Origin of the sequence: Anabaena sp. UHCC 0204 (assembly GCF_009711975.1) — a bacterium.
Classification (GTDB): domain Bacteria; phylum Cyanobacteriota; class Cyanobacteriia; order Cyanobacteriales; family Nostocaceae; genus Dolichospermum.
This window is the reverse complement of sequence record NZ_VIKW01000002.1, coordinates 1-57,671: the sequence shown is the minus strand read 5'-3', so window position 1 is coordinate 57,671 and position 57,671 is coordinate 1. Positions and strand designations below refer to the sequence as shown.

Annotated in this window: 48 protein-coding genes, 2 pseudogenes and 1 riboswitch (1 of these 51 running past the window's edge); of the genes and pseudogenes, 36 read left to right on the top strand and 14 right to left on the bottom strand. The window is 38.1% G+C overall.

The features are described from left to right. Positions 1-644: the 5' portion of an MBL fold metallo-hydrolase gene (locus FJR04_RS01800; protein WP_168491271.1), read on the bottom strand. The gene continues 253 nt to the left of window position 1, outside the view; only the first 644 of its 897 coding nucleotides appear in the window; the start codon lies at positions 642-644; its stop codon lies off the left edge, out of view. 293 nt (positions 645-937) lie between these two features. Continuing rightward, positions 938-1,741, bottom strand: coding sequence for a 5'/3'-nucleotidase SurE (gene surE, locus FJR04_RS01795; protein WP_168491269.1), 804 nt, complete (start codon positions 1,739-1,741; stop codon positions 938-940). 600 nt (positions 1,742-2,341) lie between these two features. Here surE and hpsE point away from each other — a divergent pair. The 8 genes from hpsE (at position 2,342) to pheS (ending at position 10,514) form a co-directional block, all read left to right on the top strand. Next, positions 2,342-3,322, top strand: coding sequence for a hormogonium polysaccharide biosynthesis glycosyltransferase HpsE (gene hpsE, locus FJR04_RS01790; RefSeq protein ID WP_168491267.1), 981 nt, complete (start codon positions 2,342-2,344; stop codon positions 3,320-3,322). A 9-nt stretch (positions 3,323-3,331) separates the two neighbouring features. Next, complete coding sequence (locus FJR04_RS01785) at positions 3,332-4,285, top strand: glycosyltransferase (RefSeq protein ID WP_168491265.1); 954 nt, start codon at positions 3,332-3,334, stop codon at positions 4,283-4,285. A gap of 31 nt (positions 4,286-4,316) precedes the next feature. Then, positions 4,317-5,282: a hypothetical protein gene (locus FJR04_RS01780; protein ID WP_168491263.1), complete on the top strand. Its 966-nt coding sequence runs from the start codon at positions 4,317-4,319 to the stop codon at positions 5,280-5,282. 17 nt (positions 5,283-5,299) lie between these two features. After that, positions 5,300-5,821, top strand: coding sequence for a hypothetical protein (locus tag FJR04_RS01775; protein WP_168491261.1), 522 nt, complete (start codon positions 5,300-5,302; stop codon positions 5,819-5,821). 36 nt (positions 5,822-5,857) lie between these two features. Beyond that, entirely contained in the window at positions 5,858-6,949 is a 1,092-nt protein-coding gene (locus FJR04_RS01770; RefSeq protein ID WP_168491259.1) for a kelch repeat-containing protein, read from the top strand. Between the two features lie 88 nt (positions 6,950-7,037). Further along, positions 7,038-8,093, top strand: coding sequence for an aldo/keto reductase (locus FJR04_RS01765; RefSeq protein WP_168491257.1), 1,056 nt, complete (start codon positions 7,038-7,040; stop codon positions 8,091-8,093). Between the two features lie 28 nt (positions 8,094-8,121). Next, the gene (locus FJR04_RS01760) at positions 8,122-9,333 is read left to right on the top strand and encodes a glycosyltransferase (RefSeq protein ID WP_168491255.1); all 1,212 of its coding nucleotides are present in this window, start codon (positions 8,122-8,124) and stop codon (positions 9,331-9,333) included. 188 nt (positions 9,334-9,521) lie between these two features. Next, the gene (gene pheS / locus FJR04_RS01755; protein ID WP_168491253.1) at positions 9,522-10,514 is read left to right on the top strand and encodes a phenylalanine--tRNA ligase subunit alpha; all 993 of its coding nucleotides are present in this window, start codon (positions 9,522-9,524) and stop codon (positions 10,512-10,514) included. A gap of 37 nt (positions 10,515-10,551) precedes the next feature. On the opposite strand, the gene sppA is transcribed toward pheS, so the two are convergent. The 3 genes from sppA to purE form a co-directional block, all read right to left on the bottom strand. Continuing rightward, positions 10,552-12,366: a signal peptide peptidase SppA gene (gene sppA / locus FJR04_RS01750; protein WP_168491250.1), complete on the bottom strand. Its 1,815-nt coding sequence runs from the start codon at positions 12,364-12,366 to the stop codon at positions 10,552-10,554. Positions 12,367-12,437: 71 nt separating this feature from the next. Continuing rightward, positions 12,438-13,487, bottom strand: coding sequence for a type 2 isopentenyl-diphosphate Delta-isomerase (gene fni / locus FJR04_RS01745; protein WP_168491248.1), 1,050 nt, complete (start codon positions 13,485-13,487; stop codon positions 12,438-12,440). A 27-nt stretch (positions 13,488-13,514) separates the two neighbouring features. Further along, the gene (gene purE / locus FJR04_RS01740; protein WP_168491246.1) at positions 13,515-14,027 is read right to left on the bottom strand and encodes a 5-(carboxyamino)imidazole ribonucleotide mutase; all 513 of its coding nucleotides are present in this window, start codon (positions 14,025-14,027) and stop codon (positions 13,515-13,517) included. Between the two features lie 83 nt (positions 14,028-14,110). Between purE and nagA the strand changes: the two genes are divergently transcribed. The 10 genes from nagA (at position 14,111) to FJR04_RS01690 (ending at position 24,890) form a co-directional block, all read left to right on the top strand. Continuing rightward, positions 14,111-15,262, top strand: a complete 1,152-nt coding sequence (nagA, locus tag FJR04_RS01735) for an N-acetylglucosamine-6-phosphate deacetylase (protein ID WP_168491244.1) — start codon at positions 14,111-14,113, stop codon at positions 15,260-15,262. 953 nt (positions 15,263-16,215) lie between these two features. Then, positions 16,216-16,947: a serine O-acetyltransferase gene (gene cysE, locus FJR04_RS01730; protein ID WP_168491242.1), complete on the top strand. Its 732-nt coding sequence runs from the start codon at positions 16,216-16,218 to the stop codon at positions 16,945-16,947. 23 nt (positions 16,948-16,970) lie between these two features. Further along, positions 16,971-17,225, top strand: a complete 255-nt coding sequence (locus FJR04_RS01725) for an Asr1405/Asl0597 family protein (RefSeq protein WP_168491240.1) — start codon at positions 16,971-16,973, stop codon at positions 17,223-17,225. A gap of 264 nt (positions 17,226-17,489) precedes the next feature. After that, a complete protein-coding gene (locus tag FJR04_RS01720; protein ID WP_168491238.1) occupies positions 17,490-17,687 on the top strand; it encodes a DUF2949 domain-containing protein in 198 nt (65 codons plus the stop codon). 349 nt (positions 17,688-18,036) lie between these two features. After that, complete coding sequence (gene nifV / locus FJR04_RS01715) at positions 18,037-19,167, top strand: homocitrate synthase (protein WP_168491236.1); 1,131 nt, start codon at positions 18,037-18,039, stop codon at positions 19,165-19,167. Next, the gene (locus tag FJR04_RS01710) at positions 19,157-19,444 is read left to right on the top strand and encodes a nitrogen fixation protein NifZ (RefSeq protein WP_015078853.1); all 288 of its coding nucleotides are present in this window, start codon (positions 19,157-19,159) and stop codon (positions 19,442-19,444) included. The genes nifV and FJR04_RS01710 overlap by 11 nt, the downstream gene beginning before the upstream one ends. Next, a complete protein-coding gene (nifT, locus tag FJR04_RS01705; RefSeq protein WP_168491234.1) occupies positions 19,419-19,622 on the top strand; it encodes a putative nitrogen fixation protein NifT in 204 nt (67 codons plus the stop codon). Before FJR04_RS01710 ends, nifT begins: the two co-directional genes overlap by 26 nt. A gap of 127 nt (positions 19,623-19,749) precedes the next feature. Then, positions 19,750-20,289 (top strand): (2Fe-2S) ferredoxin domain-containing protein, encoded by a 540-nt coding sequence (locus FJR04_RS01700; protein WP_168491232.1) that lies wholly within the window; start codon positions 19,750-19,752, stop codon positions 20,287-20,289. A 288-nt stretch (positions 20,290-20,577) separates the two neighbouring features. Next, positions 20,578-23,259, top strand: coding sequence for an RNA helicase (locus tag FJR04_RS01695; RefSeq protein ID WP_168491230.1), 2,682 nt, complete (start codon positions 20,578-20,580; stop codon positions 23,257-23,259). 56 nt (positions 23,260-23,315) lie between these two features. Beyond that, positions 23,316-24,890, top strand: coding sequence for a Ppx/GppA phosphatase family protein (locus tag FJR04_RS01690; protein WP_168491228.1), 1,575 nt, complete (start codon positions 23,316-23,318; stop codon positions 24,888-24,890). 32 nt (positions 24,891-24,922) lie between these two features. Here the strand turns inward: FJR04_RS01690 and coaBC are convergent, their stop codons facing one another. The 3 genes from coaBC to FJR04_RS01675 all read right to left on the bottom strand — a co-directional run bounded on the left by coaBC (position 24,923) and on the right by FJR04_RS01675 (position 27,210). Further along, positions 24,923-26,143 carry a bifunctional phosphopantothenoylcysteine decarboxylase/phosphopantothenate--cysteine ligase CoaBC gene (gene coaBC / locus FJR04_RS01685; RefSeq protein ID WP_168491226.1) on the bottom strand — a complete coding sequence of 407 codons (1,221 nt, stop codon included), beginning with the start codon at positions 26,141-26,143 and terminating at the stop codon, positions 24,923-24,925. Between the two features lie 72 nt (positions 26,144-26,215). Next, positions 26,216-26,428 (bottom strand): DUF2555 domain-containing protein, encoded by a 213-nt coding sequence (locus FJR04_RS01680; RefSeq protein WP_168491224.1) that lies wholly within the window; start codon positions 26,426-26,428, stop codon positions 26,216-26,218. A 155-nt stretch (positions 26,429-26,583) separates the two neighbouring features. Continuing rightward, a complete protein-coding gene (locus FJR04_RS01675; protein ID WP_168491222.1) occupies positions 26,584-27,210 on the bottom strand; it encodes an alpha/beta hydrolase in 627 nt (208 codons plus the stop codon). A gap of 190 nt (positions 27,211-27,400) precedes the next feature. Between FJR04_RS01675 and purH the strand changes: the two genes are divergently transcribed. Then, the gene (gene purH, locus FJR04_RS01670; protein WP_168491220.1) at positions 27,401-28,924 is read left to right on the top strand and encodes a bifunctional phosphoribosylaminoimidazolecarboxamide formyltransferase/IMP cyclohydrolase; all 1,524 of its coding nucleotides are present in this window, start codon (positions 27,401-27,403) and stop codon (positions 28,922-28,924) included. Positions 28,925-29,867: 943 nt separating this feature from the next. On the opposite strand, the gene FJR04_RS01665 is transcribed toward purH, so the two are convergent. Beyond that, positions 29,868-30,248 carry a hypothetical protein gene (locus FJR04_RS01665; RefSeq protein ID WP_168491218.1) on the bottom strand — a complete coding sequence of 127 codons (381 nt, stop codon included), beginning with the start codon at positions 30,246-30,248 and terminating at the stop codon, positions 29,868-29,870. Between the two features lie 114 nt (positions 30,249-30,362). Beyond that, positions 30,363-31,418 carry an aromatic ring-hydroxylating dioxygenase subunit alpha gene (locus FJR04_RS01660; protein WP_168491217.1) on the bottom strand — a complete coding sequence of 352 codons (1,056 nt, stop codon included), beginning with the start codon at positions 31,416-31,418 and terminating at the stop codon, positions 30,363-30,365. A gap of 57 nt (positions 31,419-31,475) precedes the next feature. On the opposite strand from FJR04_RS01660, the gene FJR04_RS01655 reads away from it, so the two are divergent. Continuing rightward, a complete protein-coding gene (locus tag FJR04_RS01655) occupies positions 31,476-31,955 on the top strand; it encodes a YbjN domain-containing protein (RefSeq protein ID WP_168491215.1) in 480 nt (159 codons plus the stop codon). A 72-nt stretch (positions 31,956-32,027) separates the two neighbouring features. Continuing rightward, positions 32,028-32,693 carry a biotin/lipoate A/B protein ligase family protein gene (locus FJR04_RS01650; protein WP_168491648.1) on the top strand — a complete coding sequence of 222 codons (666 nt, stop codon included), beginning with the start codon at positions 32,028-32,030 and terminating at the stop codon, positions 32,691-32,693. A gap of 295 nt (positions 32,694-32,988) precedes the next feature. Here FJR04_RS01650 and FJR04_RS01645 read toward each other — a convergent pair whose 3' ends face one another. Further along, positions 32,989-34,239: a glycosyltransferase family 4 protein gene (locus tag FJR04_RS01645; RefSeq protein WP_168491213.1), complete on the bottom strand. Its 1,251-nt coding sequence runs from the start codon at positions 34,237-34,239 to the stop codon at positions 32,989-32,991. A gap of 274 nt (positions 34,240-34,513) precedes the next feature. Between FJR04_RS01645 and FJR04_RS01640 the strand changes: the two genes are divergently transcribed. The 9 genes and pseudogenes from FJR04_RS01640 to FJR04_RS01600 all read left to right on the top strand — a co-directional run bounded on the left by FJR04_RS01640 (position 34,514) and on the right by FJR04_RS01600 (position 46,327). Continuing rightward, positions 34,514-35,368 (top strand): transcription factor RcaD, encoded by an 855-nt coding sequence (locus tag FJR04_RS01640; protein WP_168491211.1) that lies wholly within the window; start codon positions 34,514-34,516, stop codon positions 35,366-35,368. A 43-nt stretch (positions 35,369-35,411) separates the two neighbouring features. Then, complete coding sequence (locus FJR04_RS01635) at positions 35,412-37,418, top strand: ATP-binding protein (protein ID WP_168491209.1); 2,007 nt, start codon at positions 35,412-35,414, stop codon at positions 37,416-37,418. Between the two features lie 66 nt (positions 37,419-37,484). Continuing rightward, complete coding sequence (locus tag FJR04_RS01630; RefSeq protein ID WP_168491207.1) at positions 37,485-40,118, top strand: DNA translocase FtsK; 2,634 nt, start codon at positions 37,485-37,487, stop codon at positions 40,116-40,118. Positions 40,119-40,238: 120 nt separating this feature from the next. Further along, the gene (locus tag FJR04_RS01625) at positions 40,239-41,123 is read left to right on the top strand and encodes a ParA family protein (RefSeq protein ID WP_168491206.1); all 885 of its coding nucleotides are present in this window, start codon (positions 40,239-40,241) and stop codon (positions 41,121-41,123) included. Positions 41,124-41,219: 96 nt separating this feature from the next. Continuing rightward, positions 41,220-41,420, top strand: a riboswitch (cobalamin riboswitch). Between the two features lie 36 nt (positions 41,421-41,456). After that, on the top strand, positions 41,457-42,923 hold the full coding sequence (cobG, locus tag FJR04_RS01620; protein ID WP_254445181.1) for a precorrin-3B synthase: 1,467 nt from the start codon (positions 41,457-41,459) through the stop codon (positions 42,921-42,923). Continuing rightward, entirely contained in the window at positions 42,916-43,542 is a 627-nt protein-coding gene (locus FJR04_RS01615; RefSeq protein WP_168491203.1) for a precorrin-8X methylmutase, read from the top strand. Before cobG ends, FJR04_RS01615 begins: the two co-directional genes overlap by 8 nt. Further along, positions 43,542-44,249: a precorrin-2 C(20)-methyltransferase gene (locus FJR04_RS01610; protein WP_168491201.1), complete on the top strand. Its 708-nt coding sequence runs from the start codon at positions 43,542-43,544 to the stop codon at positions 44,247-44,249. Before FJR04_RS01615 ends, FJR04_RS01610 begins: the two co-directional genes overlap by 1 nt. 138 nt (positions 44,250-44,387) lie before the next feature. Then, a pseudogene (locus tag FJR04_RS01605) lies at positions 44,388-44,669 on the top strand (COP23 domain-containing protein); the annotation flags it as partial. Positions 44,670-44,941: 272 nt separating this feature from the next. Beyond that, a complete protein-coding gene (locus FJR04_RS01600; protein WP_168491199.1) occupies positions 44,942-46,327 on the top strand; it encodes a tetratricopeptide repeat-containing serine protease family protein in 1,386 nt (461 codons plus the stop codon). Between the two features lie 164 nt (positions 46,328-46,491). Here FJR04_RS01600 and FJR04_RS01595 read toward each other — a convergent pair whose 3' ends face one another. Then, a complete protein-coding gene (locus tag FJR04_RS01595; RefSeq protein WP_168491646.1) occupies positions 46,492-46,686 on the bottom strand; it encodes a hypothetical protein in 195 nt (64 codons plus the stop codon). A 197-nt stretch (positions 46,687-46,883) separates the two neighbouring features. Here FJR04_RS01595 and cobJ point away from each other — a divergent pair, with 197 nt between their 5' ends. Next, the gene (gene cobJ, locus FJR04_RS01590; protein ID WP_168491198.1) at positions 46,884-48,587 is read left to right on the top strand and encodes a precorrin-3B C(17)-methyltransferase; all 1,704 of its coding nucleotides are present in this window, start codon (positions 46,884-46,886) and stop codon (positions 48,585-48,587) included. 592 nt (positions 48,588-49,179) lie between these two features. Here cobJ and FJR04_RS01585 read toward each other — a convergent pair. Then, positions 49,180-49,728, bottom strand: coding sequence for a pentapeptide repeat-containing protein (locus FJR04_RS01585; RefSeq protein ID WP_168491196.1), 549 nt, complete (start codon positions 49,726-49,728; stop codon positions 49,180-49,182). A gap of 187 nt (positions 49,729-49,915) precedes the next feature. Between FJR04_RS01585 and FJR04_RS01580 the strand changes: the two genes are divergently transcribed. Further along, positions 49,916-50,533 (top strand): hypothetical protein, encoded by a 618-nt coding sequence (locus tag FJR04_RS01580; protein WP_168491195.1) that lies wholly within the window; start codon positions 49,916-49,918, stop codon positions 50,531-50,533. Between the two features lie 346 nt (positions 50,534-50,879). Here FJR04_RS01580 and FJR04_RS01575 read toward each other — a convergent pair whose 3' ends face one another. Then, the gene (locus tag FJR04_RS01575; RefSeq protein WP_168491193.1) at positions 50,880-51,821 is read right to left on the bottom strand and encodes an SGNH/GDSL hydrolase family protein; all 942 of its coding nucleotides are present in this window, start codon (positions 51,819-51,821) and stop codon (positions 50,880-50,882) included. A gap of 203 nt (positions 51,822-52,024) precedes the next feature. Between FJR04_RS01575 and FJR04_RS01570 the strand changes: the two genes are divergently transcribed. The 4 genes and pseudogenes from FJR04_RS01570 to FJR04_RS01555 all read left to right on the top strand — a co-directional run. Next, a complete protein-coding gene (locus FJR04_RS01570) occupies positions 52,025-52,165 on the top strand; it encodes a hypothetical protein (protein WP_168491192.1) in 141 nt (46 codons plus the stop codon). 82 nt (positions 52,166-52,247) lie between these two features. After that, the gene (locus FJR04_RS01565; protein ID WP_168491190.1) at positions 52,248-55,115 is read left to right on the top strand and encodes a glycerol-3-phosphate acyltransferase; all 2,868 of its coding nucleotides are present in this window, start codon (positions 52,248-52,250) and stop codon (positions 55,113-55,115) included. 221 nt (positions 55,116-55,336) lie between these two features. Further along, positions 55,337-56,938 carry an NACHT domain protein gene (locus FJR04_RS01560; protein ID WP_168491188.1) on the top strand — a complete coding sequence of 534 codons (1,602 nt, stop codon included), beginning with the start codon at positions 55,337-55,339 and terminating at the stop codon, positions 56,936-56,938. A 216-nt stretch (positions 56,939-57,154) separates the two neighbouring features. After that, positions 57,155-57,671, top strand: a pseudogene (locus FJR04_RS01555) (hypothetical protein); the annotation flags it as partial.

Sequence of the window (57,671 nt, the reverse complement as noted above, 5' to 3'; positions counted from 1 at the left end):
GGGTTATTGTACTCTTCATCAGTATATGTGGAATCATAAATGAGGATATCAGCATTGCGAGCTAACCACAATACATTTTCATCTAAATGATCAGCATAATGTTCAGTATCGGTCATATAAACAGCCGCACCACCTCGCCAGTTCACTCGATATCCTACTGCTTCACCTGGATGATTTAAATGAGCCGTTTCTACGATAATGTCATCAATATGGATAGGCTGTCCGGCTTGAACGTCGTGAAAAGTCAAGTTGGACTGCATAATCTGTAAAGGGACAGGAAAGTTAGGATGCAGCATCTGATCATTCAACCGCTGTTCTATAGTTGAACCATCGGGAGCGATCGCCCCATAAATATTAAATTTATTCCCATTGATAAAAGCAGGGGTAAAAAAGGGAAATCCTTGAATATGATCCCAGTGAGAATGGGTAAAGAATAAATGACCCTCTACTGGCATTTGGGACAATAAGGATTTTCCTAAAACGTGTAATCCTGTACCAGCATCAAAAATCAGTTGTTTACCGCCTACTTGCATGGAAACACAAGGAGTATTCCCTCCATAGCGAACGGTATCTAGACCTGGACTGGGGATGCTGCCCCTAACGCCCCAAAATTGTACGTTAAATTGGTTCTCTATCCTAGACATGGGTATTGCTGGCTGGCTGGACTGAGCAGGGGAATAATGAAAACAAATGACTTCTATTGGTTTAAGTGTATGCTGTTTTACCAGTTTTATTCATGAAAACAACATTTTTCGGCTATAAAACTGCTCTACTTGGCATTGAATAGAGGTCAGAGTCAGACATTAGGAATTATCATATAACTCTTTTTTTTTGATACTTCCTATTCTATCTAGTTTACTACATTTACTTAAGTAATAGTTAGTAAAGATTCAGTAAAGTTACTGAAAAGAATTTTCTCCACTTTGGTAGAACTTACTTAAATCTCAGGAAATTTCAATTCCCATGTAGATAACTGATTAAGTCCATGACCATAAGTCAGGTTATATTGCAAAGGAGTAATACTGATGTATTTTTCTTGAATGGCATGAACATCAAGGGGAATGTGGTTTGGTAAATTTAACTCTATGGGTGGTTCTACATCTTCTATTACCTCTCCGGTTAACCAGTAGTAAGTTTTACCTCTGGGGTCAGTGCGTTTATTAAAAACATCAACGTAGCGTCTTATTCCTTGTCTGGTAAAGGTGACACCGGCAATTTCTTCCCAGGATAAGGGCGGAATGTTGACGTTAAGTAACATTAAATCTGGGAGAGGTTGGGCGGCAATTTTGGCAACGAGGATTTCAGCAAATTTGGCTGCTGTTTGAAAGTCCTTGTGAGTATGACTAGTTAAACTAAAAGCAATACTGGGAATGCCTTCTATTAAACCTTCCATTGCTGCCGAAACAGTACCGGAGTAGAGGATTTCTGTCCCTAAATTTGCACCTTGGTTAATTCCAGACAGCACTAATTCAGGTGGAGAATCTAATAAAGCCCATAATGCTAATTTTACACAATCTGAAGGCGTACCATCACAAGCCCAAGCTTTAATTTGAGGATGAAACAGCGATTCCACTATTTCAGCGCGAATCGGTTGAAGTAAAGTTAATCCGTGTCCAGTTGCCGATCGCTCTCGATCTGGACAAACTACTGTTACTTCATGACCCGCTGCTGCTAAGGTGTTGGCTAAAGTCCGAATCCCCAGTGCAGAAATACCATCATCGTTACTGATTAGTAATTTCATTCTGTTATGAGTCAGTGGTCATTAGTCATTAGTTATTGGTTTTAATTGCCTTGTCAGTGTCTTGTGTCACACATCAGCAAAAATCAAGAGTTGTCTGTATGTACTATGCTAAATTACTTTCACAAATATTAAAAATCTCCTTATACAAGTATATCTTATGAATTTATAGATTGATTTAAGATTAATTGGCTATTAAAAACACAATACTAAGTACCTGAGCGGAAAAAACCAAAATGTGTGAAGAAAAGTAAAATCGCCCAAAACTCTCTTCCTGTTCCCTGTTCCCTGTTCCCTTGCCCCAACGACAATTTTTAACGCCCACCTACTTATTGCCAAAACCCTGAAACCCTATTGATATCGTCACGATTTTATTGGGTTTCAGACCTATTTGGGAAAATTGGCAATTTGGGAAAATTGGCAATAGTGTTGAATATCAATAAATCTATATTTGGTATCAGAGATACTGAAGAACTAATATTTTTTATTGCTAATTATATAGTATACTTTTACAAGTATACATCAGTGTTATTGTATACAAAAATTGTTAAATAGTTCTATGTAAAATTTTTTCTCCATAGCACAGTTAATTCATATTATGTTATGATCAAATTCAGTGTTGTTATTCGCACATACAACGGAGAAAAATACTTACCTGAGTTGTTAGAGAAACTGCGATCGCAGATCAACACAGACAATATTTCCTGGGAAATTGTTATAGTTGATAATAATAGTACCGATAACACAGCAAAGATTATTCAACAATACCAGCTAGACTGGAAAAAGCATTTTCCTATTAACTATTACTTTGAATCGAAACAAGGTGCTTCATTTGCAAGACAAAGAGCTATGAAAGAAGCTAAAGCTCCTCTGATTGGATTTCTAGATGATGACAATATTCCCGCACCAGATTGGGTAGCTTCAGCCTATACTTTTGGTCAAGCATACCCTCAAGCAGGTGCGTATGGAAGTCGGATTCATGGAGATTTTGAAGTCCAACCTCCTGAAAATTTTGAACGGATAGCTGGTTTTTTCCCCATCATAGAGCGAGAGCAACAGATTTGCTTTAATCATGGTTTATCTAATCGTTTGGGATTATTTCCTCCAGGTGCTGGCTTAGTAATTCGCAAATCAGCTTGGGATAAAAATGTTCCAGAATGCTTACAGTTGCAAGGTCCTATTGGAAATTCTCTAGCCGCCAAAGGAGAAGATATAGAAGCATTATCGTATATTAAAAAAGCAGGTTGGGAAATTTGGTACAATCCCGCAATGGAAATTTACCATCGGATACCAAAAACTCGTTTTGAACGAGACTATATACTCAAATTTTTTCGTGGAGTAGGATTGAGTCGTTATTGGACTCGGATGTTGAAACACGAACTTTGGCAAAGACCATTCATGATTCCAGTTTATATTGTCAATGATTTTCGTAAGCTTATGTTACACTGGTTTAGGTATCATAACGTAATTGCGACAGATGTAGTGGCTGCTGGAGAAAGAGAACTTATATTATATACTTTGCTAAGTCCTTTTTATTTTTGGAAAAATTGGATTGTGAAAAAACGCTTTGAGAACAAACCATAAATCAGAATTATGAAATCAGGAGAGACCTTAGTTAGTATAATTATTAATAATTATAATTACGGAAACTTTCTGCCAGAAGCAATAGAAAGTGCCTTAGCTCAAACTTATCCTAATACTGAGATTATAGTTGTTGATGATGGATCGACAGACGAATCGTCAGCAGTTATTTGTAGGTATGAAGGAAAAATTATCCCTGTTTTGAAAGAAAATGGGGGACAAGCATCAGCCTTTAACGCAGGATTTCAAGCTAGTAAGGGACAAATAATTTGCTTTCTTGATGCTGATGATTATTACTTAGTAAAAAAGCTCAGTCAAATTGTTGATCTATTTCATCAATACCCCAATGCAGGTTGGATTTTTCATGATTTAGCAGAAGTAGATATCAAAGGTTTTCCTTTAAAAATACCAGAAAACCGTTGTCTCAAAAACTTTGAATATGTTGATCTACGAGAAAATATATTGAAGGGACAATTGCTAACTTATTGGTTTCCTGCCACCACAGGTTTATGTTTTAAACGCGATAATATTAAGCAAATATTACCAATGCCAGATCAATTTGTTATTTCTAGCGATGCCTTTTTAAGGTTAGCTGCAATTCATCTATCGCCGGGCATACTTTCCCCTGAAAAACTTGCTGTTCATCGCAGTCATGGGAATAATCTTTATGCGTTTAAGAAAAATATTGGGGTTGAGAGATCGAAATTATATATTAAAGTCGCATACTATCTCAGAAATAGATTTCCAGAAGTTCAAAATTTTTCAGATAAACTTTTAGCTAATTCCTTGGCTCAACTTATTAATTACACCAGTTTAAATGAAGCTCTTCAGCTTCCTGAATATCAAGAATATCTGAAATATTATCCACAATTAATCTACCGCTTCAATTTGATGGTTAAAATAATTTTTACTTATACTAAACTTCAGGCAAGAAAGATTTTAAATGCTACATTAAATAAAACATAATTTTAGAGCCTTTAGTTATATTAAAAAAACCATGATTAACACAAATTTAGTTCGTAAATTTTTGAGAAATAGCCTTCCAAATCTAGCCCAATCTCTAGTTAATAACAGTTACCTAGAGTCCAAATTTTTCTATCCTAAATACAAAAAATATATAGAAAATTTTCATAACCAGCTACCATTAGTTACTGCCAATGATGCAATAATTATTGAATCTTTGAAACAGCAAGGCATCTGTATAACTACGTTGGAATCTCTGGGAATACCAAGCACAAAAGAATTTGTTGAAGCTGTAAATAGGCTAATGACAGAAATTACTAAAATATCTGAGAAAAAAAGCAGTAAGTTTGCCATTGAGTCTAATTTAGAACAGATCCTCAAATATCCAGAAATATTTACTTGGGGACTTGAAGATAGATTAATCAGTATTGTCTCTAATTACATCGGCGCTCCCATTGCTTATGATACCTTCATGGCACATTTAAGTCTTAATAATGGTAAAGAAACGGCAACTAGACGTTGGCACATAGACAATGAAGACAGGAAAGTTATTAAAATAATTATTTACTTTAATGATGTAGATGATGATGGCGGACCTTTTCAGTATATGCACCCTGAAATTAGTTTATTACTATTGAAAAAAGTCAAAGATAAATACAAATTTTTCTATCATCAAGAAATAGAAGAACTAATACCTAATCATCAACAAGATTGGTTAACAACTTACACAGGGAAAGCTGGAACTGTAATTATTGTAGATACGGCTCATTCTTATCATCGTGGGAAACCTCCCACAAAATATTCTCGCCATGCAGTTACTTTTGGCTATTTAAGTCGTCGCCCCCATCAACCTTTTCGGGCTGCTAGAAATCTTTTATCTAGAGAAGAATTATCTCTGATCGCTGCAAAACTTCCTCCAGAAAAACAAGCTTGCGTTTATTGGCAAGATTCTCTTCCCACTATAGTTAAGTTGATTCCTAAATATTCATACCTTTATTAATTAAAACGAGATTAACTATGTCTGTTATTCGTGATTTGGCAACTTCTGTTTTTTCCTATATGTATGCCCGCAGTCTCAGAAAACAACATCTATATAAATCAAAAAAAGACAAGATTAGAAAGGATGTTGTAGATTTTCAAATTGATGAGAATGTCGGTCTAGAGGTATATTGGAAAGTTCTTAATGTAGCAGAAGGACCGTCTGTAATATTTCATGCTCTTGGCTATGAAATTCTCAGGTTTGATACCTATATCAATGGACAATGGCATTGTCATATTCAACTTATAGAATGTCAACCAAAATGTAAGGAGCGTTTATTTTTACCAGAAACAACAGTTGAAGAGCAAATTGAACGGGCAATTTTTGAACTAGAAAAAAATCTCTATTATTGGTTGCAACGTCATCCTGATCGCCAAATTCGGTTGTTGAAAATTGACCAGACTCGATTAAAAATAGCTACGGAAAAAGCCAGGGAGAAAATGTTAGAATATGCAGAAAAAATCAAAGTTGGATCATCCTCTACTGAAACTGTAGGTTAGTGAATTTCTCAGAAATATTACTTTTAACAATTAATTATGGCATCAATCACACAAACATTAGAAAATTGGACACTACCTCACAAATTATGGAAAACTGTAGCTCCACTTCCCACTCCTCTCTTAGAAAGTGCTACAGCAGTCATTAACAACCAACTCTATATTTTTGGTGGCTTTACATTTAGGTGGCAAGCGACCAAAGATGTATTTGTCTATAATCTCGAAGCAAACCAATGGACTAAATTAGGTGAAATGCCTACTCCTATTACTCATATCAATGCAGTTCTTGATGAGTCGCGGGTGTGGTTTGCTGGTGGATTTGTGGGTAATCATCCTGGACCGACAACAGATGCGGTCTGGCAATATGATGCGATCGCTAATTCTTGGACAGAGGGTATCCCACTACCTCAACCTCGTGCAGGTGGTGGCCTCCAAATTATTAATGATGAACTTCATTATTTTGGCGGATTTGCACCAGATCGAGATACCACTTGTGGAGAACATTGGTCGCTATCACTGAAAGAGGGAATAGAATGGATAGAAAAAGCACCTTTGCCAAATCCGCGAGGTCATGTTTCTAGCATTGCTGTTGGTGATAGAATCTATGCTCTTGGTGGTCAACATCGCCATGACACTAATCCAGTTGATGTTGATTCGGTTCATGTTTATGATTGGGAAAAAGATACTTGGTTAGAGTTAGCTAGTTTACCCGAACCCAGGTCTCATTTTGAGCCATCAACTTTTGTTGTAGATAATTACATCGTTATTATCGGTGGGCGTAACAATCAAAATCCCCACTTATTGAGTGAAAAGCTAACAGATATATTTGCCCATGAAAATGACAAACTAATTGATGATTTTCCCCTACAAATTTTTCTGGCACTGAAGCATTCAGTTAAAGGTTCTAAGTATTATACAGATTTGATTCCCAAAATTACTATCTATGACATCAAACTAGATACTTGGACTGAACTAGCATCCTTACCAACTAATCTTTATGCTTGTATGGCTAATGTGATTAGTAAATGGTTAGTTGTTACTGGAGGTGGTAGAAATAGACATAGTAATATGCAATCTAGAACTTTGCTCAATCAAAGTTTGATAGATATTGTGAAGAACAGAAGTAAATAATCAAAAAGATATAACCTAGCACTATTTGGTTTTTAGTAAATGTGAAATCTGTAAAATTGTTTTTTACTAACTACAAATCTATTTACTTATGATTAAAAAGTCTATTAAAAGTTTCCTAAAATCAATCCGTGATTTAGGTAAACAACCACCAAAACAAAGCTATGAGTTAATTACTCAGATCAGTCAGACAAATATGGAATATGTAACCTTGGGTCGTACTGGACTCAGAGTAAGTGTGATGGGTTTAGGTGGTGGTGGATATAGCAAAATCGGTCAAAGTACAGGCAAAAGTCAAGCCGAATCTACATATCTTATCCGTACAGCACTTGACTTTGGTATTAATTTATTTGATACTGCCGAAGATTATAATACTGAACAAATTATTGGCAAAGCAATTAAGGAGATTAAGCGTGAAGATGTAGTCTTATCTACTAAGAAAAAAGTGCTTAATCAAGATCGCTTAATTACTGGCAAGGAATTAGTTAAAGAAGTTGAAAAAAGCCTCCGAAAATTACAAACTGACCATGTAGATATCTATAATTTTCACGGTGTAACAATAAATCAATATGATTACGTTTTAACAGAACTTGTTCCAGTTTTATTTAAGATGCGAGATGCAGGTAAAATACGGTTTATCGGTATCACAGAAGCATTCGTAAAAGAGCCAAGTCATCAAATGCTACAACGTGCTGTTGAGGATGATTGTTGGGATACCATTATGATAGGGTTTAATATCCTTAATCAATCTGCACAAAAGTTAGTTCTTCCCCAAGCTACTACTAACAATATTGGTGTGCTTTCAATGTTTGCTGTTAGACGAGCATTAAGTAGTGCGACAAATTTGAAAAAAGCAATAATAAAATTGCAGCAAATGGGATATGCTGAACTGGAAACTTTAAACGTAGAGAAACCACTAGATTTTTTGTTTGATGAAGGTGGTGCTAAGAATATTACAGATGCAGCTTATCGCTTTTGTCGTCATCAACCGGGAGTTGATGTAGTGTTATTTGGTACGGGAAATATCGAGCATCTTGCTGCTAATGTAGCTTCTCTATTGCAGCCTCCATTATCTGATAAATATTTGTTGAGGCTGCAAGAATTATTTGCCGATGTGGATAATTTTACAGGACATGAAAAAGTCTAACTATCGTTCTTTTTTAATAAAATAACTCATGAAAAAAAATGTAATCATCTACCGTGATCAATTAATCCCTTACTCAGAAACTTTTATCCCGGCTCAAGTTGAGAACTTCTCATCTCATACTGGATTCTATGTTGGCAATACTCGCTTGCCTAGTGCTAAATCCATGATTTCACCAAACAAAACTATTATTTTGGGAGAACTAGTTTCCCCTCCTGAACTTTGGAAAACCGCCTATAAATTAGCTGAATTCTGTCATCCTAATTGGATAAAACACCTGCAAGCCTTATCCCCCATCTTAATTCATGCTCACTTTGGTTTAGATGGTGTTTTAGCCCTACCCTTAGCCAAAAAATTAAACATCCCTTTAATTGTTACCTTTCATGGTTATTATGCAACAGCAGATATTGATTTAAATCAAAGAAAAACCTGGTATGATTATAGTTTAGATTATTTAAAAAGACGCGGTCAATTTTATCGAGAACTGTATATTAAAAAACGCGATCGCCTCTTTCAAGAAGCTGATTGTTTTATTGCTGTTTCTGAATTTATTCGCTCGAAACTAATTGAAAAAGGATGTCCCCCAGAAAAAATTAAAGTTCATTACATCGGGATAGATATAGATAAATTTACTTCTGTTCCTAATATTCAACGCGAACCTGTAGTATTATTTGTCGGACGCTTCGTTGAAAAAAAAGGATGTGAATACTTAATTCGCGCAATGGCTCAAGTCCAGAAAATAATGCCTAATGTGGAATTAGTTATGATTGGAGATGGACCCTTGCGTTCTACCTTAGAAAATATAGCTGCAAATTCGCTCAATCGCTACCGTTTTCTAGGAGTACAACCTCCTGAAATTGTGAAAGAATGGATGACGCGATCTTTCTTACTCTGTGCGCCTAGTATTACAACCTCTCAAGGAGAATCAGAAGGACTGCCCATAGTCATCCTAGAAGCTATGGCAATGGGATTACCTGTGATTAGTTCTGTTCATGCAGGTATTCCTGAAGCGATAATTCATGAACAAACAGGTTTATTAACCCAAGAAAGAGACTGGGAAGCGATCGCAAAATCTATTCTAACCTTGCTTGAGGATCAACAATTACGAGATAGTTTGGCAATAGCTGGGCGTTCTTGTGTAGAACAAAAATTTAACTTGAAGTCAAATACTGCACAGTTAGAAGAAACATACAACAGCATCTTGGGAAGTTTTTCTAACAGTGAAAAAATGTCTATTGATTAGTCACCTTGAAAGAGCTAGTACCGCAGGGCGGAATTAAAAATTAAAAATTACAAAAGCATATTACACAAGCTTCTTGAGAATTCTTAATGGTTGGTTGACTTACGCCGTACTGTACTAGTTATAAAATCATTCCCCATTCCTTCTTCCCTGCTATAGACTAATGACTAATGACTAATCACCAATGACTAATGACTAATAATTTAGAGGATCAACTTTTAGCATTACGCCAAGAAGGAGAAATAGCGATCGCTGCCGCCGATACCCTCGAACGCCTAGAAGAACTGCGAGTTAACTATTTGGGCAAAAAAGGTCAATTGGGGGCGCTATTGCGAAGTATGGGGCAAATGAGTGCGGAGGAACGTCCAAAAATTGGGGCGATCGCTAACACCGTCAAAGAAGCCATCCAACACAGTCTTGATCAACAACGCACCACCTTAGAATCTGCTCAAATTCAGGCACAGCTAGAAGCTGAAACAATAGATGTCACCATGCCTGGTATGTACCGTCCCCAAGGTCGAATTCATCCTCTTAATGGCATTATTGACAGAACACTAGATGTCTTTGTCGGCATGGGTTACACCGTTGCCCAAGGCACAGAGATGGAAACAGATTACTACAATTTTGAAGCCCTGAATACCCCCCCAGATCATCCAGCCCGTGATATGCAGGATACCTTCTATTTACCAGATGGTAACTTACTGCGGACTCATACCTCCTCGGTGCAAATTCGCTACATGGAAAAGGAAGAACCACCCATTCGAGTTGTCGCCCCTGGTCGAGTATATCGCAGAGATGATGTAGATGCGACACACTCAGCCGTTTTCCATCAAATTGAACTTTTAGCAATAGATGAAGGACTGACTTTTACAGACCTGAAAGGAACTGTAAAAATATTTTTACAAGCAATATTTGGTGATTTACCAATTCGCTTTCGTGCCAGTTATTTCCCCTTTACTGAACCTTCCGCCGAAGTAGATTTACAGTGGAAAGGACGTTGGTTAGAAGTCATGGGGTGCGGTATGGTTGACCCCAATGTTTTGAAATCTGTTGGTTATGACCCCGAAGTTTATAGTGGGTTTGCTGCCGGTTTTGGTGTAGAACGGTTTGCAATGGTATTACATCAAATTGATGATATTCGCCGTTTATATAATAGCGATTTGCGTTTCTTACAGCAGTTTTAAAGTAGGGGCGGGGTTTCCCCGTCCTCAATAATCATCCCTATTCAATTTTGAAGTTAAAGGGTAAACGGGTATAAACTCCGTTTGGATCATTCATTGTTTGTAAAATACTAATTTCCTGTTGAAACTTTCCTAACTCATTTATGAGGAGATTATTAGGTTTAGTGGGAGTTGTTTCTATTCCTAATTTGGCTTTTGCTTCTTCTAATTGTTTCCCAAAAAACCGTTCTCCAAATGTCCTAACTTGGGGATATTCTTCTAGTTCCCAATCATTACCTAATTTTGCTTGTTTAGCAGCATATTCAATGGCTACATTTAAACCACCAATTTCATCAACTAACCCGATTTGTTTAGCTGCTGTACCTGACCAAACTCGTCCTTGGGCAATTTCTGCTACTTTTGCAGTTGGTAGTTTTCGTCCTTGGGAAACTTTTTGCAAAAATAGATTATAAATGCGGTCAACACTGCGTTGGTAGACTGCTAATTCTTGGGGAGATTTGGGACGGGAAATGGTTTGTTGATCTGCAAATTGGGATGTTTTCACAGAATCCCAGGTGATACCATTATTATTTGCTAATTTTTGACCATTAAATAATACGCCAAAGACACCAATAGAACCTGTAATGGTATTAGCTTGGGCGAAAATACGATTGGAGTCACTAGCAATCCAATAACCACCGGAAGCAGCCATGTCTCCCATTGAGACAATCACGGGTTTAACTTGACGAGTTAATTTAATTTCTCGCTGCATAATTTCGGCTGCGGTAGCACTACCACCAGGGCTATTAATTCGCAAAACTACAGATTTGATTTGATCATTTTGCCTAATTTTGGTGAAGATTGTCGCAAAGCGATCGCCTCCCACTTCTCCACTATCACCGCTACCATTGACTATTTCCCCTTCTGCATAAACAATGGCAATTTTATTGTCTGATTCGGAATTTTTACCAGGAACTTCTGCATAATCACTAAGACTAATTTTGGTAAATGTGGAGTCTGTTTCCTTCTTACCAGTTAATTTTTTCAAGTCTGCTAATACTTCATCTTGGTAAGCAATCTTGTCTACTAAACCGTTAGATTTAGCTTGTGTGGCTTCTAAAATTGCTTGATTATTAGCGATCGCTTGTAATTTCTGCGGCTGTATATTTCGGCTTGTTCCTACGGATGTCCGCCATTCTCCCCAAATATCATCTAACAATTTCTGAGTTTGTTGTCGGTTCTCTGGGCTGAGTTGATTGAGAATCAAGGGTTCTACTGCACCTTTAAATTTACCCACCCGGACAATCTGCACACCAATACCGTATTTTTGAAATGCTCCTGTTAAAAACATGGGTTGTGAACTCAAACCGTTCATTTCCATTACTCCCATAGGATTAACAACGATTTGATTCGCTACGGAACTTAGATAATATTCCTTTTCACTCCAGTTTGTACTATAGGCAATGATCTTTTTCCCGGTTTTGCGGAATTTTTCTAGTGCTTGACGGATTTCTTTGGAGGAAGCATAACCTACTGGACTCGCATCTGTCCCATTTATATAAATACCGACAATACGTTGATCACGCCCTGCTTTGTCTATAGTTTCTACAACTTGACGAAGTGTGATGTTATTTTCATCAACACCGCTCAAAGTTTTTTGCAATAATTGACCAGAACTAGGTTCACTATCGGTGATTTTCATTGATAAGTCAAAAACCAACATTGACTTGTTTTTGACTACTGGGGCTGTACTTTGAGAACTTGTAATTGCAATTAACAGTACCAAAAATCCCACTGTACTAACTCCAGAAAAAATCATCAGTCCCAGTAAACTGCCAATTAAACTTGCTAAGGTTTGTTTAAAAAAATTAGTCATTAGTTATTTAGTCATTAGTTATTAGTCATTAGTCATTAGCCCAAAACCAATGACTAAAAATCAGCTTAGTTCTATTGTATCCGCTGTAAACTCTGAGATTGCTTCAATTTATACAAGCTTTTATTGCCAGTGCAAAATAATACGGTGGTGATTTCAGCAATTAATACCTCTACTAATTCTACTACAGCGGCTTCTGACAATGCTGCTGCTTTCAAAAAAGGCATTGCTAAACCAGCAATATCCGCCCCCAGAGCGATCGCTTTAGCAACATCTAAACCATGACGTAAACCCCCAGAAGCAATTAAGGGAATATGGGGACAATTTGCCCGAATACTGGTAATACAATCGGCTGTAGGTATACCCCAATTCCCAAATGTTTGCCCTAACCGCCGCTGTAAGGATGTTTCAGCCCGTTCACTTTCTACCATTGCCCAAGACGTACCCCCAGCACCTGCTACATCAATAACTTGAACTCCAGCGGCTATTAATTTTTCGGCCATTGTCACTGAAATACCATTCCCTACTTCTTTGGCAATCACAGGGACTGGCAATTGATTACACAAATCTGATATTTTGTCAAGCAATCCGAGAAAATTCCGATCCCCTCTGGGTTGAATAAATTCTTGTAAAGGGTTAATATGTAAGATTAGGGCATCAGCCTCAATCAGATCAATAATTCGCAAACATTCATCAACCCCATATTCATAATTAAGCTGTACTGCACCTAAGTTAGCAAATAGGAGAATATCAGGCGCATATTTGCGAACGGCGAAAGTATCAGCAACTTGAGGTTTTTCCACCGCCACGCGCACAGATCCCACACCCATAGCTAATTGGTATTTTTGGGCGACTTCTGCAAGACGACGGTTAATGATCCCCGCTTGTTCTGTGCCTCCAGTCATAGAGGAAATTAATAAAGGTGCATGGAGATGTTTTCCCAAAAAAGTCGTACTCACATCAATATCTTTACCATCAAGTTCAGGTAAACAAGTATGGCTAAAGCGATATTTTTCTAACCCATTAGTGATTTCTGGAGATTGGACATGATCTTCTAAACAGATACGGATATGATCTGCTTTGCGATTTTGAGTTTGGGCTGGGTTGCTAGTAATAGGGTTCACGGCGTATATATTAAATTACGTTAATATCTATTGTTGCAAATATTGTTCATATCCAAGCTGATCTAATTTGACTTGCTTTTCCATGACTGAATCACATAGACTTTGCCGATAAGCTTGCACTTTTTGCAGTAATTCTGGTTGGTGAGTAGCGAGAATTTGCACAGCCAAAAGTCCAGCATTTTTCGCATTACCAATGGCTACAGTAGCTACGGGTATTCCTGCTGGCATTTGCACGATAGAATATAAAGAATCTACACCTTGTAAGTTACGAGTAGCGACTGGGACACCAATTACAGGTAAAGGAGTTAAAGATGCTACCATACCAGGAAGATGAGCCGCACCACCAGCACCGGCGATAATTACCTTGATACCGCGTTGATGTGCAGTTTGAGCATATTTCACCATCCGTTCTGGGGTACGATGAGCAGAGACAATGGCAACTTCAAATACAATACCAAATTCTTCACAAATAGCGATCGCATCCTTCATGGTAGGCAAATCCGAATCGCTACCCATAATAATACCAATTTCGAGACTCATAGAATTAGGGAAATAATTGACAATTGATAATTGACAATTGACAACGGAGTAATTACCAATCACCAATCACCAAAATAACACCCATGCTGGCAAATGTAGATATTATCAATGCAAAAGTACCCGGTTATCAAGATTTACAAAGAATCTTAGTTAACCAAAAAGGCATAATTAAACAAATTATGTCCATGAAGACAGCATGGGAAGAAGTTACGCCACAAGATTTAAAGGTTTTAGATGTAGCGGGAGACTGGATTTCTTTAGGTGGTGTAGATTTACAAATCAATGGTGGACTGGGGTTAGCATTTCCGGAATTAACATCAGAAAATGCCTATATGCTGAAAACCATCTCCTCATTTCTATGGGAAGCCGGAGTTGATGGTTATTTACCAACCATAGTCACCACCTCTATCGAAAATATTCAGCGATCGCTTGCCATTCTCGCCGATTATACCCCCAGCCCCGGCAAATCTGCACAAATCCTGGGAGTCCATTTAGAAGGTCCATTTTTAAACTACTACAAACGCGGCGCACATCCAGCCGAATATCTTTTACCTCTCACTATTGATCAAGTTAAACGGGTATTAGGTGACTATGCCCATTTTGTCAAAGTCATCACCCTAGCACCAGAATTAGATAGCACAGGTGAAGTTATCCCCTATTTGCGTTCTTTGGGCATCACTGTCAGTTTAGGACATTCTCAAGCCACCGCCGTCGAAGCCCAACAGGTCTTTAACCAAGGGGCGACAATGATCACCCATGCCTTCAACGCTATGCCACCCCTACACCACCGCGAACCAGGGTTACTAGGTGCAGCAATGAACGATCCTCGTGTCTTCTGTGGCTTTATTGCTGATGGTCAGCACGTTGCCCCGATGATATTAAAAATTCTTGTTCGCGCCAGTGAAAACTTATTTATTGTCAGTGATGCCCTTGCACCGCTAGGATTACCAGATGGTATCTATCCTTGGGATAACCGACACATTGAAATTATCAACGGTACAGCCAGATTACAAGATGGGACTTTAGCCGGAACAACCCTACCGTTATTAGTTGGAGTTCAAAATCTAGTAAAATGGGGAATCTGTGATGCAGAAACAGCCATTAACCTCGCTACAGATGCACCTAGACAAGCTATCAATTTACCAACTTATGCCGCCAATCAACCCGCCAATTTATTACGCTGGAAATGGGATGAAATTAGTCAAGAACTCACTTGGAAACGGTTAATTGTCTAAACTATGATTTTTAGGATTTATAGGATCAATCATTGAATCCTTAAATCCTGTACTTCGACTATGGCTACGCCACGCAGTTTACGACAACCGATAGTACCGCAGGGCAGGGTGAAATTAATTAAAGGTTTGTAGTCAGGACTTTAGTCCTGAATTCAGATTTTGGCATTTTGGCATTTTTTTAAGTTATTGCATTGTTATTCTGGGTACGCGAATGTCTTTGTGCGATAATTCCGACTTGCAGAATCCCTCGGTCTACAATAACCGGGGGTCTTTTTTTTGTCTATATTAGCGAAGCATTCGGTGTAAGGGCGTTCGCGGAGCGTGCTGGAAGCATCAGCATTCGGTGTAAGGGCGAAGCATTCGGAAAATAAACTTGGGAAAAAACTGAGAATTAATCGCCCGAATGCTTCGCCCCTACATGGAAAAAACTGAGAATTAATCGCCCGAATGCTTCGCCCCTACATGGGAAAAACCGATAATTTATCGTCCGAATGCTTCGCCCCTACGACTGATAACTTTTTCAACAAATCCTATAAATAAAATAAAAAAATCCCTCTTTTAAATACCAGAACTATAAAATAATAATAGTATTATGTAATACATAAAATCTATACTCACTGTCATCAAGATGACGTTTATCAGAACCTGAGTACAACTAAATATAACTGAAAATATCTTGCCTAAATAGCCGCAACTTCTTACAGGTTAAGGGATTAGTTATGAGTGCATAAATGATCAAACCCTAACCTAAAAATACAAGTACCCCTATGAGAAAAAGCTAGTACCCCTACCCCAACAGAAAATGTAAAGTTCAGTTCAATAGGGGTTTAAACCTATTGAGTACAAACGTAATAATTTTAATATTTCTAATCTGTGTCGCTGATTTTGTCTGTTTAGGAGTTACCTGATATAAGCATAAAAACAGTACAGGATTTTTTCACCTGACAATACAGATGCCCCAGTCTTTAAACAGTATCAGTAAAACCGAGACTGTAGATACAAAGCCACAAAAACCCGAAGATTCTAGACTTTTTTTAGAGTCATTAATTAGTGATTTTCGGATTATTTTTGAGCGTGATCCAGCCGCACGTAATTGGTTAGAAGTAATCTTTTGTTACCCTGGATTTCATGCTCTTTGTTTACATCGGCTTGCACACTGGTTACATATCCATAAAGTGAGTTTTATTCCCCGATTAATTTCCCATTTGGGACGGTTTTTCACAGGAATTGAAATTCACCCAGGAGCAAAAATTGGCAAAGGTGTATTTATTGATCATGGCATGGGTGTTGTAATTGGTGAAACTGCCATTGTGGGAGATTATACACTAATTTATCAAGGTGTAACATTGGGAGGAACTGGTAAAGAAAGCGGCAAACGTCATCCCACCTTGGGTAATAATGTTGTCGTTGGTGCGGGTGCGAAAGTATTAGGAAATATTCAAATTAGCGATCGCGTCCGTATTGGTGCAGGTTCTATTGTCTTGCGTGATGTGCCTCCAGATGCCACTGTTGTGGGCATTCCTGGACGGATTATTTCGAGGAAGTCTAGTAACCGCATTTCTCCCTTAGAACATGGCAAATTACCGGATATAGAAGCAGGTATCCTGCGTTCTTTGCTTTCCCGAATTGAACAACTAGAACAACAAGTACAAACTCTCAAAAGTCATCATCAAGATGATAAATAATGTCAATTCTGTAAATTTTGCTGATGTCACTAAATTGTAACTTTTTAACTGTCGGTGAACAAGTTTTGCAAATTCCTTTAGGTGATAGATGGTGTATTTATCACCGATTGCAAGAGTTGATGATTTCTTGTTCCTGTCCCCCGGATGGGTCTTTACGCGTACAAGTTAATGACCTTCAAGAGGCAATTCTTGTCCGTAGTACATTAATGCAATTTTTTGCTTCTCGTCGTCAATTAGTGACATGGTTAGAGAATTGCTTGTGTAATGGTATTGAGTAAAAATAAAGATATTTCTTGATTAGTATTACTGACTACCATTAATGATTTTGAGAATGTCTAATCACCAGAATATCAAAGAAGTCTTATTGATTTCAAGTCATTGTTTACTCACAAATTATCTTGCACATTGAAGATATTTCACCTAAGCTTAGGTTCACCCAGCTTGCTAAAACTAAAACTCCTTTAATTTAGAGAGGGTAATTAGTAATTGCCTATGGGAATAACTGGTACTTGATGTTGATTTAGTTTGAGATTAGTCCAAATATGGTGATTAATAGTAGTGATAGGAAGTTACTGCAATTTTTACAAAAAGAACTAGCACTTTCCCAAGCGGATATTGCTGTAGCAACGCGACATCCTGAGTTCAATCATGGACCTTTACCGATGCTGCTTTGGCAATATGGTTTAGTGGATTTACAACAACTAGACAGAATTTTTGATTGGCTTGCAGAACACACTTAGTTAATGTAAATGAAAAATTACTAGTAAGAATATGAGGTCAAAATTATGATTACTAGCTTCGTGGCTGGCATGAGTATATTATTTTTTACAGTATTTGCGAATGTTTGGATGGGTTATTGGCTACTTACAAAAACCACAAATTATCATACCAAAAATTCTTTATAAGTTATACCCTTTTTTTGTTTTCTGCCATACAGATGCAATATAAATATTTGAGTAATAATTAAGGATCGTAAATCATGATTAATGATTTATTCGCACAATCAAGTATTTACTGCACATCTACCCCTAAGAAGAATTGTAGCGACCAAGGATATGACAAGAAAACTCCGCTAGAGGGATTTTGAAAATGTATCAGATCATCATTAATGACACGACATTACGTGATGGAGAACAGGCGGCAGGTGTTGCTTTTAACTTAGAAGAAAAAGTAGCGATCGCTCAATTCTTAGATGCCATTGGTGTTCATGAATTAGAAGTTGGTATTCCGGCAATGGGAGAAGAAGAAATTCGTTCTATTGTCGCTATTAGTAACTTAGATTTACAAGCTAAATTATTAGGTTGGAATCGGGCTGTCCTATCAGATATAAAAGCTTCTATAGCCTGTGGATTACAGCGAGTACATATCGCAATTCCTGTTTCTGGAGTGCAAATTGCGGCCAAATTTCATGGTCAATGGCGAGTAAGTTTACAAAGACTAAAAGACTGTATTAGCTTCGCATTAGATCAAGGTCTTTGGGTATCCGTTGGTGGAGAAGATTCTTCTAGAGCCGATGAAAATTTCCTCCAAGATGTTGCCCTTTTATCACAAGAATGGGGTGCATCACGTTTTCGTTTTTGTGATACAGTCGGGGTACTTGATCCCTTCAGCACTCACCTAAAAGTTAAGCGTTTAGTATCAACTCTATCAATTCCTATTGAGATTCACACCCATAATGATTTTGGACTAGCAACTGCTAATGCCTTAGCGGGAATAAAAGCTGGTGCTGTATCTGTAAATACTACCGTTAATGGCTTAGGAGAAAGAGCCGGAAATGCTGCATTAGAAGAAGTAATTATGGCTCTAAAATGTATATATGGTGTTGATTTGGGGATTCAAACTCGACACTTATTAGCATTATCTCAATTGGTTGCTAGAGCGTCAGGTGCTAATGTTCAACCTTGGAAAGCAATTGTGGGTGAAAATACCTTTGCTCATGAGTCAGGTATTCATGCTCACGGTGTATTGCAAAACCCCGTTACTTATGAACCATTCTCTCCTGAAGATGTGGGTTGGGAACGGCGTTTAGTAATAGGTAAACATTCTGGTCGGCATTCATTATCTAATGTATTAGAACAGCACGGAATCTTTCTTGATTCTGAAGAAACCCAAGCTGTTTTAGATGTAGTCCGTCAGCAATCAATCCTCAAAAAACGCAGTCTCACTACAGAAGAATTATTAAATTTAGTCAGCGAAAAAAGGTATTCCCATGCAACGTGATGAAATAGAACTAGACTCGCAACCCATTTTTGAAATTGGTCAAAAAGTTCGAGTTAAGAAACTAATCAAAAACGATGGAACTTTTCCAGGCAGAGAAATTGGGGAAGTGTTAGCAAAAATTGGCGATGTTGGTTATGTATCTAGCATTGGCACATTTTTGCAAGCTTATTATATCTATGCTGTACATTTTTTGGAAACAGGGTACATCATCGGTTGTCGAAAAAGAGAACTAGAATCTGCTGAGGAAACACATGAAAGTAATGCTCCGAATGAATGATGCTGGTACTTTGGTTGTCTATGTCGCTAAAAAAGACTTAGAAGAAGAAGTAGTTAAACAAACAGATGGTGAAGCAGGTAAAATCCTCACTTTAGCTAATGGTTGGGAATTAGAATTTAGTGAATTACCAGATAAAAGCCGTTTACCTCTAACTGTTGAAGCTAAACGACTTTCTTAAAGTTCTCATAAATACAAAGAAGGTAAAAGGTAAAAATATATTTTTACCTCTTCCTTTTTTGGAGGGAATTGTCAATTGCTAATGAAGAGCCGATTATTTTCTATTTGAAAAAATTGAGTTATCGCAAATGGGTGAAAAATATCTGACATTATCGGAATTGAATATTGAGGGACAGTTTTTAGGGTTTGTGGGTAAACAAGCTGGGAAATGTAAACATCTCCAGTTAGCAATTTCTGGGGGAAATATCAAAGTTAAAATTCCCAAAGATTTACGTTTTTCCCTAGTTTCATCTTTAGTTCCCGGTGAACAAATTCGCATAGATGCTATTAGTAAATTAAACCCCCGCAGCCATAAACTAAAACTCCAACCTTATCAAATTCAAGCAGTTGGTTTTTGTTTACTCAAAAATCCCCTTCCTCAACCGAAAGCCAAGATTATGGTTTGTCAAAAATCTGGTTGTATGAAACGGGGTGGAAAGGGGTTATTATCAGACTTAGAAAAAACCTTGTGCGATCGCGGTTTATCGGATAAAGTGACCATTGAACACACCGATTGTCAAAAACGCTGTAGTAGCGCCCCCAATTGTGTTTTGATGTTAGGTAAAAAGCAATACAAGAAAGTTCATCCAGAAGCGATCGCTTCCTTGTTAGAGAATCATTTGAGTTAAGTTGTCAAGATATTTTACAAAATAGTTACCAAGGTGAAAGAGGTAAACTCTCATTCGCCTATTTTTACTGTCAAGAGTTAATATAACGTGCGTTCAACAGAGCTAGACAGTGGCAGAAGGTAGAGCCGGTCAGTCTTTTGGTTCAGAGGGAACTAACAGGGAACGGAAAAAACTCATGTTTTTAAACATGAGATCGAAATATCGCCACAACTTGTGCTTTTGTTCTCAACGTAGCAAACCACTAATCACGTTATGATAGTGGATAGTCTGGTTGTAAATTATGATTGAGTGAACTATTCTATCTCCTCTAATGAAATTGACCTTGGGTCAATATTTCCCTTTGAATTAGATCAATTCCAGAAAGAAGCGATCGCCTCCCTCAATGCTGACCGCTCAGTTGTTGTCTGTGCGCCTACAGGTTCAGGAAAGACTCTCATCGGGGAATATGCTATCTATCGCGCCTTATCTCGCGGGAAACGGGTATTTTATACCACTCCCTTAAAGGCGTTATCTAATCAAAAACTCCGCGACTTCCGCGAAAAATTTGGCTATGATCAAGTTGGACTCCTGACCGGAGATGCCTCCATTCACAGGGATGCACCAATTTTGGTCATGACCACAGAAATTTTCCGCAATATGCTCTATGGCACGCCCATAGGTCAAATTGGCATCTCTTTGACAGACGTTGAGGCTGTGGTGCTAGATGAGTGCCACTACATGAACGATCGCCAACGCGGTACAGTTTGGGAAGAATCAATTATTTATTGTCCCCGTTCCGTCCAACTTGTAGCCCTTTCTGCTACTGTTGCCAACAGTGACCAACTCACCAGTTGGCTAAATCAAGTTCATGGACCAACAGACCTAATTTACTCGGATTTTCGTCCCGTCCCCTTAGAATTTAACTTTTGTAATCCCAAAGGTTTATTTCCGTTATTAAATGAAACTAATACCAAAATTAACCCCCGCTTAGTCAAACGGGGTAAAAAAGGATTTTGGGAAAAAGGCAAAGCTGGTAGACCAGAACCGCCTGGTCTTATTTATACCCTGAGCCAACTTCAACAGCGGGATATGCTACCAGCAATTTACTTTATCTTCAGTCGTCGGGGCTGTGATAAAGCAGTAGAAGAAGTTGGTGATTTATGGTTAGTTAATAATGAAGAGTCCCAAATCCTCCGCCGACAGATTGATGACTTTTTAAGCCGAAATCCCGATGCTGGTCGGTCTGGACAAATAGCCCCACTGTATCGAGGTGTGGCTGCTCACCATGCTGGCATCTTACCCGCCTGGAAAGGACTAGTAGAAGAACTTTTTCAACAAGGATTAATTAAAGTAGTATTCGCTACCGAAACCTTGGCAGCGGGAATTAATATGCCTGCGCGGACAACAGTCATTTCTACTCTTTCCAAACGCACTGACAACGGACACCGCTTACTAAATGCTTCGGAATTCCTGCAAATGGCAGGCCGAGCCGGTCGTCGGGGCATGGATCTACAAGGTTATGTGGTGACATTGCAAACTCCCTTTGAAGGAGCAAAAGAAGCGTCATATTTAGCTACATCCCAGCCAGATCCCCTAGTTAGTCAGTTTACACCCAGTTACGGCATGGTCTTGAACCTGCTGCAAACCCACACCATAGAAAAAGCTAGAGAACTGATAGAACGCAGTTTTGGACAATATATGTCCAATTTGCATCTGCAACCAGATTTTGAAGAAATAGCCCAAGTACAAGGCGAACTATCACAAATTCAGGCACAATTATCCACCATTGATGAAAATGAATTGATGGTATATGAAAAATTGCGCCAACGTCTCAAGGTAGAACGGCAGATTTTCAAAACCCTGCAAGAGCAAGCACATGAAGACCGACAAGCCCAATTGGCCATGATGCTCGATTTTGCTATATCTGGAACTATGTTAAGTATCCATGATAAAAATGCAATTTCACCCCTGCCAATTACAGCAGTATTAATTGATAAAGCTGTGAGTGCCGGTCAAACTTCGTACTTTATCTGCTTAGGGCAAAATAACCGTTGGTATGTGGCAACTTCAGCAGATATATTAGATTTATATGCGGAACTGCCACGAGTGGAAGTACCAACTGATCTGATCCCACCTTCAGAACTGAGCTTGAAACGTGGACAATCTATCCGTGGTGATGAAAATACTCTTGCTGTTGCTCAAAGCATACCCAACCCTGAAGAATTTAACCATCTGCCCACAGAAGTACGAGAACAACTCAGTCGGGTAACTGCTGTTCAAGAGCAATTAGAAAACCATCCCATCTATAAATCGGGGAATATTGCCAATATCTTTAAAGGTAGGGCGCGTTGTGTCGAATTAGAAGCAGAACTGGAACATTTGCAAGAGCAAGTAGCACTCCAGTCTCAAAGATATTGGGAGGAGTTTCTCTGTTTAATTGAGATTTTACAGTCCTTTGAATGTCTGGATAATTTAGTTCCCACGAAATTAGGACAAGTTGCGGCAGCTATTCGCGGGGAAAATGAGTTGTGGTTAGGTTTAGTTCTTTCCAGTGGCGAGTTAGACAATATTGGTCCTCATCACTTAGCGGCAGTGGTAGCTGCTTTGGTGACTGAAACCCCCCGTCCAGATACAAAGATTGATTTTAATCTCTCGAAAGAAGCAGATGCAGCTTGGTTAACATTGCAACCTATTCGCCGTTCTGTGTTAAAGGTGCAGTATCGTCATGGTGTGGCTTTACCGGTAGGTTTGGAAACTCGCTTTATTAACTTGATTTCCTTGGTAGAACAGTGGGCGCTGGGGGTAGAGTGGAAAGTGTTATGTAGCAAAACTACTTTAGATGAAGGGGATGTGGTGCGAATTTTACGCCGGACTCTAGATTTATTATCCCAGATTCCTCATGTTCCTAATTTACCAGATGTGTTGCGGCGTAATGCTCAACGGGCAATGCAGTTAATTGATAGGTTTCCTGTCAATGAGGTGACGGAATAGGGTAGATACAGTTCCAAAATTTAGGACTTCAGCCCAACTACAAAATAACAAAAAAGATGATTGCAGCCATTGATATTGGGACAAATTCTTTACACATGGTGGTGGTGAAAATTGAACCCACATTACCATCTTTTAGCATTGTGACGAGAGAAAAGGAAACGGTAAGATTAGGCGATCGCAATCTGGTGACTGGAGAACTAAAACCAGAAGTCATAGATAAGGCGATCGCTTGTTTGGGAAGATTCAAAACCCTGGCTGATAGCTTGGGTGTAGATAGTATTGTCGCTGTTGCTACGAGCGCCGTCCGCGAATCTCCTAATGGCAAAGATTTTATCCACAAAGTTGAAACCGAAGTTGGTTTAACTGTTGACTTAATTTCTGGTCCTGAAGAAGCCCGACGCATCTATTTAGGTGTCTTGTCGGGGATGGAATTTAATAACCTACCTCACATCATTATTGATATTGGTGGTGGTTCAACAGAATTGATTTTAGGAGATAGCGAAGAACCTCGTTGTCTGACTAGTACGAAAGTTGGTGCGGTGCGATTAACTGGGGAATTAGTTAACTCTGATCCCATCACAGAAACTGAATTTAAATATCTCCAAGCCTACGCTAGAGGAATGCTAGAACGTTCTGTGGAAGAGATTTTAGCAAACTTCAAAATTGGCGATTCTCCCCAGTTAATCGGCACATCTGGCACAATTGAAACTATAGCTACTATTCACGCTAGAGAAAAATTAGGTCTTGTTCCTTCTACTCTCAACGGCTATCAATTCAGTCTTCAAGACTTGCGAACCTGGGTAAATCGCTTGCGAAAGATGACTAATGTCGAACGGGCAACTATTCCGGGGATGCCAGAAAAGAGGTCAGAAGTTATACTTTCGGGAGCAGTAATTCTCCAGGAAGCTATGACTTTGTTAGGCGTAGAATCCGTCACAGTTTGTGAGCGATCGCTCCGAGAAGGTGTAATTGTAGATTGGATGCTAACCCATGGTTTCATTGATAATAGATTACGGTTTCAAAGTTCTATCCGCCACCGCAGTGTATTAAAAGTTGCCAAAAAATATCAGACTAATTTAGAACATAGCGAGCGTGTAGCCGCTTTTGCCTTTAGTATATTTGATCAAACCCAAGGACAACTACATAATTGGAGTGTAGATGAACGCCAATTACTTTGGGCTGCGGCGATTTTACATAATTGTGGTCACTATATCAGCCATTCTTCCCACCACAAACATTCATACTACTTAATTAGAAATGGCGAATTACTCGGTTATAATGAAACCGAAATCGAAATTATCGCCAATATAGCCCGTTATCACCGCAAATCTCCACCCAAGAAAAAACACGACAACTATCGTAGTCTCTTACATAAAGAACATCGCCAAATGGTTAATCAACTCAGCGCCATTTTAAGATTAGCTGTGGCTTTGGATAGAAGACAAATAGGTGCTATTTCTCATATTCAATGTGAATATTTTCCGAATTTTAAGGAAATGAAGATGTTCATTTTCCCATCTTTAAGTAATGATGAATGTGCTTTGGAAATGTGGAGTTTAGATTATAAAAAAGGAATTTTTGATGAAGAGTTTGGGTTGAAATTAGTGCCAGTATTAATGAGGGCTGGTTAAAAGTTTTTTACTAATAACACCTCCAGAATTCTTCACAAATTACCAACAACAAAATCAAACAAATAATGAGCCATTTCTAGTTTAGAACAAGCTGGAATTTCTACCTCTTTCCCTTCTTTGTCTAAAAACACAGCTTGATTATTATCACTCCCAAAACCACTATCAACTTTATCAATCGGGTTGGCGACAATTGCATCTAATTTCTTCCTTTGCAATTTTTCCCGCGCTGGCTTGACAATATCACCCGTTTGTGCTGCAAAACCAATTAAATATTGATGAGATTGTTTGAGTTTTCCGATTTCAGCCACAATATCTGTTACTGGTGCGAGTGCTAGGTTTTCGGGGAGCGATCGCTTGGGCAATTTTTCGCTACTATAATCTCTAGGTTTGACATCTGCAACTGCGGCTGACATGATAATTATATCTGCATTGGCTAAATGCTTTAACATGACCTGCTGCATTTGGTCTGCACTAATTACGGGAATTGCTTCTACTCCCAAAGGTGCTTCCCAACTGGCAGGACAATGGACTAATATTACTTTTGCCCCTCTGTGCAGCGCAGCCTGTGCCAATGCTAAACCCATTTTACCAGTTGAGGGATTGCCAATAAATCGCACGGGGTCTAAATATTCTCTCGTTCCCCCAGCACTGATTAAAACCTGTTTCCCAGCTAAATCTCTGATTCCTTGGGTGTGTAATAAAGATTGAATATAAACAAATATTTCGGCGGGTTCTGCCATTCTACCAGCACCAATGCGATCGCACGCTAATAAACCCGATGCTGTACCAATACCATAAAATCTACCATCTGTCAATAGCTGCCGCCAATTTCTTTGTACCGCCACCTGTTCCCACATATCTGTATTCATGGCTGGTGCTAACAACACGGGACAAGTAGAAGCGAGAACGGTATTTGTTAGTAAGTTATCCGCCATACCATAGGTTAATTTAGCCAAAGTATTAGCAGTTAAAGGCGCAATCACCATTAAATCAGCCCATTCACCTAACTCAATATGCAACGGACGAGAATAGATTGGTTGCCAAAAATTCTCATCAGTATAAGCTTGATGACGAGATAAAGTTGCTAAACTTAAAGGAGTGATAAATTCTTGAGCAGATTTAGTGAGAATAACTCGCACTTCTAGCCCAGATTTAAATAGAGTAGAAACCAATTCACAGACTTTATAGGCGGCGATACCACCGCCTACACAAATAAGAACCCGTTTAGATTGAGAATTTATAGATGATGGCATTTTGGGGCAAAATTCCAATTATCTTTGATAATAGTCCCTCAAACCCAATCTAAAATCCAAAATCTAAAATTCTTAGCCTTCGTCGTAGGGTTCTAAATCTAAGAGGTGGATATAGGGTTCAACTAATTCTGGACGCTGAAAAGCAATTGCTCGGAGTAAATGCCAATCATTCAAACCCTCAAAAGCATTACTATAGTTATCTAATTCTAGCCGTGTAGCTAATTCTTGCACCTCGGTTGCAGTCATAGCAGAAATTTCTGTTTTGGAAATGCTTAGAGTTTTCATAATTTTTGCCCCTCCCTTTTGCAGCACTTGTATTCAGCTTAGGGTGGAGTTGCTCTAAAAGCTTCCACCTGATCTATCTTACTCACTAATGAGCATTAAATTTGTAAAAATTCTTGTGATTTTTACCCGAATCTGTAAAATTTTTGTAACTTTAGTTAACTAATTGTGTTGATAACAAAAGTTCGTAACACTTCTAGCATTTGTAAATTAATTTCATGTCCCATTGCAAATTCATGATACTCCACATTTACTCCTAGAGATTCTGTAACTTCTCTGGACTTAATTGCAGCTTTTAGCGGTACAACTTCATCCTGTGTCCCGTGCATGATTAATGTCGGCGGAAAAATGCCTTTATTCAACATGGCTACGCTAGGATGCAAATAGCCACTCATCACGACTAAACCAGCCAAAGGTAAGCTTAATCCTACATCTAAAGTCATCGCTCCACCTTGAGAAAATCCGCTCAAAATTGTGCGCGATAATGGCACACCTGTATGACTTTCTAAAGATTGCAACCAATCTATGAGCAGTTGTTTACTTTCTACCAATCCATCATACATAGTTTCTGTCCGCAGGTCATACCATGCTTTACCTGTATCAGTATAGGGATGAGGATAAGGAGCATTTGGGAGAAGAAACTCGTACTCTGGTAAGTTGACATAAGGTATCAAAGATGCAACGTCTTGAGCATTTGCACCCCAACCATGCAAAGTGACGATTAAAGCGTCTGGTGTTTTGTTTGTTGGTGGAGAAACCCTAATAAAATCTAATGTTGGAGTCATGAGTAATTGAGGAATTAATGCAGATACAGTATACCGCGTGTCAATCCAGTACACATTTCCAAACTTTTTTCTCTGTTCTGGACATTTTCATATTTTGCTACTACTCCCCAAGCTAATTATGAATCTGAGCAACCTTTCGGTAGAATGTTCTTCACAGAAAGCAATTTAGTCCAAAGGAATCTGGGGAATTATGGCACGTTTAGCCCTGCTGAGTGTATCTAATAAAACTGGTGTAATTGATTTAGCCCGGAGTTTGGTTGAAGAATTTGGCTTTGATATCATCAGCAGTGGGGGAACAGCCAAAACCCTAAAAGATGCAGGAATACCAGTTACTAAGGTTTCTGATTATACAGGTTCACCGGAAATTTTAGGTGGTCGGGTAAAAACTCTTCATCCTCGCATTCATGGCGGTATTTTAGCACGGCGGGATGTGGCACAAGATGTCACGGATTTAGAAAATAACCAAATTCGGCCGATTGATTTGGTGGTAGTTAATCTTTATCCTTTTGAAGAAACCATTGCTAAACCTGGTGTTACTTTAGCTGACGCGGTGGAACAAATTGATATTGGTGGTCCGGCAATGTTAAGGGCTTCGTCGAAAAATTACGCCCATTTGACGGTATTATGTGATCCTGCCCAATATGGTGAGTATTTACAAGAATTACGCCAAAATGGGGAAGCTTCTTTAGAGTTTCGCCAAAAATGCGCGTTAAAGGGATTTTTGCATACTGCTAGTTATGATAATGCGATCGCAGCTTATTTAGCTGGAACACAATCTGAAGAATTTACTGTTTCTGGTACACAACTCCAATCTTTGCGTTATGGAGAAAATCCTCACCAACCCGCAGCATGGTATCAAACGGGAAGTACCCCCATTGGTTGGACAGCAGCGACTAAACTGCAAGGTAAGGAACTCAGTTACAATAATTTGGTAGATTTGGAAGCTGCACGGCGGATAATTGCTGAATTTACGGAAAGTCCCGCAGCGACAATTATCAAACATACTAATCCCTGTGGAACTGCGGAAGCGGAAACTATTTTTGACGCTTATCAAAAAGCCTTCAATGCTGATTCTATCTCGGCTTTTGGGGGAATTGTAGCTTTAAACCGTCCTCTTGATGCGGCGACAGCGACGGAATTAACTAAGACATTTTTGGAGTGCGTGGTTGCTCCTGGTTGTGATGAAGAAGCTCAGGAAATTTTAACTAAAAAAGGTAATGTCAGAGTTTTGATTTTACCAGATTTGCTGACTGGACCCAAAGAAACTGTGAAAGCGATCGCAGGTGGGTTTTTAGTCCAATCTGCTGATGATATCATTGCCGATCCTACTCAATGGCAAGTTGTCACGGAACGTCAACCTACTCCCAGTGAGTTAGCTGAATTACTGTTTGCTTGGAAAGTTTGCAAACACGTTAAATCCAATGCTATCGTAATTGCGAGCGATCGCACGACTTTGGGCGTAGGTGCTGGACAAATGAACCGTGTGGGTTCGACAAAAATCGCTATCGAACAAGCCGGAGCAAAAGCCCAAGGAGCATTCCTAGCTAGTGACGGCTTCTTCCCCTTCGATGATACCGTCAAAGCCGCCGCAGCCGCCGGAATTACCGCCATTGTCCAACCAGGGGGAAGTGTCCGCGATAAAGATTCTATCAAAGCCGCTAATGAACTCGGTTTACTCATGGTTGTAACTGGTGTACGGCACTTTTTACATTAGGTTTGGTAATGGGTGATTGGTGATTGGTGATTGGTAATTGGGAAAAGAATATTTCTTTTTATTTCTCTCCCCTGCCCCCTGCTCCCCTGCCCCTGCCCCCTGCCCCTCTGCTCCCTGTTCCCTTCTTGAAACTATTTTAAAAAATGTTGCATAAGCTACTTGCCAATTAACTAAAATAGTGATAAGTTATATTTGTGTGTGAGGAGCAAGTTTAAAAAACGTCTGGGGTGGAAACACGGCAACACTCCCAGGCGTTTTTTAATGGAAATAAAAATTTTCAGCAAATAAATAATAGGATTCGTAGGCGCGTATCCTTGACGGAATCTGAAAGTATCAGCATTCGGTTTAAGGGCGTTCGCGAAGCGTGCTGGAAGCATCAGCATTCGGAAAATAAACTTGGGAAAAAACCGATAATTAATCACCCGAATGCTTCGCCCCTACAAACGTTATTGTCTCCTCCCTGTCTGTCACCTGTCACCTGTAACCTGTCACCTTCTTCCTGACTTCTGAAAACCAAATGCTCGCTTCATGTGCAAAATATATAATTCCCGAAATGTTCCCAGAATGATCTAATATTTTGGCAATTTGGCAGACAACTATTTTAATTTACAGCTTTAATGGAATATCAACAGGGTGAAGGAGAAAGTTAGGAAGTTATTGATGTGTGGATTTACTCCAGCATGAGACACTTCTGAACCCGACAAGAAACGATAGATGCGGTGCTGTCAAACACAGGAGAATATTGCGACATTCAAGTAACAGCCATTGCCAATATTTTAACAGCAAGTGGCTAAGAATCGCAAAAAAGATATATAGATAGTATTTGACCGATTGCCTAGTGAACAAACGGATATATTCAGTCCAGCATTGAACTGTACGAGTACAAATTAACTTGAAAATAGTTGAGTTGTGAAAAAAGTATGGAAAGTTAATAACTTAGTTTTTAATCACGCAGCATTTCGGAGATGATGGCATCAGCTTGTAATCTCTTGTAAGTTAAGTGAACTAGGTTAGCTTCATCTGATTGTCCACAAACATAGCAAGCTAGACTTAGAGCATCTAATAACATTAAAGTAGAAATTCCGTCTGCTGCTAAAGATGAAATATATTCGGAAACGCCTTTAGCACAGGTTTCTGCTGGCATGAGTACCAATAACAACCGCAGACAATCTGCTGATGCCATCATCCCATCTAACTCATGAGTCTGTGTGGCTAATTGAACAATGCCAAGGACGATTTGATTAGGGGAAAGACCTTCTTTAATTAAGAGGGCAAAGAAGGAAGTTAAATGACATGGGGTGCTGTGATCAAGTTTGATATTCATAGTGCTTATTAAATTCAGTGTAACAATAATCGCAGATTTTTTGGCTAATCCGGAAAAATCGAAGAAATTTTTTGTTTTTTTTCTCCGTAAGATTCTCAAACCTTCTAGCAGATGTCACCCCAATTTGTCAACTTGAGTTTTAATCAATCGTTGGACACTAGCCAATGCAGGATTTAACTCATAGTTCCGTATCCCTTGATGCTGTAAATAAGCTAATTGTTCCTCTTCCATCATTTTTATATCTTGGATTACTAAACCATCGAGTAATTTTTGGGCTACACCAAATAAACTGTCTTTAATAAACCTTCTAAACCAAATCGGTAGCTTATGTAACCGCCAAAAGGCATTTAAAGATGTAAAGTGGATCAAGTAGGCTTTGGTTTCAGTCTCGTTGATAGGACACAGTAAACAGTAAATTTTAAAATCTTTACCTAATGTTGATACCCAATGAGGGTAAACATAACTTACATCTAATGGTTCTGGATGTAAACGCCTCAAACCGGGAAAAAATAGTTGGGAAATAGACCAAATTTTATCTATTTGGTAATAACTTTGGGCTGTGTAATGGGCATGAATTTGGCTGTGATCTTCATCAATACTTTCTAGTGATGCTGCTGCCCATGCTTGTAAATCTTGATGTAAATGCCCATGATACATATCCATGAGGTTTTCTATCAAGTAGGAATAATGGGCTTGACAGTGAATAATGGCAACGGTAGCAATATAGTTTAAATGCTCCCATTCAGGTAATCCCAATGGTTCTACGCTTGGTTCACTGTCTCCAGGAAATAGCCAAATAAAGCCATCTTGTTCTTGGACTGGATAAGTACGAAGTTGACAAGTTGGTAATTTTTGATTTGTTGCTAAATAAGGAACTTCTGTACATTTACCTGATTCACCAAAGCGCCAACCGTGATATGCACATTCTAGGTCATTACCAATTACTTGCCCGTGGCTGAGTTTAACTTGACGGTGAGGACAACGATCTTCTAAAGCGTGAACTTTTCCTGTACTATCTCGATAGAGTGCGATCGCTTGTTTCCAAATCTTTACCCCCAAAGGTTGATTTGTAACTTCACTACTACGGGCAACTACATACCAATGATCAGGGTTAATACCTAATGTTCTCACATCTCGACTTTGGACGACAGGCAAGGTAGATTCTGGCATTTTTGGTAGCATGATAGTAGATTAAAGCAGTGACTATATTATTAGAAAAAAATCTGTATGGCAAGCTACCTAGAAACCCAATCCCCAGATCAGTTGGTGGATCAACTTATTGAGGAAACCACAGGACTAAACCATGTGGAAGTCATTGAAAATGTGATTGACACCCTAGCACAAGATCAAAGTGCAATGGTTAGCCATTCTGCTGAAGGTGAATATCTGTGGAAATTCCAGTATGGCAGTGTCGAAGTATTCGTACAGTTGACGGGGACTACTGACGAAGATACTATCACTGTTTGGTCTGCGGTACTCAAGTTACCTGTTCAAGATGAACCCAGATTAACGCGATACCTGTTAGAGTTGAACTGCGTAAGTACCTTTGAAGCCCGTTTTGGGATTATTAACAATCAAGTAGTTGTGATTTCTACACGCACCTTAGCAGAATTGTCTCCAGGGGAAGTTTCCCGGATCATTACTATCGTTGCAACTATCGCTGATGATAATGATGAATATCTGCAAGCTGAATTTAGTGCAGTTTAAATAATTTTAGTTTGGGGGATTCAGCAGGTGTGGCGACTTATTCCTACTTTAGCAGCTTCCGGTAATATCCAAATGGCTGTTGACCGCTGGTTATTAACACAGCATGAGTCGGGAAAACATCCGCCAACTTTACGTTTTTATACTTGGTCGCCACCTGCAATTTCTCTGGGTTATCATCAACGTCAATATCCCGAATTTTGGGAAAATTTAACTTGGAACGGCGAAAAATTGGATTTAGTGCGTCGTCCTACGGGTGGGAGGGCGGTTTTACATCAAGGTGATTTAACTTACAGTGTAGTGACATCTGGACTAGGGGGAAATCGTCTAGATGTGTATGCAAAGATTTGTGAGTTTTTGATTCAAGGATGGCGATCGCTCGGTGTGGAGTTGTACTATGGCCAAGCTGGACGCGGTTATATCCACAATCCTAATTGTTTTGGGACGGCTACAGGTGCAGATTTAGTTTTAGCTGATGGTTCTAAACTAATTGGTAGCGCCCAATTACGCAAAGGTGACGCGGTTCTCCAACATGGTTCTATGCGGTTAAATCCTGATCCGGATTTGTTTAAAAAAGTATTTGATCAAGAGTATTTCAGTTCTGCAAAGTTTCCTCAAACTATTAATCAAGAAACAATAATTAATGCTTTAATTGCGGCTGCTTGTGATTGTTTTGCGATGGAAATAGAGGTGAAACCTTTATCTGAAGATGAGTGGGATATGATTTTGGATTATTGTTGATGAGGGTAGGTTATTAGCCTAACCCACAATTTTTTGTTTCGCGCAGAAACGCAGAGGAAGCAAAAAGTCTATTTTAGTTTTTATCTTTTGTATGATGTTTACTTTTTAGATTGTCATGTTTTACTTGTAGTTCATACCATTCGTTTAAACAGTATTCTGACCAACAAAAACAGTATTCATTCCAACAGAAATCACATAATCCTTGTTCTTTTATTTGCTCATTGTTTGCTGATTTTTGGAGTAAACAAGTACGCGGACAATGGACATAATTATTCATTATTTTATCCTGAGTAAGTTAATAATTGGCACGGGTAAAAGGTGAGAAATTCTTTTTACCTAAACAAATTTGTTCATAATGTTGACCAGCAATTTCCCATGTAAATTCACTTTCTATGAGTTTTCTTGCATGAAGAGAAAGTTCTAGTCGTAGTTCTGGTTTTTCAAATAGTTGAGAAATTGCGGTGACATATTCTCCGGGCTGATTGGCTCGAAGGGCGCGTAATGGCGTTGTTTTGCCATCTACTGCTAATCCTTCCAAACCGCGATCGCTTCCTACTACGGGAACGCCTGCGGCCATGGCTTCTAGGGTTTTATTTTTAATCCCAAATCCTGTTCGCATAGGGATGACACAAACGGCAGATTTGTGCAGGTATTCCACCATGGAAGGGACTCTACCTGTAACATTTACACCTGGTTGATTTTGCAGTTCTAAGACTTCGGGAACAGGACGAGAACCGACGATATCAAAAACTGTATCGGGATACTTTTTTTGAATTTCTGGTAATATCTCTTGACTAAAAAATCGCGCTGCGTCTATGTTGGCGATATAATCCATTGCTCCAATAAAAATTAGCCGATATCCACCAGGATCATGATTCCGCATAGGGAATAAATCTAAATCTACGCCATTAGGAATTACGGGAATTGCTTGTTGATTGCTAAATTCTTGAAATTGGATTTTATCTTCTTCTGTGGTGACTACAATATCAGAAAATTTAGGACAGAATCCTTTTTCATAGCGACGTAAAAGGGGTAAGTATAAACTATCTCGCAGTTTATTTTCGGCTGTACCAGTTTCTAACTGATTCAGACAAGTTGCATAAACAGAACTATGAACATCAACTATGGTTTTTACCTGGTTCTTGAAATGGGGACGGATATAAATTTCGTTAACGCTATGTTCACAGGTAATGACATCACATTTACCAGATTCGACAAATTTATCAATCCATTGCTGCATTTCTACTGAATAGCGGTTCAGAACATTGGGGGAAGTTCCTTGAATTAAAAATGTACTAAATCGCTGGATTTTTTGGAGGATTCCTGAGAAGTTACTACTAGGAAGAGGACGGGGAAAAATTACCAAATCATCAACATAATTACGTAATTCGGCAATTTCTGTATCTGTTACATAGGTATCACGCTGTGTTACCAGGGTAATATGATGACGTTGACGCAGGTACTTGAGTAAATAAAAAGTCCTAATTTCCGTTCCTCCCCTTGTGGGTGGGTAGGGAAATGTGGAAGATAGCATGAGGATATTCATAGTTTTGAATTATCTGATCATCTCAAAGATGATACATATAAATCTCGCGGTATGGTGGAATTTATTTAATATTTGTATAAAATTTTTCTGAAAAAATATATGCAGTTTAATATTGTGCGCTAGGTGTGGAGGTAAACTTCTCTTCAGGGAGTAATAAAAATTTGCAGCATATAGTAACTAATCATACTAATTAGAGTTACTATAGAAAACGTGTGTTAATTTTTTGTGATTCGCGCTAAAGTAGTCAGGTGTCAAATACAGCAAGACTACCCGTATGGAAACGAAAGAGTTAAAGTTTATCTTAAAGCTGTTGGGATGTCCCAATTATCGCACTGGCTTGAGTTCCAGCACTTTTGATGGTTTTAAAAGTGAGAAAAACAAAATTTGTCGAGACTTAGGCGATCGCGAACTGGTAGACTATTCGCGTGAGATTGCCACAGTTAAAATTTTACCTCCTGGTCAGGCTCTGTTGAAACTAGACCCAGCCGAGTTACCCATCACTGATAAAGAACGTAAGGTGTTGGATAAACTCAGTAAAGCTACTGCTAAAATCGCCCCCAGTGAAATTACTTCTCTGAAAGCTGCGGAACGAGCCGAGATATTGAAAAGCTTGAATGAACGGGGTTTAATTTCAGCAGAAATCAAAATTCAAAGAATTAAAGCTGAGGTTTGGCTGACTGAAAGAGGGATTGAGTTTTTGCGGGATGAATATATTCCCAATAAAGGCGCTAACCCTGTTATTAGTTTGGAATTGCTGGGTAATTATCTGCGCTTTTTACGGAAGAATTTACGGGTTAAGCCAGAACAAGTTTCTGTTCCACTACCTACCAATAAACAATCAAGTGTAGAAACTATCATCAATCCCAGTGATGAAGAAATTTTACAACTTATCGAGAAATTAGACCAAGAACTGGGTACAGAGAATTATTTACCCATTTTCCATTTACGGCAAAAGTTACAACCACCAATGTCAAGGGAAGAATTAGATCAGGCTTTGTATCGGTTGCAAGTTAACAACCACATTGAGTTGAGTACCTTGGCTGAACCTGACAAATTTACATCTGAACAGCTAGACGCAGGAATATTCCAACGTCAAGGTAGTTTAGTGTTTTTTATTACTTTAAACTAAAAAGATCCTCAATCATTACTGCTCTTATTTTTGGTGCAAATTTATGGCATTTATCGAAGAAATTATTAAGCAATCTATCAATCCATTCGATAATTTTGCGTCCTCTAACTTTTGGAAGGAGACACAAGAAAAAGCACTCACAGTAGAATCTATCCATCAAGAGGCGTTAGTAGAGATAGAAAAAGTTTTAAAACAAGTATCTAATGATCGCATTCCTCGTACTCTTATTCTTGCTGGTGATGCTGGAGTTGGAAAAACTTATTTCTTAGGACGGCTCAAAAAAATATTGAATTCACAGGCATTTTTTGTTTATATTGAACCGTTTGTCGAAAGTCAATATATCTGGCGACACATTTTAAGATATACAGTTGATAGCCTCGTTAAATCTCCTGATGGACAAAAAGATTCACAGTTATTACTATGGCTAAAAAGCTGTTTTTCTAGTATTTCAAATGGGTTAGAAGCTGAAGAAAAAAATTTAATTGAGAAAATAAAGAGGACTGGAGTTAATGACAATGGCTCTTACCTTAGAGAAAGACAGCAGTTTATTGATATTTTGAAAAATAAATTAGGACTGCTAGGGATATACAATGCTCATGAGTTCTTTGGAGTTTTATATCAATTAACTAACCCTAAATTACACTACTTAGCCTGTGAATGGTTAAAAGGTGACAACCTTGATCAAGATAGTTTAAAAAATCTGGGAGTTGGACGTTCAATTGATACTGAAGACGCAGCTAGAAAAATATTAGCAAATTTTAGTAAAATTTCGGCTAAATCTAAACCAATTGTTTGGTGTTTTGATCAACTAGACAATATTGCTAAGTTAGCTAATAACTCTATTGACTTACCGACTTTATTCAGTGCTAATTCTACTATTCATAATGAACAATGGCAAGGAATGTTGGTAATTATCAGTATTATTAATAGTACATGGAATCAAAATAAAAAGCTAATTCCAGATGCTGATTTAGACAGAGTTAATACAAAAATTTCTCTTAAACGCATCACATTGGAACAAGCCAAATCATTGTGGGCAACTCGGCTTTATCCACTACATACTCAAGTAAAATCTCAGCCAAGTTCTGATATTTTCCCATTAACTGAACACTCTCTCAAAGAAGAATTTCCTGGAGGCAAAGTTTTGCCTCGTGAAGTATTGCAACTAGGTAAGGAATTAATTCAAAAATATAAAGGAGGAATAGACAAGATAGACTTAGTTGCAGCATTTAAATTATTATGGTTGTATGAATTTCAGAAAGTTGAGAAAAGAATTACTCACATTAGTCAATGCTCTTCAGTAGAACTCGTGAGAATGTTGAAAGAAACTTTATCAGCTTTGCAAGTGAGAAATATTCAACCAAAACTATTACCTAGCTCTACTTATGCTGAGTATTCATTCAGCTATCAAGTTCCTGATCAAACCGAAAAAATCGGAATCACTTGGACAGAAGAAGCAAATATGACTACATTCTGTTATATAATGAAGGCTTGCCATAAAGTAGTACAACGGAAATTGTGTAATACACTCTACTTAATTAGAGCGCAAAATGTTGGCAATACTGATTTAGTGGGCAACAAAATATTTACTGAAATATTCACAAATTCCGATCATCGTAGAATTCAACCAGATTTAAATTCTGTTCATTACTTGGTAACTTATCATAATCTAGTAAATGCAGCTTGTGCGGGTGAGTTGGTAGTTGATACAAAAATCATCAAATTAGAGGAATTAGAAAGTTTAATTCGCGCATCTGAAATTATGCGAGAATGCTATTTATTACAAGAGTTAGGATTTTTTACTAAAAATCCAGGTCCTGACGATGAAAAGTATAAAAAGATGGTCAAAGAATTCTTGTTTAATTTAGTTCAAACTAATCAAATATTGGGACGAAAATTATTAACGGATAAAGCAGAAGAGAGATTTAATTTTGTGAAAGATTTAAACGTGGAGCTTCTGCTGGAAGAATTATGTCAGGAGAATAAAATTAAAATTATTCCCCCCAATGAGAAACCAGAAAAACAGTCAGTATGTTGGATACCAAATTAATAATTAAGTACAATCAAATATGCTGCCCAATCTGCTAGTTTTTTTCATAAATCCAAAAGTACACGAATGCACTACCTGAGCGAAGCTTCTGAAATTTACCAGCAAATTTCCCAACTATCCCTATCTAAAACCCTATGGATAGATACGGAAATTGCTGATTGGTATACCGATAAACCAAAATTAGCACTAATTCAGGTATTGGCTGATTATACAGATTTAACTGGTGAATCTGCTTACATTTTTGATGTTTTAGATAAACCTGATTTGGCTGTATATTTCATTAACCAAATTATGGTTAATCCGCAAATTGAAAAAGTATTTCATAGTGCGGGTTTTGATTTAAAATATCTGGGCAAAACTCAAGCCCAAAATGTTACCTGTACTTTAAAATTAGCCCAAAAAATTAAACGTAAAGTTTTACAAACTACCAACTTAAAACTAAAAACTTTAGCTACTGAACTCTGCTACTTTTCTAATGTAGATGCAGAAGAAGGAACAAGCGACTGGGGAAAACGTCCTCTGACTCAAAAACAGCTAAACTATGCAGCAATGGATACAGTTTATTTAGCTGCTGTTCATCGTCGCTTACTGGAAATATCCAATCCTGATGCTATCAGTAATATATTTAATATGGTAAATCATAAATCTGAAAACTCTTCTTTAACTCCGACTAAAGTTAGATTAGCTTTTGAATGTCCTCGACTATTTTATCTAAATCATAATTTTAATTATAAAGCAATATTCTTTCCTAAAGATGCCATTACGGGTATTGGTAATGTCTTTCACCAACTAGCAGATGATTTTATTAATTTACTGCTAATTGAACCCAGATTTAAAACTTTATTGAATCCATCTGCAACACAATTAAATGTAGATGAACTAACATCAAAAATTCAACAATTATTCTATCAAATTAAATTCTTTCCTTATTTACAAGATACTATTAGTCAAGATTATAGTAAAGCCCCTGGATTATTACAAGTTTGGCAAGGATTACAAGGATTAATTAAAAACTTTACTGAATTGTTAGTAATCAATCGCCATTATTGTAGTGCAGAAACAGTTATTCAGAATACTTTTATTAGTGAAGAACGCAGTTTAGAATATTACTTTAATTTACCAGATGGTACAAAGCAACTGATAAGAGGTGAATTTGATTGTTTAGTTTTTAACTTTGAACTCAAACGCCTTTGTATGGTGGAGTTTAAAACCTATCAATCTGTAGATCCTTCAGCACAATTAGCTCAAGTTTCTCTCTATAGTTATATGTTATGGAAGAAGAAAAAAGCACCTGTTGATTCTGCTGTTTATTGTGTTTTACCAGAGTTTAAAGAGTACAAATATTCTTGGGAACAGCTAGAAAATACGGTTCATCAATTAATTCCCTACAAATTATTACAAATGCAAGAATGGTTGAGTTGGGAATCTCCCAATTCTAACCCACCACCAGCTACAACTCAACCTCATTTATGTGAAATTTGCCCGCAACAACAAAAGTGTCAGACTTTTTTTAGTGTTGAAGAAAATCCAACACGAAACCTAACCCCCCAACCCCCTTCCCTACCAGGGAAGGGGGAGAATTCAAAGCCTCTCTCCTTGCAGGAGAGAGGTTTGGAGAGAGGTTTTTCAGATACTTTTAAAAGTCAGGAAGATACATCTATTAATGCTGATGAAATAGGGGAAGCTTTGGTTAATACTTTGCAATCTTTTGGTGTTGGTGTTGAATATCAAGGTGCTGCTGTAAGTCCAGCATTTATCCGAGTGAAACTTAAACCAAATCTGGGTATAAGAGTAAATTCACTGCTGAAATTTTCGGCTGATTTACAAGTACAGTTGGGGTTAGAACATCCGCCTTTAATTGCTCCCCAAGCTGGTTATGTGAGTATTGATTTACCACGTACAGATAGGCAAATTGCCAAATTTGAAGATTATATTCAAAAACAATTTTTACCACCAACAGCACCCGTAAAAATTGCCATTGGGGTGAGTATTGATGGTAAGTTGTTAGAGGCTGATTTATCAGATCCGAATACTTGTCATTTTTTGGTTGGGGGAACAACAGGAAGCGGAAAAAGTGAGTTTTTGCGATCGCTCCTTCTCAGTTTACTCTATTGTCATTCTCCCCAACATTTAAAAATTGCCTTAGTTGACCCCAAGCGGGTAACATTTCCCGAATTTGAGCAAATGTCATGGTTATATTCACCAGTTGTCAAAGATAGCGATCGCGCCGTAGAATTGATGCAAGAACTAGTTGCAGAAATGGAATCTCGCTATCAAAAATTTGAAAAAGCTAAATGTGCAGATTTAACTACCTATAATCAACATTCTTCCCAAGCTTTACCGCGTATAGTCTGTATATTTGATGAATATGCCGATTTTATGGCAGAAAAAGAAATTCGCACCGTATTAGAACAAAGTATCAAACGTTTAGGCGCAATGGCAAGAGCCGCTGGCATTCATCTGATTATTTCCACACAACGTCCAGAAGCCAGCATTGTCACCCCAATTATCCGTGCTAATTTACCTGGACGAGTCGCCCTGCGTACCTCCAGCCAAGCAGATTCATGCATTATTCTGGGTGGAAAAGAAACAACAGCAGCTTATTTATTAGGCAAAGGTGATTTAGTTTACCAAGTTGGTTCGCAACTACAACGTCTTCAAAGCTTATTAGCACAAACTATTCAGCTACCGTTAGTTTAGGTGGTTAAAATCGTTTGATACTTTTCCACATCCCCCAAAAGGTTAAATTAATCAAAGTTAAAATTTATTAGATAATATGTACGCTACATGATTGGGAAAGCGTCAGCAGAGGAACTCAAAATGGGATATATAATTGCAACCGCAAACATGAAAGGTGGAGTCGGTAAAACCACCCTCACTGTGAATATAGCTACCTGTTTGGCAAAAAATCACGGTAAAAAGGTACTTGTTTTAGATTTAGATAGTCAAATTAGTGCCACACTGAGTTTAATGTCACCTGTGGATTTTGCCAAACGTCGCAAACAAAGAAAGACATTTAGATATTTGATAGATGAAATTATTAACCCTGAACCTGGGGCAAAATTGACGATTCATGATATTATTCAACCTCAAGTTTGTAATCTTCCCGGATTAAATTTATTACCAGGAGATATAGACTTATATGATGAATTTGTGGTTTCGGAAATGCTACATAATCAATCCGTAGCTTTGGGAGAACAGGATTTTGAAACTATTTGGAATCGCTTTGAAAGAGTCTTAATTAGAGATATTTTAAACCCTGTAAAGGATGAATATGATTTTATTCTTTTAGATTGCGCTCCTGGCTATAATTTAATGACTCGTAGTGCTTTAGCTAGTAGCGATTTCTACATTCTCCCAGCCAAACCAGAACCGTTATCTGTGGTAGGTATTCAACTTTTAGAAAGACGCATTGCCCAATTAAAAGATAGTCATGAACACGAAGCTAAGATAGATATTAAAATGTTGGGAATTGTCTTTAGTATGTCCAGCGCAAATTTACTGAATGGCAGATATTATAAACAGGTAATGCACCGAGTTGTCGAGGATTTTGGAGTAGATAAAATCTGTAAAGCGCAAATACCAGTTGATGTTAATGTAGCTAAAGCTGTTGATAGTTTTATGCCTGTTTCTTTACTGAGTCCAAATACAGCCGGTTCTAAAGCATTTATGCAGTTAACTCAGGAGTTGTTGCAGAAGTTGTAAATTAGGTATTGTGATTTAGATATTTGGTGATCAATAGAGACGCTCCATGGAACGTCTCTATCAGAATCATAAAAGATATAAATAAAATATTCAAAGCCAAAAATACCATCTTATGGTAGACTTCTAAATCTTAGAGTTGGGAAACTTCGGTTTAATTCCGAGACTGTGCCGCAGCTGTAAAGCAATTTGAGATGGGAAATTTAAGATTATTGGGGGTTAGAAATCTCCCAAACAGGACTTAATCCCAAATTCAAAATTGAGTAAGTCAGAATGCCAACTCTAGACTGTTCACTAAGTTCTGTCTCTGCGTCACACAGAGAAGGAGTCATAATTTTGCAAATTCCATTTACTGCTTGCCCAGGTTTATTTTACACCACACCGGCTCAAGATGGTTTTCTTTATCGGTTAAGAATACCAGGGGGAATTATTAATTATCAACAATGTCAGATTATTGCAGATATCGCTGATAATTATGGTAGTGGATATATTGATATTACTAATCGCGCTAACATCCAAATTAGAGAAATCAAACAAACAATAAATATAGAAGTTCTCCAACAATTACAAACATTTAGTTTAGGTTCTAGCAATGCCAATATAGATCATATCCGCAACATTATGACCAGTCCCACAGCGGGTATTGACACAGAAGAATTAATAGATACTCGTCCTTTAGTGAAAGCTTGGGAAGAATATATTACCGCAAATTCTCATCTTTGTGATCTATCGGCAAAATTTAGTGTGTGCTTTGATGGTGGAGGCAAAGTTGCGATAAAATATCAACCCAATGATATTATATTGGCAGCAGAATTAGATCACAGTAATGTCTATTTACGGTTATATCTCAGTTATGGAGAGAAAGGAGAAGCAAGTAAAGACACAGGAATTTTATTAAAACCAGAAGAATCTATCCAAGTTTTAGCAGCATTAGCTGAAACATACCTCAAACACATAGATACTAAAGCCCATCGTAAAGCAAGATTACGAGAAATCATTAATAACATCACAATTGAAAACTATATTCAGCAAGTCAAAGAAAAACTAAGCCCGAATATATTTGATATCAGAAAAAACTCTCTCTGTGACTCTGCGACTTTGCGAGAAAAAAATCATCTTGGCATTCATCCGCAACGCCAAACCGGATTATATTATATCGGTATAGTCGTACCCTTGGGACGATTAGAAAGCTGGCAAATTAGAGGTTTAGCTAATATTGCGAAAAGATATGGTGATGATAATATCCGGTTAACACCTTGGCAAAACCTGTTAGTAACCGATATTCCCCAAAATCAAATTATAGAAGTTGAGCAAAAAATTACCAACTTAGGGTTAAACTTTTCACCAACCGATATCAAAAGTAGCTTAGTAGCTTGTTCCGGGAAACGGGGTTGTGCTGCTGCGGCCACAGAAACCAAAAAAGATGCCTTAAACTTGGCAAAACACCTAGAAAATCTTATGATTCTAGATTCCCCAGTGAATATTCACTTTAGTGGTTGCAGTAAATCTTGCGCTCAACACACTCAAGCTGATATTACCTTATTTGGTGTTACTCTCGAAACTGCAAATGAAACTGTTCCAGCCTATCAAGTTTATGTTTTTGGTCATTTACTCTATGAATATGTAACTTTAGACAAAGTTCCTGCTCTGATTCGACAAATGTTGGAATTGTATCAAAAAGAACGTCTAAGCTTACATGAATCCTTTGGACAATTTATTGATCGTCACAGCCACCAGTTAAACCAATTATTTAGCAAATCCAGCCCAAATTTAACGTTTACAATCTTAAAATCCCATGTTTGATTATATCCGTGATGGTAGCGAAATATATCGTAATTCCTTTGAAATTATTCGGTCAGAGTCCAATCTAGAAGGATTCCCGGAAGATGTATCTAAAGTTGTGGTGAGGATGATTCATGCCTGTGGAATGACGGATATCGTTAACGATTTAGCATATTCATCCACAGCGGTAGAAGCAGGGAAAAAAGCCCTACTTGCCAACGCACCAATTTTGTGTGATTGTCGCATGGTAGCCGAAGGAGTGACCAGAAAAAGATTACCCAAAAATAATAAAGTTCTCTGTACCCTCAATGACCCAGAAGTGCCACAACTAGCTAAAAGACTGAGAAATACAAGATCAGCATCTGCTTTAGAATTATGGCGTTTCCATATAGAGGGGGCGATAGTCGTGATTGGGAATGCACCTACAGCCCTATTTAGGTTATTGGAAATGCTAGACGAAGGAGTACCTAGACCGGCATTAATATTAGGTTTTCCTGTGGGTTTTGTGGGTGCAGCCGAGTCAAAAGCCGCATTGGCCGCAGATAGCCGCAATGTCCCATTTATAACTTTACATGGCAGAAGGGGCGGAAGTGCGATCGCTGCTGCTGCCGTTAACGCCCTAGCCAGTGAGGAAGAATAATGAATAATTCTGGAGGTCGTCTTTATGGAATTGGTGTGGGACCTGGAGACCCTGAACTCATCACCTTAAAAGCCTTGCGTCTCCTCCGTTCTGTCCCAGTTGTCGCTTATCAATCAGCTACAGACAAAGAAAGTATCGCCAGAAAAATTGTTTCTCCTTATCTTGCCGGTGATCAAATTGAGGTACTATTTCATCTTCCTCGCGCCTTAGAACCAGAAAAGGCTAAATCTATCTATGATCAAGAAACACAACCCATCGCTGACCATTTAGCCGCCGGTCGAGATGTGGTTGTTCTCTGCGAGGGAGACCCGTTTTTTTACGGTTCGTTTATGTACCTCTTTACCCGGTTAGCCCAAAAATACAAAACAGAAGTCGTTCCTGGAGTTTCTTCTCTCATGGCTTGTCCTGTTGCTTTGGGTTTACCATTCACCTATTACAATGATGTTCTCACCGTTTTACCCGCACCACTACCTAGAGAGGCTTTAATTAGCCAACTTCTCGCCACTGACGCTGCGGCCATTATGAAACTTGGTCGTCATTTTCCTAAAGTTAGAGATATTCTCCATGAATTAGGACTAGCTTCACGGGCGAGATATATTGAACGCGCCACAACTACGCAACAACGCATATTACCTCTAGATGAAGTTAACCCAGAGGAAGTTCCTTATTTTTCCATGATTGTTATTCCTACTAAAAATGAATTGTGAACTACCGGAAAATTAAGCAGAAATCTCACACTTTTTGAGCTTCAAAAAACATGAAATCCTTATCTATTCAAGTTTTCTGATTTTATTCACCAAGCCCTAATCAGTATTTAAGTTTTCTGAAGTGATGAAGTATCATCAAGATTTCAGAGAAGTTATGATAATGGGACATTGAAGAAAATTATTATTGGTACGGTTAATAAGCAACCTGTAATCTGTGCTGTAAAATATGTTTATTACTCTTGCGATCGCACTAATTTATTATTTACCCTAACCACAAGATCAAGAAATAAGGGTCAAGATATTGCTGCAAGACTCTTTAACATTACTGCTGCCAATAATAGTAACATTGTCACCGCCAATGGTTCAGACAACATTATGATTGATTTTGATAGATACTTGGAAAATTTACCCCAGGAATAAAAACCTAAAACTGATGAAATTTAAGGTTGGGTACGACTCAACCCAAATAATTTTCATTAGTTTTGATTAATCTCGCTTATGCAATAAATCTAGTTCTTCCTCGTCTATACTATGATAACAAATGTATAGAAAAATATCAACAGCAAAGAAAAAAAATCGCGCCCTGATGGAAATGTGAGAAATAAAAGATACATTAAAATTATAGCAAAGACTTACCAATAAACCTCATCCTGTAAATCCTTAAATCCTGGACATCCTGATTCAGACAATATATGAATTATAAATATACTATTCCTACTTTATTTATTCTTACATCCATTAGTCTCGCATCCCCAGCCAGATCCCAAAATTCACTATGTACCAAAGAAATTGATGAAATAGCCCAAAAAATCACCGTTTTGATTGATAGTAAAAATAGTGGTTCGGGAACTATCATCAAACGTGATGGTAATACCTATACAGTCCTGACCTCCTTTCATAATGTCAGTGATAAAAGTTTAAAATATACCCTGATAACTGCCGATGGACAACGTTATTCAATTAATGTAAGCAGTCTGCAACCCTTGGGGGCAAATATAGATTTAACAGTGGTGCAGTTTAATAGTAACAAGAGTTATCAAGTAGCGAAAATAGGTAATTCTGATAGTGCTAAACGTCTGGATAATGTCTATACGGCTGGTTTTCCTGCCAAAACAGGTGGGATTAATACTTTTTTGTATGAATGTCGAAATGGACAAATTAACGCTAATGCTACTCAAGCTACTATAGATGGTGGATATAATTTACTTTATACTAATAAAATCTTAAAGGGGATGAGTGGAGGTCCTACACTAAATCAACAAGGTGAGTTGATTGGCATTAATGGATTGATAGATATAAATAAAGAAAAAAATACAGATAGATATGCTTCTGTTCCTATTAATACTTATCTACGAATTGCGTCGGGTGTGGGTACACCTATAAAGCCCCAGGGTGGGGGGTTAAAGGCTGATGATTATTTTGCTTTGGCTGCTGATAAGTATGCTAAAGGTGATTATAAAGGGGCAATTATAGCTCTTGAGGAAGCTATTAAGATTAATCCTAACGATGCCCTAGCCTACTACAACCGGGGAGTTGTCCGTTCTGCTTTAGGAGATAAGCAAGCAGCAATAACAGATTACAATCAAGCTATTAAGATTAATCCTAATGATGCCGATGCCTACTACAACCGGGGAAATGTCCGTTCTGCTTTAGGAGATAAGCAAGCAGCAATAACAGATTACAGCCAAGCTATTAAGATTAATCCTAACTATGCCTATGCCTACTACAACCGGGGAAATGCCCGTTCTGCTTTAGGAGATAAGCAAGCAGCAATCGCAGATTACAACCAAGCTATTAAGATTAATCCTAACTATGCCATAGCCTACATCAGCCGGGGAAATGCTCGTTCTGATTTAGGAGATAAGCAAGCAGCAATAACAGATTACAACCAAGCTATTAAGATTAATCCTAATGATGCCTATGCTTATCATGGAAGGGGAAATGCTTATGCTGCTTTAGGTGATAAATTTAAAGCAATATCTGACTTTCAACAAGCTGTGAGACTATATCAGCAGCAAGGAGGTAATGAAAAATGGTTGAAAATCGCCCAAGATAGAATTAGAGAATTACAACAATAGTATTTTTGTCAGAATCAGGATAACCAGGATTAAAGGATTTTCAGGATGTTTAATTGTGGTTAGTTGGATGAGATTTGGGAAATTTTTGATAAATTTTATTGTTCTACGATTTTGTCAATCCTGAAACTGACTCTATATACCGATATTCTCAAGGGTGAAAATTGTCAAGAAGGTTTAAAAAAATTAACATAATAAAATCCTGTAAATCCTTGATTATTAGGTTTTAAATCTCGATGAATTACACCTTCACTATGAATATAAGCTAATACTTCTAAAATTGCTATCAACAATTTAATAACTATATCTTCAATTAGAGGAGTACCAAAAGTAATTTTTTCAGTAATATCATGTCCTTCAATAAATTCTTGAACTGGAAGTTTCTGAAAATATTGTTAATTATCAAACACTGAGAATATTGTGTTAGATAAATGATTAAAAAACATCAGTATCTATGAATTATACTAAAAATCATTGTCAATTTCTGAAAATTATGGTGATAATCTTGATTCATTAGCAAATATGGCTGATTATTTTTTCCTTATTTCCTATCACCTTTATGAACACAAAATTAGCCCCTGCGGTTGTAGTATTGAGTCAAAATAGCGTTATCGTGGGGCGAAAAATCACCAATTGCTTACCAGGTGCGAAACTATATGGTTTAGTTAATCGGACTGATGATGTTGATATTAGCTTTATAAACTTTGGCGAAACCTTGCGGGAATTATTCGCCGCTGGGACACCAATAATTGGGATTTGTGCGGCTGGTATTCTCATTAGAACAATTGCACCTTTGCTAATGGATAAAGGGCAAGAACCGCCCATTTTAGCTGTAGCTGAAGATGGTAGTGCTGTTGTACCGCTTTTGGGTGGATTAAGTGGCGTAAATGATTTAGCGCGTCATATTGGCGAAGCCCTAAATACAAAACCAGCAATTACCACCACAGGAGATATCCGCTTTCATACCGCTTTGTTATCTCCTCCGCCTGGATATCATTTAGCTAACCCAGAACATGGGAAAAAATTCATTGCTGATTTATTAGCTGGGAGAAAAGTCAAGTTAGAGGGAATAGCGCCTTGGTTGAGTGAGAGTAATTTACCTATTGATGAAAATGGCGAGTTAACTATTCAAATTACCGAGAATTTAGGTAATTATGACTCTAATTGTTTAGTTTATCATCCTGCGAAAATAGCAATTTCCCTCACTCACCCAGAACCAAACACAATTACCCAAATTCAGCAAATCCTCGCAGAATCTAATTTAGCAGCTAAAGCCGTAGCGGGAATATTTGCACCTCTTCACTTAGCTAATAATTCCCAACTTCAAGCTATAGCTAAGGCTTTAGGAGTTCCTACCCGCTTCTTTCCAGAAAATCAATTAACAGAATTGATCTTAGCGGTTACAGGTGCAGATGCTCAAATTATCTCATCTCCATCTTCCTCTATTGCCGTTGCCATTTCCACTCAAATTATTAACCCTGCGACTAGAGGACAAGCCCAGGGAAAATTAGCTATTATTGGTACGGGTCCAGGTGCGTCAAAATGGATGTCACCGCAAGTAAAGGAAATTTTGGCAGCAGCAACGGATTTAGTAGGTTATAAAACATACATTAATTTAATTGGTTCTCTCGCCGATGGTAAGCGCGTCCATGAATCAGATAATCGAGTAGAAGCTGAAAGGGCATATCAGGCGCTAGAGTTAGCCGCAACTGGCAAATATGTAGCAGTTGTATCTTCAGGCGACCCTGGTATTTACGCAATGGCGGCGGCGGTTTTTGAGGTATTAGAGCAATATCATAAACCAGAATGGCAAACAATTGATATTCAAGTTGCCCCTGGTATTTCCGCCATGCAAGCCGCCGCAGCCACTATTGGTGCGCCTTTAGGGCATGATTTCTGTGTGATTTCCCTATCGGACATTTTGAAGCCTTGGGAAATCATCGCTCAACGGATTACTGCTGCGGCTACCAGTGATTTAGCGATCGCTCTCTATAATCCTGTATCAAAAGAACGCACTTGGCAACTAGCTGCTGCAAAAAAGATTTTACTAGAACACCGCAAACCCCATACTCCAGTCATTCTAGGACGAAATTTAGGGAGAAAGGGAGAACAAGTCAAGGTTATTACCCTAGAAGAGTTAGAACCGACATTAGCAGATATGCGAACTGTGATTATTATCGGTTCTTCCCACACGCGACAAATCCAGCACGGTGAGAATAAGGTTTGGGTTTATACTTCTCGCCGATATAACTCTCAGGAATGATGTTTTTTATATTAATAATAATATCCTTTAAACTTGGGAAATTTGCATTTGATATCCAGATATAATTCACTTAATTATGTCTAGTTTATATCTGGGAAAGACTTGATTTTTTTATGATCATCATCAACAATAAAAGCATCATGTTCCAGACATGATTGTAGCCAATAAAAGTGACAGAAGCCCTGAAGTGTCCGCGCAAGCGGACATTTTACTTACTTATTTATAATCAATTTTCATAAAAGAAAGGGTAGGAAAACCCACCCATAAATATGTATCTATCTCAATACTTGTCGGTTAAGCTAAAAACATTCAATCAGGTATTAGGAAACCCAACATTTATGGATTTTTGTTGGGTTTCACTTCGTTCTACCCAACCTACAAATATTCTTAACTGGAGAATATTGGTATCTATTCAATCAGGTAGGTTGGGTTGATATTAGGAAACCCAACATTTACCGATTTTTGTTGGGTTTCACTTCGTTCTACCCAACCTACAAAACTCTTAACCGAATAGTATTAGTATCTATCCTATGGTTTTTTAAGTTGGTGTAATCTTGATTTTGCAAACCTGTAATAGCAAGTTGTCAAAATATTAATAACTACCAGCCCAAGTTATCCATGTATGGGATAAACCTATATGCAAAATTTCTCCTGTGATTTCATCTTCAGTAATAATTGCTGTTGTTAAATCAACACCGATAAATTCTGCTTCATTGATATTGCTATCAATTAAATTAGCTTTATGGAGATTAGCACCTCTAAAGTCAGCACCACTCATTTCTGCTTGACTGAGATTTGCACCGGCTAAGTTTGCTAAAGTTAAATTTGCAGTTCGCAAATCAGCACGACTCAAGTTAGTTTTCTTCAGGTTGACTTTAATTAAATCAGCACCAATTAAATTTACTTCACTTAAGTTTGCATTTTGTAAATTTGCTCTACTTAAATCAGCATTAGTTAAATTTGCTCTATTGAAATTACAACCAGCTAAATTGGCTTGACTGAGATCCGCACCGCTTAAATCTGCTGCTTCTAAATTACTTCCTCGCAAATCAACATGATTTAACTTAGCTTTGTGCAGATTTGCACCCTGAAAATTCCTTTCTCCCGATTTATATAATTTCAGGAGTTGTTTAGTATCCATATCTCTACCTCATGATGTCTACAGGTGAGTTATTTCACTTCCCAAGCCACACCAAAGACAATTGATCAAGTTTTTAGCTAAAAACTGTATTTCCATTATACAAGTATTAAGAAACTAATTAAAAAAACGTTACAATCAAGTTAGCTTCTAAGCAAAATATAGCCATCATTCCCTCAAAAATACTTTTATGACAGCTAATTTAATCTCTAACACTACCACTGACTTTATCAACCTTTTATCTCATACTGCGACTGCGTATCGAGAAGGAAGTCAACTTCCTGCGGCTGAAGTAGTAGTTAATGCGTTGTTAGCAGCGGAAAAAACCGCCAAGTTGCAAAAACTAAATTATCCCTTTGAATCTCTGGGTGGTAAATGGCGACTTTGTTTTGCTACTGGTACTAAAAAAGTCAGAAACCGGGGAGGAATTATTATAGGTAAGGGTAGGTATGTCCCAAAATTCATAAAAATTCATCTTGGCTTTAGTACCAGAGAAGAACAGGCTTTAGGAAAAGGGGAAATTATGAATCAAGTCCAACTGGGCGCGATTTTATTTAAACTCACCGGACCATTCAAATATTTAGGAAAAAAGAATTTATTAGCTTTTGATTTTACCCAAATACAAATTAGTTTATTTAACTGGATGTTTGTGAATAAAGCGATTTTTTCAGGTAAAGATAAAGACAGCAATTTTGATGCTCAACCTATAGCTAAATTACCTTTTTTCGCGTTCTTTTTAGTTACCGAAGATTTGATTGCGGCGCGTGGACGTGGTGGTGGTTTAGCACTTTGGATTAAAGACAATTAATCATTTTGGTAATAACACAAGTTGCTAGTTATCTAGTGGAGGCTGGTACTTCGACTATGGCTTCGCCACGCAGGCTATCGCTCAGTAACCAATTGGTGATTGGTGATAAAATTCCAGTTTTCATCCTGTATATCCTTAAATCCTGGACATAGTGATTCTGACAATTGATCTAATTAGCAACTTACGTGAATATAGAAATACTAAAAAATATGTAACCACACAAGTGATTCATAAGCCCATATCCTATATCTCTTCTTCCTCTACCTCTGTGATCTCTGCGCCTCTGCGGTATGGCTAACGCCACGCTTCGCTATCGTTAAAATATTATTTCCATAACCCACTCACTTTAATTCAAAATTTCCACAAGTGCTTTTTCAATTTCTTGACTGACTAATTTATTACCTAACGAATTAACATGAATATGGTCTTGATAAAGACCTTTGGGATTAGAATGGGCTTGGAAAATTGGCAGAAAATCTATATAAGTAATTTTATTGACTTTGAGAAAATCACTCAATCGCTGACGAGCTTGAACTTCATAATCACGAGAACCCGATTCACCAATTTCTCTTAATAGGGGAGTCATAGCCACAATTAATTGACAATTGTTATTTTGAGTTAAAGTTTTAATATTAGCAATTGCTTCCAGAACAATCCCAACTCTATCCCCTGGTTCATTATTTAAAGCTTGGATTTCGGGAATTGGCTTTTGCTTGATAGCATAGCGTTGTAATACTTCTATAATTGCCAAAGGTGGTTTATGATCTGGATAATTGCGATCGCGTCCTACAGGTAAAGAAGTAGGTACAGTACCAAATAAATCATCAGTATTAATTAGTAATACCACCACCTTGGCGTTAAAAGTCCCAAACTTTTGTAAATAGGCTAATTCATTGCGGGGACTCCAGGAATTAGCAGAAGCATTTAAGACTTCAACCTGTTGAGTATGACTAGTAAATCCCAAAGAATTCATCAGCAAACTAGAAATAGTCTTTTCCTGATCTGTCCACCAACCACCATTAGCGATAGAATCTCCTAAAAGGAGAATTCGCAAAGTTGAAGGTGATGGTATTTTTGGGATAGTTGGACTCCGCATCGAATACTGATTAATTTCAATGCGATTTCCAAACCTTTTAGTCCGTTGATTCGGTGCTAATAAATAGCCAATTTGCTCATCCTTGATATAAATTAAAGGATTACCAAAACCAAACAGCGATCGCAATCCTAACTCCATTGCTACCAATAAACCCACTACCACAGCCAAAATAATGATGATGATTTCTTTCACCTGTCAACATCTCCAAACTGCCACAGTATTAAATTACACTAATCTGCCCAACTGTTGAAGACAGAGTAAGTAGAGGCGAAGAATGATCTTGATTCCCCCTTGCCTCCAGGAAATCATAATAAGAATTTAACACCATTTGCCGATAGAAAGATTAAAATCAGAACGGACAGATTAGCCCTGTAATCAAGGAGGCTTAGAAAACAATGTCCGATTTAAATCGCGGAATCATGAAATTTGAAGGTGCAGATTCACCTAAACTCGTCACCATCTCTACTGTTGTCCTGTTAGGATCAATTGCTGCTCTTATTCTTTGGGCGCTTACTGCTGCTTATGCACTAGGCTAGATTTCTTGCATAAAAATTTGTCAGTGGTTGGTGGTTTATAACTACTGACCACTGATTATTGATCACTGGTTTAATAATAATAATGATTAATTTTTTAGGTATCTTAATTATTTTAATTTTTTGTCCACTTTTAGGGGCAATACCGCTAATTTCCTGGATTACTTATGCCCTAAGTGGTAAGCAATTAGCGAATATCGGGACAGGAAACATTAGCGTTTCAGCCGCCTTTTATCACGGCGGTAAGTTAGCAGGAAGTATCTGTGTAGTTTCCGAAGCACTCAAGGGAATTGCGGTAGTAACACTAGCCCAGTATTGTTTTCCTTTACAACCATTTTGGGAAATAATAGCTTTAATAGCCTTAGTCATAGGTAGATACGCCGCTACAAAAGGCGCAGGGACGACAAACGTCGCTTGGGGATTTTTGGCACATGATCCCCTCGTCACCGCCTTTGTCAGCTTACTAGCGGGCATTGGCTTTCTGATTACGCGCTCCAAAGAAACAATTAAATTAGGGATATTAGTCATATTTCCTCTACTGGTGGGTATTATTCATTCCCAGGATTTACCCAGAATCATCGCTGCTTTTGCCTTAGCGGGGTTACTTTATTGGATTTATAACCAAATCCCCGATGATCTCAACCTCTCAGTTGAAGAAGCAAATCCAGAATCCCAACAGGTGATCCAATATTTAAAGAATGAGAATAGGATCATCACCCTAGATGATGAATTAGATGGGGGAGTAGTAGGAGCTAAATCCGCGACATTATCACAAATTAAACGTTGGGGTTATGCAGTTCCTAAAGGTTGGGTATTAACTCCTGATGATGATCCCAGCGATCTGATTGAATTTCTGCAACCATCTCCACTTTCACCGTTAATAGTGCGATCTTCCGCCATTGGGGAAGACTCAGAACAAGCATCAGCCGCGGGACAGTATGAAACAATTTTAAACGTTACTACTAAAGAAGAACTCCGACAAGCGATCGCTCAAGTCCAAGCCTCCTACAATCATCCCAACGCCATCGAATATCGCCGCCATAGCAGTTCAGCAGAAGCCGCAATGGGGGTACTCATTCAACAACAAATCCAAAGCGTATTCTCCGGCGTAGCGTTTAGTCGAGATCCCATTTCCCAACAAGGTGAAGCTGTAGTTATCGAAGCCGTGGCCGGGAGTCCCACCCAAATCGTATCGGGAAAAGTCACACCAGAAGAATATCAAGTTGTGATTGCTGGGGATGAAAAATTATCATGTCTTCAATTTCAAGGAAATGGCAAAATCCCGCAATCATTAATTAAGCAAGTTGCATACCTAGCCCGTCGCTTAGAAAGGCGTTATCTTGGCATTCCCCAAGATATTGAATGGAGTTATGATGGTCAAAATCTCTGGGTATTACAAGCAAGACCCATCACCACGCTGTTACCATTATGGACAAGAAAAATCGCTGCTGAGGTAATTCCTGGAGTTATTCATCCCTTAACTTGGTCTGTTAATTCCCCTTTAACCTGTGGTGTGTGGGGAGAAATTTTTAGTATCGTGTTAGGCGATCGCGCTAATGGCTTAGATTTTGCCAAAACAGCAACACTGCATTACTCTAGAGCCTACTTTAACGCTTCCTTGTTAGGAGAAATATTTTTGGGAATGGGATTACCCCCAGAAAGTCTGGACTTTTTAACTAGAGGTGCAAGCATGAGTAAACCCCCTCTAGATTCCACATTAGCCAATTTACCAGGACTGACAAAGTTACTCAAGCGAGAAATTGATTTAGAAAAAGACTTTAAATGGGATTATCGTCAAGTCTTCATTCCCGGATTAACCCAATTATCCAACGTCGTCATTACTGAATTATCACTAGATCAGTTATTAACCAGAATAGATTTAATTCTCGATTTATTACATCGGGGTACTTATTACAGCATTTTAGCCCCCTTGAGTGCCGCTATCCGTCAATCAGTATTGGGGATGAAAGAAGAACAAATTGATAACAGTGTCACCCCAGAGGTAGCATCATTAAGAGCTATGACTCTACTGGCTGCTGATGCTAGACAAATATTAGATGATATTGACTATCAGCGTGAACCAGAACAAATATTCAAGAAATTGGCAACAACTCCCGAAGGGGAAAGAATTTTGTATGAAATTGAAGAACTGATTCAGGATTATGGTTATTTGAGTGAAGTTGGTACAGATATTTCCGTTCCCACTTGGCGAGAAAATCCCCAAATAGTTAAACAATTGTTTGTCCAGTTATTGAAAACCAGTGAACTGCAAAAATCAGATGATTCCCGTTCCCAACAGGCCAATTTAGTCCAAAGAAGAGTTGATCTCAAAGGCAGAGTGACAGAAGTTTATTCCCGATTGTTAGCCGAATTGCGCTGGACATTTTTAGCTTTAGAACAAATTTGGCTTGAGTCTAGAGTGTTACTCAAAGCAGGAGATATTTTCTTTTTAGAGTTAGATGAAATTCGCCAGTTAGTCATCAATCCAGACGTGGTTTTTCAGCATCACTTATTAGAATTAGTAGAAAATAGGCGATCGCAATTTCTCCAAGATAGTCAGATTCCCCAAATTCCCCCCGTCGTTTACGGACATAACCCACCTCCCCCCATTGCCCCCGTTATTGATACCTCTGACAACATCCTATTAGGAATTCCTGCCAGTCAAGGACAAATCCAAGGACGGGTAAAAGTATTACGCACCTTGGAAGACGCACATGATATTGATAAAAATACTATCCTTGTAGTTCCTTACACTGATTCCGGTTGGGCCCCGGTTCTAGTTCAAGCCGGGGGGTTAATTGCCGAAGCTGGTGGTAAACTTTCTCACGGGGCAATTATCGCCCGTGAATACGGTATCCCTGCCGTCATGGATGTGCGTGGGGCGACATATCTGCTTCAAGATGGGCAGGAAGTCCGCATTGATGGCTATAAGGGGACTGTAGAAATACAATAGAAATCTCCAGAAACCCTTCTAATTCTGTCATTAAAGAGCGATCGCAATCCATTAAACTCTACCCCGTATCTCGTTCCTGGTCAGAGACTAGGAATGTAGTTTATGATGCTCTGCCTCTATCTTAATCTTACTTAGATTCTTTTTCGGAGATATCGAGAAAAAATTCGCAATTAAAAGTTAAAATTTAGTGATATTTGAATTTCTGTCATATTATCGCTGAAATGGAAATAAATTCAGTAATTAGTGCGATCGCTAAAATTGCTCCTGTAACTGCTACCCTGGCTATCAAGCAAGCACAACGGAATGAAACTGTAATTAAAAATATCTTAATAGAATTAAGGCTTGATCCGATTCAACCGCCAAATGATACTATTAGCGTTTACGTCTATGCTTTAATAGAATATGGAGTATATAAGCCTGAGCCACTACTGAAACTTTTTAGAGAAAAAGAAATTCAAAAAGCTTTCTGGAAAGATTTTAATGCCGATCATCCCTTAATTTTTACTCCAGAAATAGAACATTTTCTAGATTGGAATACTTTGGGAGATGAAATAAGAGAATTAGAAAATATTAATATTCGTCAAGAATTTGAAGAATTTTATCAAGTTTTTGTCAGCGTAGCTAGACGCACGAGAACACCTTCGGAAGTTTTACGTGATCGCTATTTAAAGAACTTGGAAAATTCAGACAATCAAAGATATGATTATCCACCAGAATTTCAATCACTAATCATCGAAAAAATCAAATCATTCTGCGGTCGCAAATTTGTATTTGCTGCCTTTGAAAACTTCATCAACACCAATAAAAAAGGCTATTTTACAGTTATCGGTGATGCGGGAATGGGCAAAAGTACCATCGCTGCAAAATACGTTTTTGAACATAAAACAATTTGTTATTTCAACAACTTACAAGAAAATCATAATAGTCCTGAATTATTTCTGGAAAGTATTCGTCAACAACTGATTCACCGCTATCAATTAACAAATGTTAACAAGGATGATTTATCAACATTACTGGTAAAAGCAACTGAAAAAATAACCACCAATGAAAAATTAATCATTATCGTTGATGCACTGGATGAAGTCAAACAAGAACCAGGAGGAGAAAATATTTTATATTTACCGAAAACTCTACCAAATCATGTTTATTTCTTCCTGACTAGACGACGTTATGAACCAAATAAAGAACGACTCTATACTGAAGGATTGAAAAAAGAATCTTTAGATTTAACTGATAGTAAATATGACCAAGAAAATCAGCATGATATTCAAGAATATATTCGCTTCTGTTTAAAAAATGATCCAGAACACAAAGACGGATTACAAACTTGGATAGAAACCAAACATATCACTCCCGACGCTTTTGTAAATCAGTTAGCAACCAAAAGCGACAATAATTTTATGTACCTGCGCTATGTTTTACCAGCTATCGCAGAGGGTAAATATAATGATTTGAATTTAACCCAATTACCCCAAGGTTTACAGAATTATTATCAAACTCATTGGGAACGGATGAAAATGAATGATTCATCTAAAAAAATCAAAGTAATGATTCTGTTTATTTTAGTGGAAATTGGTACACCAATATCCAGTGAGATGATGTTTGATATCGTTAATGAAGATGAATGTGATGTGGATGATATTTTAAATGAATGGATTGAATATTTGAAACCGCAAACCATAGACGAAGATATTTGTTACAGCATCTATCATGCTAGTTTCTTAGATTTCTTGAAAGCGAAAAGAGAATTGAAACCAACCCGCAACTTATTTAAAGAAGTAAATCAGCACATTGTTGATTATTGGGAGAGGATACAAGGATGATCATAAAATCTTAGAATTTCCGTAGGTTGGGTTAAGCGAAGCGCAACCCAACAAAACAAAGTGTAGCGCAGCAATCGCAAAGACTTGAAGATTGCTTATTGATTCAAAAGGAAAAATTGAGATGGTAGTTAGCGAAGCACAAGCACACACCCAATTTAATGTTGGGTTTCCTGACCTCAACCCAACCTACAGATATTAATTTTTATTAAAAATCTTATGTCAACAATTACCAAAAAATCATCATCAAAAAAATCCTATTCCCAAAAAGCTTATTTGGGTAGATATCCTTATAATTTGGTAAACTCCGATAATTTAACCAAATATTTCCAAACCCTCACAGATTATCAATTCATATCTAACAAAATCAATCATCCTGACTTTGGTATCCAAGCATTAATTGAAGATTATGATTTATTAGATGATACCCAAACCGCAACCCACCCAGACCAAACCAAAACCTTAAAATATATTCAAAGTGCTTTGCGACTGTCTGCACATATTGTCACCCAGGATAAACAACAATTAGTAAGTCAATTATGGGGAAGGTTACAAACCATCAACACCCCAGCAATGCAAACCCTATTAACCCAAGCACAAAAAACTCACCCTCACCCTTGGTTGCGTCCCCTCACCCCCAGTCTCACCCAAGCAGGAGGAAGGTTACTCCGCACCCTCTCAGGTCATAATCATTGGGTACAAGCAGTAGCAGTGACAGCAGACGAAAAACTAGTGA

Coding starts and splice junctions, on each gene's coding strand:
- purH (WP_168491220.1), top strand. CDS start 27,401: ATGGCACGTTTAGCCCTGCTGAGTGTATCTAATAAAACTGGTGTAATT.
- FJR04_RS01765 (WP_168491257.1), top strand. CDS start 7,038: ATGATTAAAAAGTCTATTAAAAGTTTCCTAAAATCAATCCGTGATTTA.
- FJR04_RS01610 (WP_168491201.1), top strand. CDS start 43,542: ATGAATAATTCTGGAGGTCGTCTTTATGGAATTGGTGTGGGACCTGGA.
- FJR04_RS01720 (WP_168491238.1), top strand. CDS start 17,490: ATGGTGATTAATAGTAGTGATAGGAAGTTACTGCAATTTTTACAAAAA.
- FJR04_RS01665 (WP_168491218.1), bottom strand. CDS start 30,248: ATGAATATCAAACTTGATCACAGCACCCCATGTCATTTAACTTCCTTC.
- FJR04_RS01785 (WP_168491265.1), top strand. CDS start 3,332: ATGAAATCAGGAGAGACCTTAGTTAGTATAATTATTAATAATTATAAT.
- surE (WP_168491269.1), bottom strand. CDS start 1,741: ATGAAATTACTAATCAGTAACGATGATGGTATTTCTGCACTGGGGATT.
- FJR04_RS01700 (WP_168491232.1), top strand. CDS start 19,750: ATGGGTGAAAAATATCTGACATTATCGGAATTGAATATTGAGGGACAG.
- FJR04_RS01725 (WP_168491240.1), top strand. CDS start 16,971: ATGTCACTAAATTGTAACTTTTTAACTGTCGGTGAACAAGTTTTGCAA.
- FJR04_RS01630 (WP_168491207.1), top strand. CDS start 37,485: ATGCACTACCTGAGCGAAGCTTCTGAAATTTACCAGCAAATTTCCCAA.
- FJR04_RS01675 (WP_168491222.1), bottom strand. CDS start 27,210: ATGACTCCAACATTAGATTTTATTAGGGTTTCTCCACCAACAAACAAA.
- pheS (WP_168491253.1), top strand. CDS start 9,522: ATGACTAATAATTTAGAGGATCAACTTTTAGCATTACGCCAAGAAGGA.
- FJR04_RS01645 (WP_168491213.1), bottom strand. CDS start 34,239: ATGAATATCCTCATGCTATCTTCCACATTTCCCTACCCACCCACAAGG.
- cobJ (WP_168491198.1), top strand. CDS start 46,884: ATGAACACAAAATTAGCCCCTGCGGTTGTAGTATTGAGTCAAAATAGC.
- nagA (WP_168491244.1), top strand. CDS start 14,111: ATGCTGGCAAATGTAGATATTATCAATGCAAAAGTACCCGGTTATCAA.
- FJR04_RS01770 (WP_168491259.1), top strand. CDS start 5,858: ATGGCATCAATCACACAAACATTAGAAAATTGGACACTACCTCACAAA.
- FJR04_RS01585 (WP_168491196.1), bottom strand. CDS start 49,728: ATGGATACTAAACAACTCCTGAAATTATATAAATCGGGAGAAAGGAAT.
- FJR04_RS01625 (WP_168491206.1), top strand. CDS start 40,239: ATGGGATATATAATTGCAACCGCAAACATGAAAGGTGGAGTCGGTAAA.
- FJR04_RS01635 (WP_168491209.1), top strand. CDS start 35,412: ATGGCATTTATCGAAGAAATTATTAAGCAATCTATCAATCCATTCGAT.
- FJR04_RS01615 (WP_168491203.1), top strand. CDS start 42,916: ATGTTTGATTATATCCGTGATGGTAGCGAAATATATCGTAATTCCTTT.
- coaBC (WP_168491226.1), bottom strand. CDS start 26,143: ATGCCATCATCTATAAATTCTCAATCTAAACGGGTTCTTATTTGTGTA.
- FJR04_RS01570 (WP_168491192.1), top strand. CDS start 52,025: ATGTCCGATTTAAATCGCGGAATCATGAAATTTGAAGGTGCAGATTCA.
- sppA (WP_168491250.1), bottom strand. CDS start 12,366: ATGACTAATTTTTTTAAACAAACCTTAGCAAGTTTAATTGGCAGTTTA.
- FJR04_RS01775 (WP_168491261.1), top strand. CDS start 5,300: ATGTCTGTTATTCGTGATTTGGCAACTTCTGTTTTTTCCTATATGTAT.
- purE (WP_168491246.1), bottom strand. CDS start 14,027: ATGAGTCTCGAAATTGGTATTATTATGGGTAGCGATTCGGATTTGCCT.
- FJR04_RS01580 (WP_168491195.1), top strand. CDS start 49,916: ATGACAGCTAATTTAATCTCTAACACTACCACTGACTTTATCAACCTT.
- nifV (WP_168491236.1), top strand. CDS start 18,037: ATGTATCAGATCATCATTAATGACACGACATTACGTGATGGAGAACAG.
- FJR04_RS01780 (WP_168491263.1), top strand. CDS start 4,317: ATGATTAACACAAATTTAGTTCGTAAATTTTTGAGAAATAGCCTTCCA.
- FJR04_RS01565 (WP_168491190.1), top strand. CDS start 52,248: ATGATTAATTTTTTAGGTATCTTAATTATTTTAATTTTTTGTCCACTT.
- FJR04_RS01660 (WP_168491217.1), bottom strand. CDS start 31,418: ATGCCAGAATCTACCTTGCCTGTCGTCCAAAGTCGAGATGTGAGAACA.
- FJR04_RS01710 (WP_015078853.1), top strand. CDS start 19,157: ATGCAACGTGATGAAATAGAACTAGACTCGCAACCCATTTTTGAAATT.
- FJR04_RS01690 (WP_168491228.1), top strand. CDS start 23,316: ATGATTGCAGCCATTGATATTGGGACAAATTCTTTACACATGGTGGTG.
- hpsE (WP_168491267.1), top strand. CDS start 2,342: ATGATCAAATTCAGTGTTGTTATTCGCACATACAACGGAGAAAAATAC.
- FJR04_RS01655 (WP_168491215.1), top strand. CDS start 31,476: ATGGCAAGCTACCTAGAAACCCAATCCCCAGATCAGTTGGTGGATCAA.
- FJR04_RS01600 (WP_168491199.1), top strand. CDS start 44,942: ATGAATTATAAATATACTATTCCTACTTTATTTATTCTTACATCCATT.
- FJR04_RS01560 (WP_168491188.1), top strand. CDS start 55,337: ATGGAAATAAATTCAGTAATTAGTGCGATCGCTAAAATTGCTCCTGTA.
- FJR04_RS01650 (WP_168491648.1), top strand. CDS start 32,028: ATGGCTGTTGACCGCTGGTTATTAACACAGCATGAGTCGGGAAAACAT.
- FJR04_RS01680 (WP_168491224.1), bottom strand. CDS start 26,428: ATGAAAACTCTAAGCATTTCCAAAACAGAAATTTCTGCTATGACTGCA.
- FJR04_RS01640 (WP_168491211.1), top strand. CDS start 34,514: ATGGAAACGAAAGAGTTAAAGTTTATCTTAAAGCTGTTGGGATGTCCC.
- FJR04_RS01760 (WP_168491255.1), top strand. CDS start 8,122: ATGAAAAAAAATGTAATCATCTACCGTGATCAATTAATCCCTTACTCA.
- cysE (WP_168491242.1), top strand. CDS start 16,216: ATGCCCCAGTCTTTAAACAGTATCAGTAAAACCGAGACTGTAGATACA.
- nifT (WP_168491234.1), top strand. CDS start 19,419: ATGAAAGTAATGCTCCGAATGAATGATGCTGGTACTTTGGTTGTCTAT.